Consider the following 43,798-nt stretch of genomic DNA (forward strand, 5'->3'; position numbering starts at 1 on the left):
ATACATAGGCGTCCGGCACCCACAGACTGAACATACCGAGCCCTAGGGAATCTTCGCACAGGGAGGAATCGAGCGAGAAGCGGGAGTCGCCGCCTGAGCAAGAAGCGTGATCCGATCGCAGATCCGTAGATCTGCAGAGGGTCGCGCGACGCAGCGCAGGCGGATGCATCGCGCTTCGCAGTCGCAGCCTCCCTGTGCAGAGGTTCCCTAGCCAGTTCCCCAGGTTCTGGACGCCGTAGCCGCTCTGGAACATCGGAAGCGCCCCATCGGGAAGACTGGCCGCGCTCGCAGGCACCATGGGATATGCCTGTGTTACGCCGACGATCGCGATCAGGGACGCGAAGGCCAGGCCTCCGAAGAGCGGATCGATCGACCATCCGTTCATCACTCGCCACTCCCGCTGCAGTACTCGCGGGCGTTCGTTCAGATAGTTGAGTTTCTGGCTGTACGGGAACAGGTACAAGAAGACGAGCGAGGCGAGCACAAGCGCAATCCGTGGCGACACCCGGTGACTCAGAACGGCTCGGTTCGGAGGCGTGCGAAAACGCCGAAGTGATCACTTGGCCAGACGTTACCGGCCTGTTCATCGCACACGACGCGACACGATTCCAGGTGGCCTACGCCGTTGCGCAGCGGAAAGCCCGTGAAGATGTAATCGATGCGGCGATCGGGTTCGAGTTCCTTGCTCGCATACGTGTTGCGATTCGACCAGGTCGTCCCATCCCCCTGCCCGGCCACTTTCCAGGCATCGTGAAAGGCAACACTGCGACCATCGATGGAATGAAGACCGGTCATATAGCGGATCTCATCCGACTCCGGCTCGGCGTTGAAGTCGCCAACGATGATCGGGGGGAATCCGTTCTGATCGCGCAGGCGAAGCACCTGGTCACACAGACGGACCACCTGTTGCTCGCGAGTGACGCCGTGATGGAACATCCAGTGCAAGTGGGTGTTCGAGAAGCACAACGGACCGTGGGGTGAGTCGATGCTCACGGTCAGAGCGGAACGCTTTTCCCAGTCTCCGCGATCCGGGAGTCGCAACTCCTCTCGCGAGGTAATCGGCCAGCGACTCGCAATCGCGTTCCCAAAACGGAGTTCGGGATCTCCCCAGAAGGGAACCGCGTCGACGAAATCGAGTTCATAGGCACGATCGCCGATCAGTTCGGCCGCCAGATCCACGTCCTTTCCGCGCAGCACTTCCTGGAACCCGATCAGATCGGGTTCCAGTCGATCGATCCAGCCCCGAATCAGCTCTGATCGATCCTTCCAGGGGCCCGAGTTGTGCCAGAGGTTCAGTGTCAGAACCGACAAGCTCATGAGGTCTCCCTCTACTCTGGAGTGACGTAGGCGGCTGTTATGCCGCCATCAACAAGAAATGAAGTCCCAGTGACGAAGGATGATTCATCGGACGCCAGGAACACGACCGCTTGCGCGATCTCCCGCGCTTCTCCGAAACGACCCATTGGCACGTGCACGAGGCGTCGCTGACGTTTGGCCTCGGTATCGAGGTATTTCATGAGCAACTCGGTACGCAGAGGTCCAGGGCAGAGGGCGTTGACGCGAATATTCTCACGCGCGTGAATCACGGCCAGTTCGCGGCTCAACGCCAGAACGCCTCCCTTGCTCGCCGTGTAAGCGAGTTGCGGCGTCGCCGCGCCCACGACAGCGACGAATGACGCCGTATTGATGATCGACCCGCCTCCCGCTCGGCGCAGTGCGGGAATTCCGTACCTGCACCCCAGATACACTCCGCGCAGATTGACGGCCATCGTCAGATCCCAGACGTGTTCCTCTGTATCGATTGCATCGGAATCGTCGATGTGTGAGATGCCGGCATTGTTGAACAGTACGTCGAGGTGACCAAACTGGTCCTCGGCGAACTCGACCATCGCCTTGCAATCGGCCGAAGTGGATACATCGGCCCGGATGGCCGCGGCTTCAGCACCTGCCGAGCGGATCGCGCTCGCGGTCTCTTCGGCGGCCTCTGCATCGATGTCGACCGATACGATGCGAGCCCGCTCTTGCGACATACAAAGAGCCGTCTCGCGGCCGATGCCGCTACCGGCTCCGGTGATGAGCACGACCTTGCCTTCAAGTCGATCCGACATCAGCGGACTCGCCGCTCCTGCCCAGCCCAGTACTGTTCGCGCAGCTTGAATTTCTGAAGCTTGCCAGTGGCGGTCCTCGGTAGTTCGTCGATGAACTTGATCACGCTCGGGCACTTGAAATGCGCGAGATGGTCGCGACAGAACTCCTTCAGTTCATCTTCACTCAGCGAGGCTCCCGGACGAAGGACGACCAGGGCCATCGGCGTCTCGCCCCACTTTTCATGCGGCACGCCAATGACAGCGCACTCGAAGACCGCTTCGTGCTTGTACAGCGCATCTTCGATATCTGGCGAGCTGATGTTCTCACCTCCCGAGATGATGACATCCTTCTTGCGATCCACGATGTGGATATTGGAGAACTCGTCCCAAACGGCGAGATCACCCGTGTGAAAGAACCCGTCCCTGATGGCGACCGCGGTCTCGTCGGGTTGCTCCCAGTAACCCTTGAACACGACGTTGGAGCGGGCACAGACCTCACCTACCGCAACGCCGTCCTTCGCAACCGGCCTGTCCTCGTCGTCGAGCAGGATCAACTCGACGCCGATCCCCGGCACGCCCGCACGCGCGCGGCGCGCGTAGTCATCCCGGGCCGTACCGTGATCGGGACCCGACACGGTAAGAAGCGGCGCCGTTTCCGTCAGCCCGTAGATCTGAATGAAATCCCAGCCTAATTCCCGTTCGAGACGTTCGATAAATGCAGCGGGCGGCGGCGCTCCGGCCACGGTAAAGCGGGGTCGTGTCACGAGATCGTGCTTTTCGCGATCGGGATAGTCCAGGATCGTGCGCAAGACGGCAGGAGCCATACACGCAAAGGTGACTTTCTCGTCCGCGATCAACTGGAAGATCTGCGCACCATCCACCGCGCGCAAGACGACATGTGTCCCGCCCATCCCCGTCAATGCGTAGACTCCACCCCAACCGTTGCAATGGAACATCGGTAGCGTCCAGAGTTCGACATCTTCATGCGCCACTCTCAAGTGCGCGATCAGACCGTACGCGTTGATGTAGCAGTTGCGATGGGTGAGCATCACGCCTTTGGGGCGCGCCGTCGTTCCCGAGGTGTAGTTGATCGAAACAAGATCGTTCTCGTCGCGCTCAATCGCGGGTGGTCGTCGATCTGGAGCACCCGCGATCAGGGTTTCCCAATCGAGCCAGCCGTCTGGAGCGCTGCCTTGTTCCTGGGCGACGATGAAATGCTCCACAGAGGTCAAACCGGTGCGAATCTCGTCGATCACCTCGGTGTACTCATAGTCGACGAGTACGACCTTCACCCCTGCGTGGTTCAAGATGTACTCGTGGTCCGCAGCGACCAGTCGGTAATTGAGCGGCACCAGGACCGCGCCAATCTGACTGGTGGCGTAGAAGCTCTCCAGGAAGAAGTGGGAGTTCGGGCTCAGAATGCAGACACGGTCGTCGGGACCGATACCCAATTCGAGAAGCGAGTGAGACAACTGATTCACCCGCGCTTGATACTGTGCGTAGCTGAATCGTCGAGCACCATCGACGATCGCCGTCTTGTCGGGATAGAGCTGGGCCGGGCGACGCAAGAAATCGTCTACGAGCAGCGGTACTTCCATTGGACCTCCGAGAATGCCGCGCAACCCGCGGAAGCCCAGTCTACCCCTGCGAGCTGTCGGAGGTCACGTAGCAGGTGGCGTGCTCGAATCGACGGACTCCGCGACCGCCTGCGGCCGGCCGAAGAGCTTTGCCAGGAATCGGAAGACCCGCTTCAAACCGCGCCAGATGCGGGGCATGAGCCAGACCGCGGCGGCGATGAAAAGGATCAGTCCCAGCAGGAACAACCAGGGATTGTAGAGCGCAGCCCAGAGCCCGCCAAAGACCAGGAGATCTTCGGCTACCGAGGCAGTCCAGTTGCTGAAGGGTTCGGGAGATGTATTGATCAACGCGCGGCTTCCCGCCTTGGTCGCGTGACTGCCCGCGGCCAGCGTACCTCCAACCAATAGCGCCGAGAACTCGAGGGCGGGAGTCACATCGCCGACCGCGCTTGCCGCAAGCAGGGCTCCCGCGGGAATCCGGATGAAGGAGTGGATCACATCCCAGCCAGTATCTACACCAGGCATCTTATCGGCCGTGAACTCCACCAGATACATGAGCCCCGCAGCACTGAGCACCAGAGGATCCTGGAGTAGCTGCAGGTCGGGCGGGAGTACGATGTTGTCCGTCGCTCCGAGTGCTCCGAGCATGAAGACGGCCGCGTACAGGTTGATACCACTCGCCCAGCCGACTCCCAGCGTGAGCGCGATGACGTTGACGACCTCCATACAGTTGCCCCTCCGGTAGTCGAGTTCCCTCGAGTCAAAACCCAGCCGTGAGACGGAGGCCGGGGCCCGTCCATTCGGGAAGAACGAGAATCTACCGAACGGTGGATCCGGGGTGCAGCATCAGAGCTTCAGTGATGAGCGGAGAGGATCTCAGTAGACCCATTTCTTGCCGTCGAAGCGGAAGATCTCCATGACCTCGGTCTCGGCCAGCGAGATGACCGACGCCGAGCCGTTGCGCACGCTCTCTTTGGTCTTGCCCGACGCCCTGTACTTGGCCTCCGTGTAGACCATCTTCCCGATGTAGGGATTCTGGCTTACTCCGGTCGCCTTCGCCTCGCAACGGTCGTGATGCTTTGCGTAGCCGATGTACTCCAGCACCCACTTTGAGCCGGATCGTCGCGGCCTGGCCGAGCGTCGATTGTCGAGTTCGCGCCTGGCGAGTTTGGTCATCCAGGTATTGCAGAATTTGCTGAACGAGCGTCCGGCTGCGGCGCGCTCCGGTATCGGAGTTGGAGAGGCCGAAACTGCAGGTAGACCAGCCATGGCGGGCCTCAGCAAACCGAGACTTCCTGCCGACAGGAAGAGCAGCAGCGTCAAGAGCAAGAGATTTCGTTTCAACGACATCCGCACCACTCAATCGATTCAATCGCTGCAACGCACATCGGCAGCGAGATGCGCGCGCTTGAACGTGATTTCGGCGCGATCTCACAACCCTGCCGCGCAGACAGATCCGCACGGCAGGGCCGTTGAATGGGACGTTGCGTCTACTGGATGTTCAACTCCACTCGCCGGTTCTGTGCACGACCGTCGTCCGTGCTGTTGCTGGCAACAGGGTTTGCCTCGCCGCTACCAACGGAACTCAGACGACCGCTCGAGATTCCCTTGCCTACCAGGTAACGCTGCACCGACTTCGCTCGTCGTTCAGACAGACCCTGGTTGTAGGCTTCTGTGCCGACGCTGTCGGTGTGACCCGCAATCTGGACACGGACACCCGGGTTTTCACTCAGGACTTCAGCGGCTGCGTCGAGAATGACCTGAGCATCCGGCCGGATGTCAGCCCGGTCGAAGGCGAAGTTGACTCCGCGCAAGACGATGCGTTTCGCGGAGGGCGCTGAGGCCTTACGTTCCGCGCGAACGGGAACGACCGTCGAAGCGATCATGCCGTCATTGTCCTTCACGGTGACTCGAGCCGTGTAGTCACCCGGTTCCTGGTAGGTGTGACTGACCCGCGCACCCTTGGCGTTGGTGCCATCACCCAGATCCCACTCGTAACTCACGACGCTACCGTCGTCCTTACCGACCGCACGCAGTTCCGTCGTGAGCGGTGCCGGTCCAGACGATGGGTTCGCACTTGCACGGACCGTAGGAGGCCGCTTTTCCGTCGCGGCCTGGGAATCCGCGCATAGCATTGAACCCAGACCTGCTCCTACCAGCGCGCCGATCGCTCCGCCAACGGCATGCCGGGTTTCATCATTGTCGTGATTCGCACCCGAACCGACGACACCAGCACCCGCGCCGAGGACGCCTCCGATCATTGCGCACTTCGCCTTGTCCATTCCCGAACCCGAACCGGTCGCGCATCCGGAAGCTACGAACACCAGGCACGCGAATGCCGCAAGGATCTTGTTGGAAACCATCTGATCTGCTCCTTCATCGGTAGAATCCGGGACTTCAGTTCCATCGCAGACTCGGCGGCAACTGCTAACCCGTGGATTTCGCAAGGGCATTCGTACCACCCGCTCGACGGCAGGTCAATTTTCCGCCCTGTCATGCGTGGAAACCGCAACAGTCTATGCTCACCGGTCATCGATGAGAACTTACGAGTGGAATCGGGCTGCCCTCGGAGTGACGAGGCGGTTCAATTCCAAGAAGTCCGGCGACCGTCGCAGCCACGTCGAGCGTTCGCACGGAACCCAGCGTGGATCCGCGCCCAACTCCGCGACCCATGGCATAGAAAACGGCGCTCATGTCCGGGTGTTCAGCGCGGTAGCCGTGCATTCCGGCAACCTCGGGGGCCAACCAGCGAAACCAACGCCGCCAGCCGCGAAGCTGGGAAATGCGCGAGAAACTATGAGGCGGTGTGGCGATGACGATGATCTGCCCCTGTCGTCCAGCGAATCCAGCGCGCAGTTCCTTCGGCAGTGCCTCACTCGCATAGGACTCGACTCCCTCCAGCGCGTCGAGTGTTTCCCGTGCGGCATCGACCTGGTCCGGCTGCTCGAGATGTACATAACCGACGCCACCGCCTGCGACAAAACTGGCTTCGATACCCGCCTCGGAAAGCCTGTTCTCGACCTCTACGGAATGCGTCGCCCGTGTCATCCCGTGATCACTGAGCACGATCAAGGTGATCTGCGACCAGAGCTCTCGAACGTCGATCGCGGCGAGCAGCCGAGCCAGTTGGGCATCGTGGGCCGCCAGTTGTCGCGCGATCGCGGCATCTCTGGGCCCGTTGGCATGCCCCACGTGATCGCAGCCATTCCACCAGGACATGATGAGTCCGGGCCTCTGTCCCGGGGGTAGATCGAGCCAGGCTTCTATCTGATCGACTTTCTCGCTTTCCGGGATCTTGGCATCGAAGGGCGTCTTGCGATGCGTCGCACCTATGCCGTTCCAATTGGTCTCCGAACCGACCCAGAAGAATACGGCCGCGCGAACGCCTTGCCGTTCGGCCGCCACCCAGAGCGGCTCTGCCTCGATCCAACTCGCGTCATTCGAATAGCGGAAAGCTCCGCGTTCCGTATCGAGGAAGCGATTGCCCACGACTCCGTGCACATCGACGGGCGCTCCCGTCGCCAGGGAAACATGGTTCGGAAACGTGTTTGTGGGAAACACGGGTACGAGACGCTTCGCACGGGCTCCCTCGCGCTGCATGCGACTCAGTGCGGGCGTGGCCACGCGCTCGGGATAATCGTGGCGCGTGCCATCCCATGACAGGACGATCACGATCGGCTCTTCTTGCGCAAACGCGACGCTGCATTGGGCCAGAAGAAGGACAAGAACGAGGAACCGGTTCGTCAACCGCCGTTTACCAGAGGTTCGAGGACGGATTCTGCAAACGACTCCAGATGATCACCCGACTGGATCACGATGTAGCTGATCCCGGTCTCTTCGCGGCGCTTCTCGAGTCGATCGCGAATTTCCGACGCTGGGCCGGTCAGGAAAAGCGGACAATCCGCGACTTCCTCCTCACTCATTCCACTGCTCGAAGACAATGCCTGGCGAATTCCGCTGGGATCGTCGGTCATGGCCACGACAAAGACCAGTGAGTTGAACTCCAGCGCGTCGGGATCGCGTCCCGCTTGGATGGCTGCATCTCGCACCCAGCCGATTTTCTCCCGCACGCGTGAAGGACTCAGATCCGCCGCGGTCGTATTGATGACTCGACCCTCTGGAAGTGAGGGATTGATCCCAACGATATCAGCGTGGCGTCCCGCAACTCCGAGTAGACGCTTACCACCGCCTCCGATCAGGATCCTGGGCCGCTCGCCATCAGCCAATCTGGCAGCCTGCGCGATCGAGTCGATCTTGTAGAACTCACCTTCGAAGCTCGTGCTCTCTTGCGACCACATCATCTGGATGATCTGCATCGCCTCTTCCAACCGGCGGATGCGTACTCCGGGACGGTCGTAGTCCAGGCCCGCTTGCAGGTAGTCATCCTCCATCCAGCCCGCACCCAGGCCGAACTCGTGCCGCCCCCCCGAGATCATGTGCAGTGTCGCCGCGGCCTTTGCGTAGATGACGGGGTGTCGATAGTCGACGTCGTAGACCAGCGCGCCCAATTTCAACTTCTGCGTGACGGCTGCAAACGCGGGAAGAGAACTCATCGGATCCCATTGCGTACCGAAGTGGTCGGGAATCAGGACCGAGGAGAACCCGAGCGACTCGATCTTTTGCACCGATTCCCGCCAGCCCGTTGCCGGGTATTCGGATTGTTGAACGCCGAAGCGAAAGGGACGCATGATTACGGTTCTCCGTGATCTCGAGTTTCGAGGACACTCAGCATACAGGCAGCAACTCCTGAAAGTCGTATTGGAAGTCGGCCTGGCCGTCGTTCTGGCCGTCGGATCCTGCAGCCCGCTCGCTGCAGGTGACACCAGATAGCTGCGGGCGACGGTGCCCTATCGGGCCAGACGAGGCCCTGAGCCGCCCTATTCCGGGCACAGTGCTTGCTGTTTCCAAGGGGAGATCTCAGGAGACGGGACGCGTACAATGCGGAGATGCGAAATGGGGCACAGCTGGAGCAACGGCATGGGCCATGACCACGAGGGTTACGACGGTGATTGGAAGCGCCGGGCGTTGCGCGAGGTCGACCGGGCTCGGCGCCGTATTCAGCAGGATATCCGCGAGGCGCGTAGCAGATCGGTAGCCGACTCCTCTCCGGATGGAAGCGACCGGCGACGCGCCGAACAAGCCCGAGAGGACCGGCGTCGATCCAGGCAAGAGTCCGCGAGACGGCGCGAACGTGCCCGAAAACACAATCACCGGCGACGCGACAAAGCCCGCGCCAAGCGACACGACGACCACCACGAGAACCGGGAGGCCAAGCGTCAGCGCGCCCGACTGACGGCCGAGGAGCGCGCTTACCGGGTGGCGCGAAGACGGGCGAACGCCAAGCTCAGCGTCATGATTCATCTCGTGGCGTTCTGCTCGGTAATCCTCTTCCTGTTCTTCGTTGCGGGTTTCCGCGCGGCCACGATCACGGGAATGTCATGGGGCATCGGTCTGAGCATGCACTGGTTCATCGTGGTCATCGCGCCGGGCTTACGGCAGCGCTGGATCGATGAAGAGGTGCGCAACCAGGTGCACAGCACGGTGTCGAGCGAGCGCCAGGTCCTGGAGGGCAAGCATGCGCGCAGCCTCGAGGAACTATCGGCATCGCTCGCACACGAGATCCGCAATCCGATCACCGCGGCCAAGAGCCTGGTACAACAGCTTGGAGAAGACCCCTCGTGCGAAGACAACGTCGAGTACGCAGGTGTCGCACTCGAAGAACTGGATCGCGTAGAACGATCGATCTCTCACTTGCTGCGCTTTGCACGCGAAGAAGAAGTGGCTCTGGCCGAGATGCACATGGGCGACGCCGTTGATTCCGCGCTTGCGACGGTTCGAGATCGACTCGATCGCCTCGATGTCCAGATCCAACGCGAGATCGACAGCGATGGTGTGATGCAGGGTGATGCGGAGAAACTGCGCCGTGTCATCATCAACCTGATCAACAACTCCCTGGACGCACTTGAAGAAGCCGAGACGAGCGACCCGCGTTTGAACCTGACCAGTGGTGAGAACCTGGCGGGGACTGAAGTCTGGATCCGCATCCGAGACAACGGACCCGGCATGGATGCAGACGACCTCGAGAAGATCTTCAAACCGTTCTACACCTCCAAAAAGAGTGGCACGGGACTCGGGCTGGCCATTTCCAAGAAGCTGGTCGACGCCCACGGCGGAACCATCGAGGCCACCTCGTCACCCGATGAAGGCACCGAATTCGTGCTGACCTTCCCAAAGCAACGCCCGGCCGACCAGTAGCCTCCGGTCCAGGGCCCCCGCACGCAGCTTTACGATACTTCACACGAACGCAAAGCCAGCGAAACCGCAGCGTCCGATACTTCGGAACGTGGCAGGCACTCAAGCCTTCCACGAGCCCCAAGGGGATCGACATGACCGATTCGAAGAATCCGAACACCGTATCCGATGGCAAGCCGAGCAAGCGCCGCCGGTGGATTGAACCGGGCCTGATCGGAGTAGTGGGTCTGGCTGCATTGATCGCGGGCCTGGCCCTGTCGCCAGTTTCGGCCGCCGCGCGGGCGGGGCTCTTCGGGCGCGGGAACCACGACTCACCAGAGGAAATGCAGGAGCACATGGATTTCGCTGCTGACTGGATCCTCGACAAGCTCGACGCAGACGAGGAGCAGAGCACCCGGGTGAAGGCCATTCTCGCGGGTTCGCTGAGCGATATGCAGGGGATGCACGCAGAACACGAGGCCGTACAACAGGCGCTGGTTGCGGAACTAACAGCCGAGAACGTCGATCGCGCGGCACTCGAGCGGATCCGCAGCGAGCAGTTTCAGAAATTCGATGAGGTATCTCGTCGCATCACGACGACCGTTGCCGACATCGCTGACGTACTGCGGCCCGAGCAGCGCGCCGAACTCGCAGAATTCGCGGAACGCTCCCACGGTCACCGCGGCTGGCGCAGTGGTCGACGCCACGGTTGGCACTAACACTGTGTTCTCCGCGTCGGCGCACCACAGCACGCGTCGGCGCGGAAAACAGGGATCTGGATTCCAACCCTCGCCTATCTGACACAGGGCAGCGCCGGAAGATCACGTCCTACTGAGGCATCTCTCGAATCTCAGCGGCGGAAACCACCTTCCGAGTCGATCACCTGTCCGGTCACCCAGCGTGCGTCTTCCGTACTCAACCAGGCAATCAGGCGTGCAGCATCATCGGGTTGCCCCCAGCGCCCCATCGGCATGCGCCCAGCGATCGCGGCGCTCATCTCGTCGCTGGCCCAGCCGGTATCCGTTGGGCCGGGATTCACGGTGTTCACCGTGATGCCGCGCTCGACCAGTTCGTCGGCGAGGCTCGCCGTGATCTGCAGCAGCGCTCCCTTCGATGCTGCGTAGGCCAGTTCACCGCGCATCGGACCTCGATGCTGGCCGGACGTCAGCAGGATCACCCGACCGCCTTCGCTCCCGTCGTGTCGGTCTGCAAACTCCTTCACCAGGAGCAACGAACCGCGCACGTTGACCTGCATGTGCCGATCGATCTGCTCCGCCGTCAGTTCTGCGAGCGATCCGTTTCGACTGTAGGCGTGGTTGGCAACCAGGACGTCGACTCGCCCGAAGGCTTGCATCGCAACATCCAGGACCCTGGTGGGAGCGTCGGGATCCGAGAGATCGGCGTCGCAGTGTTCCACCATCGCCCCGGCTTCGCGCAATTCGGACAGGACTGCTGAGGTTCCCCCTGGATCGGCCAGTGTCGCCTCGTCGTCGACCGACCAGCCTTGGATCAAGAGCTTCAATCCGAGATCGGCAAGTCGGCGAGCGATCGCGAATCCTATACCCGAACGTCGACTCACTCCGGTGACGATTGCAACTCGCTTCATGTCGTGAGTATAACGACACGGTCCGGTTTGACCCTCCGCACCTCACGGGAGACCCTTGCAGCAATGGACGCCAGAGAACCCGATCGAGAAATCCCGCTACGAGTTGCGCAGGGCTGGGACGACTATCTAGCCCTGGGAAACCAGGTGCAGGACACTCCCCTCTTCCGTTTGGTCACGAGTCCCGATGCGCCGCTCATTCACGACGCAAACTACGCCAGCCGCGTGCGAGCTTCGAGTGAAGACGAGATCGAGGCCGTACTCGCGCAAGTCGAAATCGAGTTCGCAGGTTTGACGCATCGGCGCTTCGTGCTCGACCCGTTGACACCCGAGTCATTTGAAGCTCGCCTCGTACTGGAGGGCTACGAACTGAATTCAGAGTTGGAACTCCTGCTGGAAGACGAGCTTCGCGCGAAGCCAGAACCCGTTGCGATCCGACTCGTCGAGAGCGAGACAGACTGGAACGTCGTACTCGAACTCACGAAACTTGACATCGACGAAAGCACTGCCCGCGAAGGCCAGAAGCCCTATGGAATCGACGTCGTACAGCAGTTGTTCGAACGGCGTCGCGCGAAGACTCCCGATGTACTTACCTGGCTTGCTTGCGCTGACGGTGTGGACTGCGCCTACTTCTCCTCCTGGCCCGGCAACAACGGAATCGGAAAAGTCGAGGACCTGTTCACGTTACCCGCCTTCAGACATCGAGGGATCGCAACCGCATTGATCGCGCACACCGTCGCGGACGCGCGCACGCGCGGAGCGGACTCCGTGGCCATTGGAGCCAGAATCGACGACTCACCCAGGCATATGTACGCGGCGCTCGGTTTTCGAGCCTGTTTCGTGCAACGGGCCTATCTGAAGAGATTGAAAAGCGCGTGAAACCAATAGTCCTGATCCTGGTATCGACGATGCTACTGGCCTGTGCGGATCCGGTGGACCGCAGCTATCTGGACACGGACGACCCAGTCGTCGAGCGCGAGTCCGACGATAGCCTGGTCATTCACTGGCGGGTGGCTCCCGAGAGTGCCGAGATTCCCGTGTACGCCGGAACGGTTCCGGGAAGCTTCAATCGCGCGAAGCCGGTGGCAACTCTAGTCAATGGGCGGGCACGAATTTCAGGGCTCGATCCCGCGACGAGATTCTATTTCGAGATCGCAGCCCCTGGCTCGAAACCGCTGCGTGTGGCCGAACGAAAGCTCCCGTTGGAAGGCGCACACAATTTTCGCGATCTGGGCGGCTACCGCGGACAGGATGGCCGACGTGTGCGCTGGGGAGTCATGTTCCGCTCCGACGCACTCGGGGAACTCAGCGATAGCGATCTCGATTATGTTTCGCGCGTCAAGCTGCGACTGGTCTGCGACTTTCGCAGTCCGAAAGAGCGCGAGGCAGCGCCCGATCGTCTACCTGAGCGCGACCGTCCCAGTGTCGCGGAGCTGGCAATCTACGACGAGTCCTTCGACCCCGAAATGTTGCGCGATCGCATCCTGTCGGGCGATCTCGAGGGCCTCGATCTGGCGCAGATGCTCGTCAACGCGAATCGTGAGTTCGCTCGCCGTTTCACTGCACAGTACGCGAAGATGTTCGAATATCTCCTTGAGCCCGGAAACCTGCCAGCCGTGATTCACTGCACTGCGGGAAAAGACCGGGCGGGTTTTGGTTCGGCAATCTTGTTGTTGGCGCTCGGAGTCGATCGAGAAACTGTCTTCGAGGATTTCCTCTTGACCAACACCTACATCGCCGCAGAGACCGAAAAGAGTCTCCGCATGATCCGGATCTTCTCGCTCTTCCGCGCCGACCCGGAAAAAATCCGCCCGGTACTGGGCGTGCGGCGGGAGTATCTCGAAGCCGGTCTGGATGAAATCGACAAGCGCTTCGGGTCCTTTGAAGCCTACCTGCACGATGGATTGGGACTCAGTGCCGGGAATATCTCCCGCCTCCGGGAGCGCCTGCTCGAATAGCCCGTATAATCGGCGGCGCATCGGGAGGATCCACGTGTATCGCGACAAGAAGGTCGTCATCGTCATGCCCGCGTACAACGCGGAAAGCACTCTTCTCCGGACCTGGAACGAGGTCATGGAGCAAGATATTGTCGACCTGGTGATCGTGGTCGACGATGCCAGTTCCGACGAAACGACCCGACTCGCCCAGAGTTTGCGAGACACCAAGGTCTACACACACGCCGAGAACCGCGGCTACGGGGCCAACCAGAAGACCTGCTATTCGGCAGCGCTCGAGGAAGGCGCCGACATCATCATCATGGTCCACCCCGACTACCAGTACACGCCGCAACTGATCCCGGCGATGGCCTCGATGATCGGAAATGGCCTGTATCCCTGCGTACTCGGCTCGAGGATTCTCGGAGGACGCGCACTCCAAGGCGATATGCCGCTCTGGAAATACATTGCGAACAGAGCCCTGACCTTTGTCGAAAACCTCTTGCTCGGTTCAAAGCTCTCCGAGTTCCACACCGGTTATCGCGCCTACTCGAGAGAGGTTCTGGAACGCCTTCCCCTCGATCGCAACTCCGACGACTTCGTGTTCGACAATCAGGTGCTCGCGCAGATCCTCTGGTTCGGGCACACGATCGCTGAGGTCAGCTGCCCGACAATGTACTTTCCAGAGGCCTCGTCGATCAATCTACAACGCAGCATCCGCTACGGAATCGGCTGTCTGTGGACCGGCCTGGTGTTCCGGCTGGCCCACTGGGGACTCCTGCGGTCTCCGCTGTTTCCCAAGCGCACTTGAGCGGATATCACGAATCCTTCAAGCGGCTCGCGATCGGATTGCTACTTATCATCGCGATCCTCATCGCTTACGCGCCGGTATGGGAGAACGAGTTCGTAGACTACGACGATGACGTCTACGTAACGGACAATCCAAGGGTCACCGGCGGCTGGTCAAGCGAGGACGTGCACTGGGCGTTCTTTCAGACCCGCGGAGGCAACTGGCATCCCGTCACCTGGCTCTCGCACATGCTCGATGTAGAACTCTTCGGGTTGGATCCACGCGGACATCACGCGGTGAACCTGGCTTTTCATGCGGCGAACACGCTCCTGTTGTTTGCCCTTTTGATTCAGCTGACCGGAAGCAGCGGATGCAGCGCATTCGTGGCGATACTCTTTGCGTTGCATCCGCTGCAGGTCGAGACAGTGGCCTGGATCGCAGAGCGCAAGAGCCTGTTGTCGAGCTTTTTCGGATTTGGCGCGATCAGCTGCTACGTACGCTTCGCGCGCACAAAGAGCCGATACTGGTACGCGTCGTCGTTAGCCGCCTTCGGCCTGAGTCTAGGCTCGAAGTCGATGCTGGTCACCCTGCCCTTCGCATTGCTTCTGCTCGACGTGTGGCCACTCGGGCGAACACAAGGCTTGGTCCCGGTCCGTCTTCGCTCATTGGTTCGCGAAAAGTCGCCCTACTTTGGCCTCTCCCTGGCGATCTCTTTGATCACGGTCTTCACCCAGTGGCCCGCAATCTCAACTGCAACGCCTTTTCCCTCGCGGGTCGCCAATGCCATCGTCGCCTACGTCCGGTACCTGGGGAAGTTCTTCTGGCCGCAGGACCTGGTGGTGTTCTACCCGTACCCGGACTTCTGGCCCGTCTGGCAGGTATCCGGTGCACTCATCGCACTGATGATGATCACTGCGCTGGCCTTGCGCCAGAGACGGAATCAGGCCTGGTTGCTGGTTGGATGGCTCTGGTTTCTCGGCCTGTTGTTCCCGACGATCGGGCTGGTGCAGGTCGGCGGCCAGTCGCTTGCAGACCGCTATATGTACGTTCCGATCATCGGGCTCGGCATCATCGTGGTATGGCTGACCTCTCGGGTGGCGCTGAGCGCCGGGGTTCTGGTGCGCGATCGCTGGCTTGCATTTGCGGGACTCTGCCTTGCGGCGACACTCTCCGTAACGACTCACGCGCAGGCGCAGCACTGGAAAGACACGATCGAGTTGTTCGGACACGCCGTACATTCGACCAAAGACAACACACTGGCGCAGACCGAACTCGGAATTGCCTGGGTTGCGAAGAACCGCCCAGATCTCGGAATCATCCATCTCGGAGTGGCGTTGAGGCTCGATCCGAATGACCCGCGCGTCCTCGGTAACTACGGTTGGGCTCTGGTGCGAACTGGCGATCTCAGGCGCGGTACCGAGCAGTTGCGCCATGCACTTGAATTGCGACCGAGCATTCGAAACGGCGCTTTCCACCTGGCGTGGGCACTCGAGATGAACGGCGAGTACGACGAAGCCATGGAGTGGCATCGCGAACAACTCGGGATTGATCCCGGGCAGCGGGGTTCACTCTTGCGCCTCTCGCGTCTGCTCGCGGCCCACCCCGAGGAGAGCCAGCGCAATGGTTCCCGAGCGCTGCGACTCGTCCAACGGGCGTGTGCGTACCGAACCTGTACGGAGGCCTGGGAACTCGACGTCTTCGCCATGGCCTTGATGGAAGCGGGACGGCCCCAAAAGGCGCTTGCCCTGGGCCAAAGAGCCTGGAAGGCTGCGAGACAGGAAGAAGATGTGGGACTGGCCGTGGCCATCGAGCGGCGTCTCGATGGCTACGCCGAGGGGATTGCCTTCCGTCTGTCCGCAAGACGGAACCCGTGAATGAACCGGTCCAGATCTTCGCTCGGGGACCGCTGCGCCAGAACGCATACTGCGAGTCCAAAAAGGAGAGAGCGGAATTCCCGCTGGTCGCCGGGGAGCCTCTTCAGGTCAGTCGTCGATCGGTTCCCGGCGGCGGCGCTTGCGCTGCGAGCGCTCTCGCTTCTCTTTGAGACGGCGCTCGACCGCACCTCTGGACGGGCGCGTCTTCTTTCGTGACTTCGGTGCCGTAGCGACCGAGTCGAGCATCTCGCGCAGTTTCTCGAGACTGTCAGCTACATTTCGCCCCTGGTCGCGAAAGCGCTGGCTCGTGACAATCAGTTCGCCCTCTTGCGTCACTCGTCTCCCGTAGCGCTGCATGAAGCGTCGGAGGACTGCGGGTGGAAGACTCGGACTGTCTCTGATCGACCAGCGCAACGTGACCCGGGTGTTGACCTTGTTCACGTTCTGACCGCCGGGACCGGAACTGCGCGAAAAAGAGAACTGGAACTCGCGCAGTGGAATCTTCAGTCTGTCGTTCACATGGAGCATATGGCCATATTCTAGCTCTTGACCGGGAAGTACTCTAAAGAAACACTCTGCACGTGCCCGATCTACCAGCAACAGCACCTCCAGGTGCAAAGACTTCGACGCTCCGCTACCGCGTACCCTTTTTTGACACCGACGGCATGCGGATCGTTCACCATGCGAACTACCTTCGTTATCTCGAACTCGCCCGGGTCGCGTTCCTCGACGAACACGACCGTGCGTATCGCGAATGGGTCGACCAGGGGCTGCACTTTGCAGTGACCGGCGTCGAGGTCGCCTACAAGCGCGGAGCTCACTTCGATGAGATCCTGGAGATCACGGCGTGGATCGAGAAGCTTCGCGGCGCATCTCTGCGGATCGCCTACATCGTAAGCTGCGGCGAGGAACTCCTGGCCACCGCCGCGACAAATCACGCCCTGGTCGACGATTCCGGACGACCCAGACGCATCCCGCGCGAGCGACGAGACAGCATGCGCGCGCTGATGGAGGACTGAAGGGTCGGGTTCGACGGGCGACTACTCGGAGGCAGCAGCAGGACTGCCCAGAGCGTGTAGCGCCACTGCGGCGGCGGTCGCCACATTCAGCGACTCAACCGCCTCTGAGATGGCGATCCGCAGCGATCGATCCGCGAGTTCCAATGCCTGCGGATGCAGCCCCTCGCCTTCGTGCCCGAGCAGGAGCGCATAGCGTGAGGGAACCGATCCACGCTCGAGTCCGGCCAGATCGTCTGAGCCTTGCGCCGGGGTCAGGGCGAGACACGCGAAACCCGCCTTGCGCAGTTCTGCAATGGTATCGCGCCAATCGTTGAAGCCTGTGAAAGGCACGAGCAATGAACTTCCCATGGAAGTGCGAATTGCCTTCCGGTAGAGCGGATGCGCGCAGCCCGGACCGAGCAGCACCGCATCGACACCGAAAGCCCGCGCGTTGCGGAACAGACCGCCGATATTGTCGGGATTGGTCACGCGATCGAGCACGAGAAGCCGCCGGGCGCCGTCGCCGATCTTCTTCAGCAGCCCCTCGATCGGCGTATCGTCGGGTCTTTCGCCAATCGCCAGGCAATTCTGGTGGATTTCGTGGCCCGCGATCGACCGCAACGCAACTCCGTCCGCCAGGAAGACCTCGAGATCGGCTCTCGCGCCGCCCAGAACGGGCTCGAGTCGACGAAACGCGTTCTCCGTGGTCAGGAGCGAGCGAACCCCGAGATCGGACTCGAGAAGCAGGATCTCCACCACCTTCAGCCCCTCGGCAATGAAGAGGCCCCTTTCCCGCACCCACTCCGGATCCCGGACCCCGCGGTAATCCGCGACGCGTGGGTCTTTGAGATCCATAATCTCGCTGATCTTCACGATCGCCTCCGCGTCAGTCGCCTCGCTCAAAACTCGCGCGGGCTGCCGCACTTCGCGATGCAGACATCAGCGAATCTCCATCGGATTCGGTGGCATCTCCAAGCGGCGAACTCTGACTGTAGGCCCGGAACTGGGTCTTGGTCATGTGAACCGCAACCTCCGGCTTCTCGGCAATGCGGCGGGCCCAGGCGTCGACGGCAGAGTCGAGTTCAGCCACCGGAACGGCTCGATGGACGACCCCGAGGCGAGCGGCTTCAACAGCTTGGATTTGATCGCACATCAGGATCAACTCGCGAGCCCGGGATGCACCAATCTCTTGAATCAGGCGCGGTGTAGCTCCCCACGCCAACGGAATGCCGAGATCGACCTCGGGAATGTGGAAGACGGCATCGTCTGAGGCGATTCGCAGATCGCACGCGAGTGCGAGCGCCAGACCACCGCCGACTGCGTGACCGTGTACCCGCGCGATCGTGGCCGCTTCGAGGTCGAGAACTGCCGCACAAGCGCGCCGTCCGAGTTGCGATGCATAGCGGCGTTCGCGATCACTCGCTCCTGATGCAGCACTCATTCGCGCAACACCCGGAGGATCTCGGCGATCCGCCCCGGCACAGAAAGACTTTCCACGACCGCCGAGAACGACGACGCGCGTCTCGAAATCTCTTTGGAGTTCCGTGAATAGCGCGCAGATCTCCTCGAGCGCCAGTGTGTTCAGTGCGTTGCGACGTTCGGGCCGGTCGAGCCAGACATAGGTGATCGCGTCTTTTCGTTCCACGGTCAGGGTTTCAAAGCTCATGGAAGTATTCTCTCCGAGACGACTCGCGCTGTCGAGTTGAGAGAACCCGCCCCGAAGCGATCGTTTCGGCTATATTCCCTGCGTGACTCCAGAAGATCGCCAGCGCTTCATCGATGCTTTCGCCTTTGCGCTAGACGTCCATGCCCGGCAACAACGGAAGGGCCGCGCGGTTCCCTATTCGAGCCACCTCCTGCAAGTGGCGGGGCGTGTTCAGGAAAGCGGTGGTGACCTGGATCAGTCGATCGCGGCGCTGCTTCACGATGCGATTGAGGACTCGGAGCACGTGAGCTACGAACTCATCTACGAGGAGTTCGGCGAGTCCGTCGCTGAAATCGTGCGCGACTGCACCGATACCCTGCCAGGCGAGCATCCCAAGCAGAAACGACCTTGGATGCAGCGAAAGACCGAGTATCTGGAACACCTGAAGTCCGCCCCTGACCGCAGCCTGCTAGTCACGCTTTGCGACAAGTGTCACAACCTGAGTTCCACACTCATGGACATTCAGGATCGGGGTTTTCAGCACATGGATCACTTCAATTCGACGCCGGAGCAACAGCTCTGGTACTTCGAGAGCATTCTCGAAATCACTCGATACCGGATTCCGACGCGTTTGCAGCGGGAGTTCCAGGAACTGGTTTCGAGGTTCCGCGAAATCCTGGCGAGCGCAAAATGAACATCAGAGCAGTCCTCCTGCTCTGCCTCGTCTCCATTCCGGGAATCGCCCGATCCACTACGCTCCCGACCTATCAAACCTTGACACTGGCAGCGGGCGACGTACACCAGCACGCGTTTTCGGCTTACTCCGCAGCCATCATGGCCAGCGATACCTGCGGGGCCCATCAGTACGGGGTACCCGATGCGGTCTACGACGCGATGGCGAGCGGGGGCTACGACTGGGGCAATATCGCGCACCACACGCACCTGCTCAGCGGCGACCCGAACAGCCCGGGCTATAGCTGGTGGATCGATCCAAACAACAGCTTCTCGGTGCCCGATCCGAGGTTTGCAGGCTACTCGTTCGAGCCCAATCCAAACGGTTTCTTCGACTACGTGAGCGGTCAATCGCTCGTGGCTCCCGCGAATCCGTGGAGCGAACCCATGTCGATGTCGAGCGCGGCAAACTCACGCAATAATCCGGGAACTTTCGTGGCATTTTCGGGGCGCGAGTTCACGACCCAAGTCGGAAGCATCAGCGGTAGTGACGCCGGTGAAGGCGGTCACAAGACGGTCATCATCCCGGGCGATACCGACCGCGTCTGTGGCCCGATCCTGCAGGGCACCCCTCCAGTGATCGTCAACGATTCGCAATTCTGCCACAGCGAGTACGATCTCTTTCTCTGGGCCCACGAGAACAACGCGATCATCGTCCAGGCGCACCCTGGGAACATGAACGCGGTCCCGCTTCATCCCATCACGGCTCCCGGTGGATTCAGCGACGACTTCGTTCAAGGCATTGAACTCGGAAACTCCCATCGGGCGAAATGGGAGGATTCCTATCAAGAGGCCTTGCAGAAGGGATACCGTCTTTTCCCCGCATGCGGCACCGACACTCACAACAATCCCGGCGGTTCCTGTACGTTGAACAGCCTCCCCAACACGAAACGAGGGGCGACGTTGTGCTGGGTCGATACCCTGACTCGAAACGGCGTAATCGACTCAATGAAGGATCGGCGTTGCTACTTTGCCAAGCATCACGAGCCGGTTCTTCAGATCGAATCCTGCGACGAGTGGGACGATCTCAATGGCGTTTGCATCACGCCCGCCGCGCGCATGGGCGATCTTCTGGACGTAGGCGACGGAAGCGGTCACGTTCGAGTGCGGGCCACGAATGACCCCAATAACGTCGTTCCGGGCGTTCCGCAAAACAGCTACCGCTTTCACCAACTCGACCTGGTGAATCAATCCGGAACCGTCCTCGCTACGTGCGACGACGACCCAAACACCACGACCGCCGAATGCGGCTGCACACTCGACGATGTGAACGGCCTGGACACCTGCATTTTCGAAGGAGAGATTCCGCTGGCACCGGGCGCGATCTACGCGCGCATCCGCTGCGAAGGTCCATCGTGCACAAACCCCTGCCCCGCCTCTATCGGCGCGGTGGGTGACTGCAGGGTGGTCACGGCCAGTGCTCCGATTTTCGTCAACTGGCCGGACTACAAGACATCGATCGGCTTCGCGGGCTTTGAGAACTGTGACTTTGACTCCGACACCGTGCCCTGCTGGGACGACAACTGCGATGTCACCGCGAATGCGGATCAACTGGACGGCGATGGCGATGGCCGGGGCGATGCCTGCGACAACTGCCAGTTCATCGCAAACGAAGGCCAGGAGGACCTCGATGGCGACGGCATCGGCGATATCTGCGATCCCGATATGGACAATGATCTGCTTCCCAATGGCTCAGACCCCTGTCCCGCGGTCTTCAACTGGGATTTCGGAGACATCGACGCCGACGGAATAGACGATGCCTGCGACGTCTGCCCCGATTTCGCGGATCCGAACCAGATGGATACCAATGGAGATGGAATCGGAGATGAGTGTCAGTGCGGCGATGCGAACGGGAACTCCTGGGTAGGCGCCAACGATGCCGATCTGATCGATGCCTACGTCCAGGGTGGACCGATCCCACCGGGGATCTGTGACGGTACGGGCGAAGGCGTCTGCGACTCCGGAGACTACGTGGCCGTCATCTTGAACGTCTTCTTCGGCGGAAGGTTGTTCTGCCCGCAATTCCCCGACACTGACGGTGACCTGCTCACGGATGGTCGCGACAATTGTCCGAGCGTGGACAACCCATTGCAGGAAGATACGAACCAGGACGGCACGGGCGACGCCTGCCAGTGCGGAGATGTCAGTGAAGACAATGACCTGACGCAACTCGATTTCGACATGCTCAGCCTGGCGTTGGCCGATCCCGGCGGTGCCTCACTCTCAGCCAGTGCGCTAGACCGTTGCTCCGTCGTCGGAACCGCCGCAGATTGCAATATTGCCGACCTGGGAGTCATCGCGCGGGCGATCGCAGGCTTCCCTCCGGGACCCCAACTCCTCTGCACGGCAGCTCAGGGACCGTGATCGCACGGCGATAGCGCGGCCGGGCTAGTCGTCGCGGGCCAGCACGCTTGCGTAGAACAGCCAGCGCCGTTCCCAGAAGCGCGACAGTTTGAGCAGCAGGACATTGCGCCCGGCGCGCAACCGCACGGGGACACGGGCTTCGTCGCGCGTAATGCCCTTCAGGTTTGGCAGATACGCGACGGACTTTCCGTTGAGCCAGGCCGCCGCCGAACTACTGGCACCGAGGCTCAACCAGACGTCTTCGGGTGTCTCCCGTTCGATGTACGCGACCGCATACACGACATCTCCAGTAACCGCGTGCTGGGCTGGACCGAGATCGACGACGGGCAGGCCCTGCAACGGAGTGACACGCGTGCTCCACCCCTCTGTATCGGGTGAGGCGAGCGCGCGCTCCGGAGGGGCCCGGGTCTCACGAATCGGGTACCAATCGGGATTCGCGTAACGGGGGCTGAGCTGCCATTTTCGCAGACCTCCAATCTCGAGAGGGTCCGAGCTCGCGCTGGCAATCGGTTCGATCGCCAGCGCAGCCAGACCGAACCCGGTCGGTCCGCCGAATTCGAAGATCAGAGAACCTTCTTCCGTCTGCGCCTCGAAGGAGCGCCGGAGCATCTGCCCAAGACTCAAGGGTGTGTCGAGTAGTGCGTACTCACCGCCGACGCGGGTCAGACCCGAGACCAGGAAGTTGCGCTGCGCCCATCCCGCATTCGTCTGGATCAGATGTACACGGTAGCGCCCGTCCGGCACGTCGACTCGAAACCGCTGCGCCCGTCCAGAAATCACAGAACGTCGAAGGGGAGGCTCTCGCAGCGTCTTTTCGTACGGCCAGAGCTGCGACTTCGTCCACTTCACGCGCACGCGCTGCGTATCTCCCGCACGCCGCGCCAGCCGATAATCGCGTTCTTCGGGAGTCGGAGTCGAAATATCGTCCGGCTTCAACCAACCAAAACCGCGCTTGGAATCGTAGGGCGAATTGGGATCCACTCCCTGCCAGGGTCTGAGCGGTCGGGCTTCGCCGAAATCGAGAGCAATCGTCACGTTGCGCGGCGCCTCGCGCATCGCGAGATGCTCGTCTCGCAGCGCTTGCTCGCGTTGTTTCGCGACTTTCTGCAAGAGGACTGTACCGGCCGAAGCGTACTTAGCTGCGTCGATGAAGCCGCGTTGCACGCCTAGCTCCGCCACCTCGCTCAATAGTTCAGGAACTCCACGTGCCGCGTGTTTCGCGCGCATCAGATAGCGATCGCCTCGACGCACGAGACTCTCGGTGCGGCCGAGATCCCTGGGACCGAGCAGGATGACGCCATAGACGTCCATCGCTGGAACATCGAGTTCGATCTGCAATCCGCTCTTCTTGAATTGCAGCGGAATCGGGTCGCGCCCGGGAACCAGAAACACCGCAGCCTCGACCAGGAGATCCTCGGGCGCGCGCAATCGCATCGGAAAACTCGCAATCTCAGCCGCCTCTCCACTCTCGAAGTCGATGTCGTAGTTCACCAGATGGATCGACAGGAGACTCTTGTGGTGAACCCACGTCTTCGCCCAGAGCATCTCGGGGAGTGCACCGTCGAGTATCGGAGTCTCGAGGACCGCCCGCACCGCAGAATGAACGCGGCGACTCCTGTCCGAGATCTTCGCGGTGCGTCGGGACCTTGAGGACTGAAATGATCCGTCGCCCAGTGGTTGCACGACCGTACCGAATTTGCGCAACTCCTCGAGTCGCTTCCCGGCCGCAACTCCGTGGTTCTCGTCGCGGGTTCCGAACTCACCGAGCACTACCAGGGCCCCTCCCGTTTCCAGGAAGCCCTTTAGGATCTCTGTGTGCACCCGAGACAGATCGGTAATGGAGGGAGCGATCAACACGCGATACTTGCGCAGATCGTCCACGGAAATGCGATACGGTCCCAGATCGGGATGTTCCAGCAACACGACGCCATAGGGAAGATGTCCCTCTTCCAGAGCTCGTGCGGCACCGGCGAGATCATTCACCGGCGGGATGTTCATCGAGAGAATCGTCGGAACGTACTGAGCGTGCATGAGCGTCGGAACCGAGTACAACAATCCGACCTGCGCATACCGCTCACGCCCCCGGCGCTCGAAGATCGCTCGATGCATCTCACGAAAGACCAGGTGTTCGCGCAACACATCGAGGAGTTCCGGGTGATCTCGCTGGAGCATGACTGGATTGTGCAAGAACACGGCGCCTCCGGCACTCATCTCTGCCCATTCGTGCACCAGGAGATCCCGGGTTGTCTTCCCCAGGTTCGGCAAGAACTGATAGGGTTTGCGGCCTCGCGCCATGGCTTCGGCAAGTTGCAGACGAAAGCTGCCCCAGGCGTTACTCCATCCGTTCTTGAAGATGTCGTACTGCGATTGGCCCGATGCTTCGAACCAGAGCATGTCGACGGAATCTCCCAGCGCGACTGCGTAGGGAACACGCCCGGGGAAGGACCCGCCGAGGTTTCCGTGTACGTCATAGCTGCGTCCTGAGCGACTCGCAATCAGCTTGTTCTCACGGTAATAGCGCTGAAAACTGTGCAACTCAGATACGTACTGGAAGCGCTGGTACTCGGCCATGACGGGATCGTCAGTAATTCGACCCGCAGCTTCGCGCGCGCTCTTGTACAGGTAGGCTTCCGGTTCGACGTAAGGAGGAATCTTGTCGAAGAGATCCTTGAGATGCGTCGCGGCGTACGTCCGAATATTGAAAGGGTCGGAACCTGGTTTCGACTTCAGCCGCTGCAGGCGTCCAGACGTGGTCAGAAAATGGCGAAACTTCAAGCTATTGAAGTCGTCGTAACGCCCGCGCGCTCCTTCGCCGATGCGGCTCGTTGCACCTCCAATATTGTCCTGCGAAATCGAATCGCCGAATAATGGACTCGTAAGCCAATCGTAGTTGATCACCGCGGACCATCGCGGAGCCTTGTTGTCGGTGATCCAAGCGTTCCACTTTTGCTTCTTGGTCCAGCGTTTGACGCGGAGATTGTGGTGCGGGTCGATGACCTTTTCATTTCCGATCCCACGCGCAATTCCGTTTTCCCCGAAGAGTTTGAGTGCCGCATCTTCGTGAAAATGGATCGTCTCCTGGTACTCGTTATTGCCGTAGATCTCCGCAAAGATCCCGCGAGTTTCCAGGTATTGGTGGGTCGTGAGGTTCCCGCTGCGATCCACGTAGTCGATCAGCAGCCAGTTATCCGGGTCCCGCCACCAGCCGGTCTCGCGCGTGGCACCGGCGCCAGTCCCGTGTCCAGAAGCTGCATTGACGATCGTTTCATTCCAGGCGGGCGGAGAACTGCGAAATTCCCGCACTTCGGTCAGGTAGTCGGGTAACTCGATCTCGACCGCCGGACCGCGGGGCAAGGGCTCTGCAAGCGCGCTCCCGGAAATGATCGACGCCGCCAGGCACGCGACGAGCGCAAACGAACTCGGGTTGCGGCTGAAGAAGAACACTTGCGAAGGATACGTCCGGTTGGCGATCGACACAGACCGCGGCGAAAGACGCAAAACGCCTGCGCACCTGTGAGGCAGATGCGCAGGCGTCCTGGTTTCCTACTCGACGCGGATCGTCGCCTTCTCGATCAACAGCGGGCTCTTTGTCTGCCCGCTCGAAGAACCCTTCTCTTCCAGGGCCTTCACAGTTTCCATTCCGTCGACCACTTCGCCGAAAATCGTATGCTTGCCATCGAGCCACGGTGTCGCCTTGAACGTGAGGAAGAACTGGCTTCCATCCGTTCCCGGTCCCGCATTGGCCATGCTCAGCAACCCACCCTTGTTGTGCGTCACTTTGGGATCAAACTCGCCATCGTATTTGTAGCCGGGTCCGCCGGTTCCACGACCGAGTGGATCTCCGCCCTGCGCCATGAAGTCGGTGATGACTCGATGAAAAACGACGCCGTCGTAGAACTCCAGTTGGGTCAGATAGACCGTGCTCGAAACGTGCATCGGCGCGACATTTGGCATGAGCCGGACCGAAATATCGCCGACGTTGGTCTTCAGATCCCAGAAATACGTCTTGGACGAATCGAACTCGACCTTGGGTGGCTTTGGAAGCTGGGTCTTCCAGCGCGATTCGCTCTTGTCGATCTTCTGCTCGCTGATGAACTTCTCGATCGCACCGATTGCTGCATCCACAGTTTTCTCCTCTGCGGCCCACGCCGCCGAGGCGACGCTGAAAGTCAGTGCCGCGAACACGACGGTCGCAGCTTGTAAGGTTCGTATCTTCATCTGAGATTCCCTTCCTTCAGGCGGAAAAGTCGCGGCACAGGGTAACACCGGCGCCCCGTCCTACCAGGGGACGTCGAAAGGCTACTCGAGCTTCGAAATCCGGGTCGTCAATGCGACCGCAGAGACGAAAACCAGCATTCCGGCGCCGGCGAATGCGAATGCCCCCAGAGGACCGACCGCACCGGCCAGGAGGCCCGCTGCGGGCGAACCGACCGCACCGGCCACGAAAAAGCCGAGCGGGTAGACGGACAGGACCCGCGCGCGATTCGCCCCGAGCGCGCGTTCCTGGAAGATCGTCCGCCCCACGTTCAGAAACACAGATCCACTCAAGCCCCATCCCAGCCCTGCGAGCAGGGCGAGCGGATAGGGGACGCCGAGTGACGTGATCAAGAGGCAGCAGGCCGCGAGAGCCTGCGCAATCGCCATTGCTCGACCGCGGCGCTTGAAGGAAAGCCCCCGCAGGAGCAGTACCGAGCCCACCACGACGCCGATCGGAAACACGCCAATCAGAGCTCCGAGCTCTCCGACATCTCCCTGATAGAAGTCGCGCACGAGCAGCGGGTAGACGACGAAGTACGCACCCTGGAAGAAGAAACCCACCCCTAGCACCAACAAGAACACCGGGAGGAGATCGCGAGAACGAAGCACTTCAACAAGGCCTGTGCCCAGGTCCGAAAAGCGCGGGCGAGCATCCACACGGGTATGCGAAGAAGAGCGGGGGAGTCGGCGAATCGCAACAACTCCGACTAGCAGAATGGCGCTCTGTACTCCGAGCATGGCAGGCGAACCCACGTAACGCGCGAACCCGGCCAGAAACGCAGCCCCACCACTGGCCACGAACTGGATGAGCGTGGTTCCCACGACGGCGCGCGGCAGATCCGAGCCCGCCACGTCGCTCAAGACAGCGTCGCGTGCGGGATGCAGGAACGACGACGCGGTTCCCAGCGCCAACGCGTACGCGATTACGTAGGGGAAGCTGAGCTTGCCGCCGAGGACGACCAACGCCAACGCGGCGACGATTCCCGCCGCAACGATATGTATGCCCGTCATCAGTGAGATTCGATCGAAGCGATCGGCGGTCGCCCCACCGAGCAATAGAAGTACACCCGGAGCCACAAGTGAAAACTGGGCGGCGCCGACCCATTCCGCCGGTGCGCCCAGATCGTTGACGATCAGCCAGGAGAACAGGACACCCTGTATTCCCCATGCGGAAAACCAGGACGCGACTGCGAATGCGTAGAGTTGGAAGCCCGCCGGTGGCGCTCCCGAAGCTGGTTGCGTAGGAGAATCCAGCAGCGGAGTACCTTGAGGTAGCGACATACACTGCAGATCATCCACGAAACCCGAGGAGGAAGCGAGCGGGAGGCCCTTTCGGGTTGGCCCGCACATCGGGATTCGTGCAGAATGGCCGCGCCGATCCGGCGGGAGGTGCGGATTGAAGTTTGGAATCGCGAGCGCATTCAGCCCGGTGCGCGACTACAACGAACTGGCGATCACGGCCGAGTCCTGTGGCTGGGATTTCGTCGCTGTCTCGGACCACGTCGTCCATCCCGAGAAGCTCAACACGCCCTACCCCTACACCGCCGATGGTCAGCGACGCTGGCAGGCCTTCACGCCGTGGCCCGATCCCTGGGTAGCCATCGCCGGGATGGCGGCCGTCACCGTGCAGATCCGCTTCATCACCAACGTCTTCGTACTGCCCATACGCAATCCGTTCAGCGTGGCAAAAGCGGTCGGCACAGCGGCCGTGCTATCGGATCATCGCGTTTCACTGGGCATTGGCGTGGGCTGGTCCAAAGACGAGTTCGCGTTGATGGAGCAGAACTTCCACAACCGGGGCAAACGAGCGAACGAGATGATCGAGGTCATGCGCAAGCTCTGGACCGGAGAGATGGTCGAGCACCGAGGCGAATACTATTCATTCGACCGGCTCGAGATGAGTCCCGCCCCAAGCCGTCCGATCCCGATCCTCGTCGGAGGAGTTTCCGATGCCGCCCTGCGCCGCGCGGCGCGATTGGGCGACGGCTGGATCTCCGATCTTCACACGACGGATGAACTTCGAACGCTGGTCCACAGACTCAACGGCTATCGACGAGAATACGGGCGCCACGAGAAGGGTTTCGAGATCGTGGCTTCGGCGATCGACGCGGTCGACCTCGACGGATATCGGAGACTGGAAGACGCGGGCGTCACCAGTCTCAACACCGCGCCCTGGGTGTTCTATACCGGTGGCTCCGACTCGCTGGCCGACAAGAAAGACGGCCTGCGGCGTTTTGCCGACGACGTGATCGCCAAGATGGAGGCGGGCTCGTAAGGGACTGCTAAGCTGCGTTGCGTGTCCGAGTACGCCCGAGTCCGACTGATCGACCGCCTGGTCGAAACCGCCGTTCGCGGTCGTACATGCGTCGTACTGGGCGGGCCGGGTATGGGCAAGACGACGGTGGCCCGGGCCGCAGTGGAAGAACTGGCCCTACGCGGTCGCCGGGTCGGAATTCTGGAATTGCCCGAAGACGAAGGCGACTGCAATCGCCTGCTGGACGAAGCGCCGGAAGGTCCTCGCATTCTGACGGGAGGATTGGGGCTTCATCGCGTCCTGGCGAAACGCGTGGCACCCGAGGGGGCCGTTCTCCAGCGCTTTCCCCTGTCTCCGCTCCCACGGCTGGATCTCGAATCCTGGGCGCGACGCTCCGGGGCTCGGATCGGACGCGAAGAATTGCTGCTCGCGTTCGAGGCAAGCGGTGGACATCCTCTGCTCTTCGCTGCATGGCTGCATACTCGGCGCAGTCTTCCAGCCCCCGAAGCGATCGAGAAAGAACTGATGACGGCGCAATCCGATTTGTTCCGGCGAATCGATCGCGAACTCCTGGCCGCCGAGCTCGCCGCTCCATTCGCATGGCTCGAAGAGCACGGTCTCAGCAGTGTCGACGAACTTCGCCGAGCAACGCGTGCGGACAAGCAGACGGTCGATCGACTGGTCATGGCCGGGCCGGTCTCGCGCACACAGGGCGAACGCTCCGAGATCCAGATCAGCTGCGGTCTCTACCGACGCTGGCGCGCGGAGGCCCGCTGAGCGGTTGCGAATTCGACGCGGGATTGCAGCCCACTGTCCGGGTCGCGGATTTCCAGGACAGAGGGGACGTCGACTCGGAATTCGAAACGACCCGGCGCGCGAGCCACGCCGACCCGTCTGGCCCGCTCGACCAGCCCAAGCGCAACCGTGCCCAGCGTGAAGCGCGCATTAAACTCGACGAGGGGACGCAAGATGGACTCGCCATCAAAGGAATAGACGAAAGCGTCCACTCCGCAGGCTCCGAAATAGCCGCGTTCGCGTGCTGCTTCCGCCGCCACGAGACCCGCCGCCTGCAGCCGTTCGTCAAACAGCGTGCCCGCGCGAATCGAACCATTCGCTTCCAGACAGCCGCGATGTCCCCGAGGAACACCCGAAGGGCTCACGATCGACTCGAGCGTTCCGAGCGCATGAATCTCGCCGCTCATTTCGATCCAGTAGTGCGCCGACAGGTCGACCGTGCGCTTCAACCAGGGTTCGAGCAGAAAACCGCCGCAGCGGGCAAGCCGAGCCATCGCGCCTTCGATCTCGGAGGGAGCGAATGAGCCAATTCGCCCAGCGACGCGGCCTCTCCCGCTCGAACTCAGCCGGGGCTTGAGCGCGAACTCACTCCCCAACTCAGGGGCCCAGCGAGCCGTTGCGCTTTCCACGGATTCGACGACACGATGGACGTCCGCGAGTTCTTCCGGGTCGAAGACCCGAATCGCCTCCCGCAGGCACGGGTGCAGGCTTCCCTCTTCGAGCGCCAGGCGGTGGGCAAACGCCTTGTCATGCACGCTGCGCACGACCGCGGGTGGAGGTGAGGCGAGTTCCCGGCCCGCGCGAGTCGCGATGCGCAGCGCCTCATCGGTACCGAGCCAGGCCACCACCTTCTTGCCGCGCGGCAGGAAACTCCAGGCCGGAAGCTGCGCATCGTCGCTCCAGGCTTCGGGCAGGACCGCGGCATCGAGGCCATCCACCCCACAGAAGCGCGCGTCACGGGCGAACAGGCCGCCGAACAGACGCGCACTCGCGGCAACCGCCGCGTGCGAGAGCGCACGTCGCCAGTTGTCCCCCTCTTCCGCACCGAGGTTGGGGAAGATTCGCGGCTCCTCGACGGCGGGCTCAGGGCCGTTGCCTTTCCGCTTCGGACCTGCGTTTCGCACGTACTCGATCCAGGAATCGTCCAGCCCCGCCGCGCGCCGCGCATCCGCACTGAACGCGCGCCCCTTCGCCCGCGACGCGGACAGGGGAAACGGCACGCTGGCTTCATAGGCTTCGAGATCGCTTTGCTCGGGCGACTTGAGCCTTCGCAACCAGGTGAGCGCGAGACGCACGTGCCCCTGCTCCTCGTCGTGAATCTGCTGACAGACTCGCGCACTCGCTTCATCGCCCACCGTGGCAAATGCATCGCGATACATCAGGGTGAAATCCAGATTCGCCTGCTCCAGGGTCAGACCCATGGCACTCAGAAAGGCGAGCGGACCGTGGGGGCTGGCCCAAAGCGCGGGAACGTGCAGCCAGAAATAGTCGGATCGCGGCGCATCGCCCAGGCTCGAGCCGAGCCTGTCCAGACGCTCGAGGTATAGGCCGAGGTGTCGTTGCTCATCGGCCAGAGCCGCGAGCCAGCCGCGGCGCAACGACTCGGGCGCCTCGGGCCAGGCGAGCAATGCCCAGGCGAATAGTTCGACCGCCATCAACTCGTGATGGGCAAAGCGGTGAATGCAGGTCGCTCGCTTGGCGGGATCTTCGAGTTGTGGGGGCGGCGGAAGGCGCTCGGCTCCCGAACTCAGCGTCAGATCGGCGGAACGCGCCGGTCGGTCGATGTAGATGGCCGCAAGCGGATCCGAGCCGAAGAATCCCGGCTCGTCTGAAACGGGCGGCGGACGCGTCTTCGCTTCGAGATCCCCCGATTCCAGGATCGACAGGCAGTAATCGCGCACGCTTTCGCCGTCCGACATCGCCGCTCAGCCTACCGAACGCTCGGGGTGCGAGCGACCTGGCCGGGCGAGCCCGGAGCGGGGTGAAATCCCTTGTTTCGCACGGCTGATGATTCTGTACCCTGAGTTTCCCTCTGCACGAAACGAAGCGCGACACGCGTCGCGCTTCGCCAGCGAGACGCAGGGGAGAGGATGCTCGAAGCACTTTCGAAGTTTGGTGCGGCGGACGCGATCGACATCGCCCTGGTCAGTATTCTGTTTTACGCGGGCGCCTCGGTCCTGCGGCGAACTCGCGCAGCCCTGGTCGCTCTGGGCATCGGCCTGCTGGGAATCGTGTACCTGACTGCGAACTGGTTCGCGCTGGGCACGACCAGCCTGGTCTTGCAGGGCCTGTTCGCAGCCACCGGCCTCGCATTCGTGGTCATCTTCCAGGACGAGTTGCGCCAGGCCTGCGAAGAACTGGCGGCCTGGGCCATCGGCCGACATGACGACCACCGTCCCAAGCTCGACTCGAGCGAAGTGCTGGTCGGGGCATTGGCCAGGCTGGCGCGCGAGAAGGTCGGTGCGCTCGTCGTGCTGACCGGCTTGCAGAAGCTCGATCGACATTTCCAGGGAGGAGAAGTCCTCGGTGGCGAGATCAGCGCGCCCCTGCTCGACAGCCTGTTCGACCCGTCCTCCGATGGACACGATGGCGCGGTGATCCTCGAAGACCGGCTCGTAAGCCGTTTTGGCGTTCAGTTGCCGCTGTCCAAGAACCTGGAGCGTCTGCCGGGCACGGGCACGCGCCACAGCGCAGCACTCGGACTCGCTGAGCGAACTGATGCGCTTTGCCTCGTCGTCTCTGAGGAACGGGGTACCATCTCGGCAGCGGCAAATGGTCAACTGCACGAGATCCAGAGCGAGGACGAATTGACATCGATCGTGAACTACTTTTTCCGTCAGCAACGCCGGCTGGCGGCGCCTCGTCCTCTGGCTCAGCGGATCTTCCGGGATCGCCTGATCGAAAAGGCTGCGGCGCTGGGCCTGGCCTGTGCGCTCTGGCTTCTGCTCGCGGTGACGCGCGGCGCATGAAGGGTTTTCAGAAACGCTACCTGCGCAGTCTGGGTCACAATCTGAAGCCCGTCGTGGTGATCGGACGCAACGGCCTGAGCTCGGCCGTGATGGCCAAGGTCGACCAGGAACTGAACGCACACGAGTTGATCAAGATCCGCTTCTCGGACTTCAAGGAGGAGCGCAAACAGCTCGTCGAACAGATCGCCGAGGCCACACAGAGCGCGACGGCGGGAGTACTGGGCAATACGGCCATCCTGTACCGCGAACACGCAGATCCCGACAAGCGCAGCGTCGTCGTGCCGCAACGAGAAAGTGGCGGCGAGAAAGCCTGACCCGCTAGAAATCCAGGGGAAGCGTCAGGTAGTCGCGATAGATCCGGTCGCGGTGCTCCAACAGGACGGGGTCGGCCGCGGCGCGCGCCTCTGGATCGAGCAAGACGTAGCCGACACGGATCGGCTCCGGCATGGGGCAGACCTCGGCGGGCAGTGGCTCGAGCATCGCACTCGCGGTCGCCCAGTAGATGTCGGCTGCGCTCAGGTCATCGCCCACGAAGTACGCTGAACCGCGCCGCTTCTGGGCGAGCAATCGCCCTGAAAGAAATTCCAGGATCTGCGTCACCCGGCCCGACGCCGAACGAGCCGTCGCCTCGGTGTAACCGTACTTGTCAGCCAGATTCTGGACGATTCCTCGCATGAATTCGGGCAACGCCGCTGCGGCGTCTCCTTTCATTCCAGCCAACATCATGAGTCGGCGGCACCAGAGGAAGCCCTGCTCCCCGCTGATTTCGTGCAGGAGGCCGAACATCTCGATGCGCGCTTCTGGATCGCTCGGGATCAGTGCGGGCTCGGGTTCCAGGCGTTCCGCCAGGTGCACGATATCGGACCAGTGAGAGCGCGGACGCTCGTTTTCGTAGATCGCGATCGGCGCGTTGTCCTGGCCGGTCCAATCCCGAAGGGCCGAGTTGTCCATCCCGCCGATCTGCCGCACCGGTGCGTACGGAATTCCTTTGACCTGAAAAACGCCCTTGGCCGCTTCGCCCCAGGGCCCGGGCACACCCGCGCTCAGAACCAGGCGAAGGCCCGACCGATGCCTGGCTTCTTCCACATCCAGATAGTCCATATCCGCTCCGCTAGTCCGAAGGTTCAAAGTCTAGTAACACGGGAGCCCCGGTCTCTGAACTCTCGAGCATGCCGAGCGCGGCTTCGAGCACGGCGTGCTGGCGTTCGGGCTCTCCCGGACGGTCGAGTGGAAACCCGTGGGCGAAAGGCACGAAGAGCGCCCGCGGTGGGCGCACCGCGAGCGCCACCTCGCGCAGGAGCTGGATCGCCACGGTAGCGATGCCTTGACGCTCGAGTTCCGCCGCCACCAGGCCGACCGCCTGGTTGCACATGGGTCAGACCGGAACGAGCAGCGCTACGTCGACCTGGTCGTCGACCAGTGCGCGGACGGCTTCGGGGGCGGTGTTCTTCACCAGCCGACCCGGTGCAGTAATACTGCCCATGAAACTGAGGTGGCGCATGGCGACAGAGCCTACGACACCGGACTCCACGAGTTCGCGCACACGCTGCAGTGGAAAGGCCAGTTCAGTATCCCGGCGCATCGCGGTGTGATCGAACGACTCGCTGCGATGGGTATCGATCAGGATCGAGCCGTCGGTATCGCTGGGAATGAAGCGGAAGCTCGGATCCCCTCCTCGAAGCGATTCGTCAAAGCGCTCCTGATCGGGCAGGACGAATCCCGCACTTGAAACGAGCGCCAGGCGCGCTTGCGAAAGAGGCTTGCTCGGACGCGTAAAGGGCACCGGATCGATTCGCCGCCAGCGGTAGGCCTTCAGGAAGAGGCGAACCGAAACGGAGAACTCACTCATCTGGCCCATTTGATCGCCTCCAATTCGGGTCCTGGCCGTCGGCAGGATAACGACGCTGACTCGGACTCGCCGTCTTTTTCCCAACTGCCGTCGAACTGCCGTCGAACTGCCGACCGGGTCGGAACGCGCGATACAGATATGGTCACCTGGGGCCGATTCAGACCGGAAGTCCAAGCCGCGGGAGCCTCGATGCATCGCCAGCCCCTTCGCGCCGTGTTCGTTCCAGTGATCGCCTTCTTCATCAACCTCGCCTTCGTCAACATCGCCGAGGCCGGTGCGGTGGAAGACTGGATGGACTGCAGCGACGACGTATGTGTGTTCGTCCGCAGCGCGGAAGACATCGCCAGAATCAGCGCCAGCAACAATAGCGCTGCCCCGGTGGCCGTGAGTATCGACTTCACGGGCCTGCGCAACGCGGCGGCGTTCCCGCGCAAAGCGAAAGCAGTGGTCCAGCCTGGTGGTGTTCAGCATCTGGTAGAACTGAGGCGCAAGAACTCACGCGGAAATATGAGCTTCCCGTTCAAGTGGCGCTGGGTTCTGGGTGATCCAGGTGCCAGGCATGACGACGCTCTTTCGTACCACATTCCCTTTGGCGGAACGGTGGCCCGGGAGCTCACTCAAGGCGTCGGGGGCAAGTTCAGCCACACGGGCCCGCACCATTACTCCTTCGATTTCGGCATGCCGGTCGGAACGCCGATCGTCGCCGCGCGTTCCGGCGTGGTCGTAAACGTCGCAGATGGCCACAACCGCGCCGGCGTCACCGAGGAGTTCCTGACTCGAGCCAACTCGGTCACGATCCTGCACGAGGACGGAACCTTTGCGAGTTATGGTCACCTGGATCCGGGCGCGGGTGTGCACCAGGGCATGCGGGTTCGCGTTGGAGAAGTGATTGGCTTCAGCGGCAATACCGGCTTCACGACGGGACCTCACCTGCATTTCTCGGTGTGGCGATCGACGTTTGCAGGGCACCAGCAGACCCTTCCGATCCGCTTCTCTCACAAGGGCAGAGCACCGTTTGAGCCAAAACGGGGCGTGCGCTATCCCCCGGGATGCTATGACGAGGGAAGACCCTGTACGGCGGAAGAACTACCGGCCAGAGCGGACAAGCGCGAACCCGATCGTCTGATGCGCTCGAACGATGGCTCGTGCCACTGCTCGAACGGTTCGGTCATCACGACACATCTACCGTGTCGCATGGTCTGCCCGAAGGCTCGTTAGTTCTCTTCTCGAGATTGGGAATGGCGTATGGGCACTTCGATGCAAGCCCGCGTTCCGCCTTCCGGACCTCTCTCGAGCCGAATACGCCCGTTGTGTCCGTGAACGACACCCCGGGCAATCGGCAGACCGAGACCGTTTCCACCGCCCCTCGTGGTAAAGAATGGCTCGAGAACCTTCTCCTGCAACTCTTCGGGAATGCCGTGACCCGTATCGGTCACACAGAAGCGCAAGACGTCCACGTTTTCGACACGCGAGACATCGAACGTGAGACGGCCACCGGCGGGCATTGCGTCAAGGGAGTTATCGGCAATACTCCCGAGCGCCTCGACCAGCAGAGCCCGATCGACTTCGATCTGCGGCAGATCGCGAGCGATGCCGACTTCGAGCTTGACCCCAAGATCGGCCGCGCGCTGCTCCAGCGCGTTTGCAACCTCATCCAGGATCTCGCCTGGGCTGTGCAAGCCCAGGTCCAGAGCGCCTTTGCGAAACAGCTGCAACGTCCGGTCGACGACCAGGCGAATGCGATTCCCGAGTAAGAGCGCGCGCTCCAGCTTCACATCGGGCTTGGAAGCCTCCGCCAGTGACATCTGGACGGTCCCGAGCAACGCAGCCAGCGGGTTGTTGATCGAATGCGCGATGCTCGCAGCCAGGTGTTCGGCCGTTCGCATGTGTTCGCTGCGCATCAAGCGCTCGTGCAGACCTCGCAGGACGTGGTTCGCACCTTCGAGTTCGCGGGTACGCTCCGCCACCTCGGCTTCGAGGCGCGCTGCATAGCGGCTGCGCACTTCCTCGAGTCGCTTGCTCGCGGTAACGTCTGAGGCCAAGCCCAGCAGAGTGAAGCTCCCGTCGGGTCTTCGCTCTTGTATGACCATGCCAGATCGCAGCCAGCGTTCGGTTCCGTCGCGCGCTTCGATCCGGTAGTCGATGTAATCGCTGGCCTCGCCCTTCGATATGGATGCGAACCAGGCGAAGACGGCCTCTTGATCGTCGGCGCAGAGACTGACTATAGGATCCCACTCTTCTCGCGTGTACCCGGTGATCCTCTCGAAGGCGGGCGTTACCCACTCCAGTACGGGTATCCCCTTCTTGGGAACAGTTATTCCAAAGCTGTAGTCGGATGTGAGCTCAGATAGCGCGGCATAGCTGCGATTCCTGGCCTGAAGCTGCTCTTCAGCTCGCTTGCGCTCCGTCACGTCGCGAGCCACGAAGACCAGGCACTCGCTCTGCTGGACCGGATCGCGAGCGATCCAGGAGCGAATCCAGAGCCATCGCGCGCTGCCATCCGCGTGCACGAGCCGAAACTCGAAATCTCTTTCCACGTCGGGATCGGCGAAGAACCTGAAAAGCGCGGGCCAATCGTCTTTGTGGACCAGCTGCAGCGCTCGTGACGATTCGCGGTAGAACTCGTACGGCTTCAGCCCCGCAGTTCGTTCGATCGAAGGGCTGATGTACAACATCTGTCTCGCGTCTCGTGTGAGAACTCCGAAGACGTCTTCAACCTGAGCAGCAAACTGGCTGAACAAGGATCCGGGTGCAGGCTGCGCGTAATCCCGAGAGCCCCCGGAATCCGCCACGGAAGAGGCGGCCGCCGCCGAGGAAGGCCGGTCGACGAGCTGATTCTCGAGTTGGCGAATCCGCTCCCGAAGTCGTTTGACTTCTCCCCCCGACCCGGTCGCCTTGCCGGAACTCGCCACGGGAAAAGGTATACCGGACCGGCGGCCATCTTCCCACTAGTTATTGCAATACTGGAACGGGCGGAAACTATCCGCCGCGACGAGTTTCGAGTTCCCCCAGGATCCGCGCGTGCTCAGCGCGATCGAGGCTGTAGCCGCGCGCAATCAAGGCCGCGAGTACCAGGAAGAACGATGGAACAATCGACGCGACGCAGCGGATTGCCCAGAGCGCACTTTCCGGCTGGGTTTCGAGGGCGCTATCGAAGCCCGCTAGTTCCAGGCCGAATCCCGCGACAAATACGCCGATCGCACCACCGAGTTTGCGTATGAAGGTGAAGGATCCGCCATACACACCTTCGCGACGCTCGTGGCTCAAGAGTTCGTCCTCGTCGACTACATCGGCCAGCATCGACCAGGGCATCATATCGACCACCGCGTAACCCGCCGCAAAACAAATCGCGCCCCCGAACATCACCCAGCGCGGCCAGTCCGGTTCGATGAGCAGAATCAGTAGTTGGGAAGCGCTCCACAACAGACAACCCGTGACGAACACGCGGTGTTTGTCGGTGCGTCGCGAAATATAGACCCAAAGGGGAAGAGACAGGATTGAAGTTCCCAGAAACAGCAGCATGGTGATCTCGAAGTCACCCGGGCGCAGCAGCCAGTACGTGAAGTAGAACAGCAGCACCATGCCGACGATGTCCATCGCGACCCGCCCCAGGATGTACAGAGCCGAGAGTCGCCGATACGCGCGGTGCGCCGCGAGCATCTTGATCCCCTCCAAGAAGCTCGTCTTGACCGGCTGCTGATATTCGGGACGCTCGCGCACGAAAAGGCAGAGCACCAGGAACGGCAGAGTGATCCAGATGCCCAGCAGGAGTCCCGCCTGGAAGAATCCCACGCTCCCCTCACCCAGATACGCGGCCAGCGGTCGGAACCCGACTGCGGCCACCCCGGTACCGAGCACCGTTAGAGCTCCTCGATAGGCACTCACGGAGGTGCGCTGCTCGTAGCCCGGCACGACCTCGGGAATCAACGCGACATACGGTACGCCCACGACGGTCGAGGTGAGGCTGTAGAACACATAGACCAGCACGCAGAACGCGAAGCGAAAAAACTCGCTCTCGAAGCCCGGATTGAACCAGAGCAGTGCGAAGCTGATGCCGAAGGGAAGCGCGCCCGCCAGCAGATACGGTCGGCGGCGCCCGAAGCGTGTCCTCGTCACATCGCTGATCCGACCCATCAACGGATCCGTGATGGCATCGACGAAACGGCCGATCAGAGGCACGGCCGCCGCCAGCCCGATACTCAGCCCGATATAGCGCTCGAGGAAGAAGACGTAGACGAGAGAGAGAGCGGAAAGCGCGAGCGTCAAACCGTGGTCAGGGCAGCCCAGAAGAATTTTCATCGGCACGCGAATCTCGGTTTGCCGGGCTCCCGCGGCGTTTTCGCTGGTCATGAAGTGCATCATACACGCGGCGATCTGGCGGCGGTCGTGCTACCCAATCCGCGTGTCACAGACCCTCTCAGACCTGATCGGCTTGCTCGAACTCGAAAAGATCGACCAGAACATCTTCCGAGGCGAGAACGAAACGGCGAGCCGCACGCGCTTGTTCGGCGGACAGGTCGCAGCACAGTCCCTCGCTGCAGCCGGTCGCACCATTGAAGACCTGTACGCCCACTCCCTGCACGCCTATTTCCTGCGTCCGGGCGATACCGAGGTTCCGGTTCTGTACACCGTCGACCGCATTCGCGATGGCCGTTCCTTCGCAACGCGTCGGGTCGTCGCCATCCAGAATGGCAAAGCCATCTTCAATATGGCGGTCTCCTTCCATAAGGAAGAAACCGGCTACGAACACCAACAGATTGAAATGCCCGATGTTCCAGACCCAGAGAGCCTGCCGACGTGGGCGGAGCGCGTCGAGGTAGCGTTGAAAGGGGCCGATCCCCCGGTGTGGTTGCGGAGCGGCCGCCCCGTCGACGTGCGGCACGTCAACCTGCCCTCGTACATGGGCAGCGAGCCCCGCACGGGTCCCAGTTCCATGTGGTTCCGAGCGGACGGCGACCTTGGAGACGATCTTCTCCTACACCAGTGCGTGCTGACCTACGCTTCCGACATCTCCCTGGTCGACAACACCGTCCTTCCGCACGGACGCAACGGCGCCCTTGGACCGGTGATGATCGCGAGCCTCGATCACGCGATCTGGTTTCACCAGCCGTTCCGAGCCGACGAGTGGCTGCTCTACGCACAGGAAAGCCCCCGGGCTACGGGTGCACGGGGTTTCGCTCGCGGTACGATCTTTTCCCGCGACGGCACCCTGATCGCGTCGGTCGCGCAGGAAGGACTCCTGCGACCGACGGGAAAACCCGAAGACCGTTCTCTGTAGCTGCCACTGGGGAGACTCGACCGGGAGACTCACTCGGGTATCGGCGCGCTTGTGATCGACGCACCGCAATAGAGCGTCGCGTACACGCGCTGTTCGTGAATGAACGCGCTGTAGGTAACCGAACGTCCGCGCGGTGGATTGCAGCGTCGGGGCTTCGGCAGCGTTATGCGCGTCCAGCGTTGTTGACCGGCGCGCTCGGAGCTCACGACGACGCTGCCGGACCAGAATGAAATCGCCACCTCGCCATCGGAATTGATCTGGAGGTCCTGAGCAAAATCGCCCGGAATGCGCGGCCCCAGATCGAAACGGGAGACGACTTCCTCAGCGCGTCGCACCAGCAACTCGATAGTTCCAGCGTCATCCACGACGAAGTAGCCGTTTCCAGATGCGTCGAAATCCATGAACATCAACTCGGACCCGTCGGAGGCGCGCTCGAGGATCTTCCCCTCGGCGTCGAGGTGAATCATCGCGAACTCGATACCACCCTTTTCAAGGAACACGTCGGCGTTCAACCAGACCTCGCCGGTCTTCGGATCGACGGCCACGCTCTTGGGCGCGGTAAACTGCCGGTCGGTCCGGCCAAAGCGGACTTCGCGCAGCATCTCTCCATCCGGCGTCAAGACGACCAGCCCCCCGAAAGACTGCCCTGCGGGATTGGAAGGCGAGTTCGAATAACGGGTGATGTACAGGTTTCCCCCGGGTCCCTCGACGATTTCGTTGAAACCGACGCCATGGCCCTCGATGAAGCCGACCTCACCCGTTTCGGGATCGACCCAGCCCAGTTCTTCGAAGTAGGTCGAGTAGTACACACGACCGTTGCTGTGCGCGAGCACGTCCCAGACCGAAGAGCGCACATCCTCAGCCCCTGCGCGCACGAGCAGGGGCGACAGAAAGACTCGGTTCTCCAGATCGAACCGGCCGATCAGGTGGTCGCCAGGTTCGCGTAGATCCGCACTCGAGTCGCCCTGCTCCGCCCACCAGAGTTCCCAGAACGGACTGAGCCCGAAGTAGATCACCCGCCCGTCACTGTCACCGAACCAGGCGGAGTAGTTCTCACTCCCCCGATTCGCGTCCTCAGCCTGAAACACTCCGTCCGGATCGGTGTCGAGAAAGCGACCGTGAACGCAGCCAACCAGGGCGACGCAGATCCATGCGAACCGGAGGCGAGAAGACTTCGGCACGGCGCAACCGTAGCACGCAGCAGATCCGCAACGGACTGCTAAGCTCGGCGCAGTATCATGAGTGACGAGTCGAACTCAGACGAAACCCCTTCGCGCGCGGAGCAGTGGGTCGAAGACATGGCCGCGGCGGGCGAGCCGCATTGGATCGTGCTCGGTTCGATCATCGGGCTGATCGTAGGCGGTTCGCTCCTGCGATCCTGGCTCGGTCTGGAATGGGACGCGACTTCGATTCGCGAAATGGTACTGGGCTTCGGGCTCTGGGGACCGCTCTTGCTGATCGGGTTGCTGGCCATCCGTTTCGTGCTGTTCATTCCATCGATCCTCTTGCTGACAGCCGGTGGACTGGTCTTTGGTGCCGCAACGGGAACGCTCTACGGAGCTCTGGGTCTGACCCTGGCGGGTCTGCTCAAGTTCGGAGTCGTGCACTGGGCGGGAGCCGAGGCGATTCGCGCACACGTACCGCAGCAATACGGCGAGATCATCCGACTGGCGCGCTCCAAGGCAGGGACCGGATTGATCGGCCTGGTCTCGGCCTATCCGGCGGGACCCATCGGCATCGTGCATATCGCCGCTGCGATCGCCGGCATGACGCTTCTCCCATTCACCCTTTCCGTTTTTGCGGGTTCTCTGGTGCGCGCGGGGATCTTCTCGTTCTTCGGCAGCCAACTGGTCGACGGAGATACCTGGCTGTGGAGCGCGGCATTGCTCGTGGCAACGGTCGTGCTACCTCTGGCGTTCAAGCCCAGTCGCGTGTGGTTGCTCAAGATCATGGGATTTGGCGCGCGGGAACAACGGGGCCGGGGGGACACTCAGTAATGCCGATCTTCGATGACGTCAGCGAGCAGATGAAGGAGGCGTTGAAGGCGGGCGAGAAGATCCGCCTTTCGACCCTGCGCAGCATCCGCGCGGCCCTGCTCAATCGCATGAAGGAGGACGGCTCCGATACCGTGTCGGACGAAGAATGCGTGACGCTCATGCGACGACTGGAGAAACAGCGTCGCGAGAGCATCGAAGCCTTCCAGGATGCCGGTCGCGCTGAGCAAGCGGCGGCCGAACGCGATGAACTCGCCATTCTCCAGACCTTCCTGCCCAGCCTGGCAGACGAGACCGCAACGCGAAAATGGGTAGAAGAGGCAATCGAGTCTTCGGGTGCGAGCAGCCCGGGAGATGTCGGGCGGGTGATGGGTGCCCTCATGAAAGCCCACAAGGGCAAGATCGACGGCGCCCTGGCCCGACAGATTGCTGCGGACCTGCTGGCCGATCCACCCGCCTGATCAATCGGGGTTGACAATCGACCTGTCGCCGAATGATCATTCGATTTCTGAAAGGAAATCCGGATGTTCGACGACCGAGACCGAAAAATCCTGTCGATTCTACAGTCCAATGCTCGTACTTCGAACGCCGAGATCGCCCGCCGCATCGGCATGGCCGCTTCGGCGGTTCTGGAGCGGATCCGCAAGCTGGAGGCTCGCGGTGCGATTCAGGGCTACGAAGCCCGGGTCAATCCCCAGAACCTGGGTCTGGGCCTGACGGCTTTCGCCTTCGTGACCGCACTGGAACCGCTCAGCGAGATGAAGTCGGGCGAGGCACTGTGCCAGATCCCGGAAATCCAGGAAGTCCACTACATCGCCGGAGAAGACTGTTATCTGGTCAAGATTCGCGTAGCCGACCCCGAAGCTCTCGGTCGGCTGATTCGAGAAAAGATTGGCGCCATCCCCGGGATGCACCGCACTCGCAGCACCATGGTCTTGACCACGCTGAAAGACGGAATGTCCCTGCCCCTTTAGGAGTCTCTGCGACCCGACTCGCGAGATCGAGCCAGTGATCTCCGGGGTGCGAAACGCTTTCCGAAGTGAGCCTCAGGAGCGGACGCGATGAATCCGCAAGCGCCGAATGCGCCGCGCGGAAGCATCGACGACCTCGAGGCGGATGCCTTTTTCGAGCTCGACGAATTCGCCGACCGCGAGCATGCGTCCGCTCTTCGAAAGAGCGATGCCCGCAACCGTGGACCAGCTCTCGCTCTCCGGCAGGCTCAAGCCCATGGCCCGGTTGACCGCGTGTACCGGCATCTCGCCGCGCACGACCGCTGTACCACTTTCCTCGTGCACGATCCATTCACGCGGATCTTCGTCTTCCTTGAAGATGTCACCGACGAGTTCTTCGACGAAGTCCTGCGCCGTCACGACTCCGGCCAGCTCGCCGCGTTCGTCGACGACCATTGCGATTTGCGTGCGATTCCGTTGCAACTCGCGAAGCCCCTTTGAGGCCATCGTGGTCGATGGAACAAAGAGTGCAGGGCGCAGCAGATCGTCGAGATCGACCCGGTTGCGTTCCACGAGCATCAGGAGCGCATCCCGCGTCACCAGATAACCCACGACATTGTCGAGATCTCCGTCGATGACCGGGTAGCGCTGATGATCGCCACTACGCAGAAGGGATATGGTCTCCTCCGGCGCTGCTGCACGATCGATCGCGGTGATCTGCGAGCGCGGAACCATGACCGCGGCGACTGTCAGATGGCCGAAATCGAAGGCGCGTGAAGCGATCTCACCGGTACGTCGGTCCAGCGAGCCGGACTCCGCCGCTTCCTCGACGACGGTTCGCAACTCATCGGGAGAAAGACGCGACTCGGAAAACGTCGTTTCGTCGTTGAACAGTCGCAATAGGAAGTTGGTGGCCCCGACGAGAATGGAGATGAAAGGCCTCAGAAGAATCGACAGACCGAGCAACGGGCGTCCCACGGTCAGCGCGTAGCGTTCCGCGGTGCGCAAGGCGAGCGATTTGGGAACCAGCTCACCCAGCATCAGGGCAAAGAACGATATCCCCGCGACGACCAGCGCAATGCTGATCTGCTCTCCGTACGGCACCCCCAGGTTGCCCAGTAGTTCGCCAAGGGGCCTTGCAAGGCGAGCTCCGCCAAATGCGGCTGCGCCAGCCCCCAGAACCGTTATGCCGATCTGTACCGTGGCCAACAATCGCTCGGGTTCAGCCCGCAGGCTCTCCAGCGCGCGCGCGCTACCTTTGCCCAGATCAGCGAGTTCGGAGATGCGCGTGCGGCGCATCGACAGGATCGCGATTTCTGCGCCGGCGAAAACGCCGCTCGCGAGAATCAGCGTCAGGATGGTCCCGAGTTCAGTCAGCACGCAGACAGTCTCCACGCATCGGAGAGTCACCGCAAGCGGCCCGCGTGGCGACCCAGAGGCGGGGAGAGCTAGGGAACCTCTGCACAGGAAGGCTGCGGCTGCGAAGCGCGATGCATCCGCCTGCGCTGCGTCGCGCGAACCTCTGCAGATCTACGGATCTGCGATCGGATCACGCTTCTTGCTCAGGCGGCGACTCCCGCTTCTCGCTCGATTCCTCCCTGTGCAGAGATTCCCTAG

General features: G+C 61.7%; 42 protein-coding genes. 18 read left to right on the plus strand and 24 right to left on the minus strand.

From position 1 onward, the window contains the following. The 9 genes from GY725_19495 to GY725_19535 form a co-directional block, all read right to left on the minus strand. Nucleotides 1–505 (minus strand): hypothetical protein (locus GY725_19495; protein MCP4006369.1); only part of this gene is annotated, 505 nt, incomplete at its 3' end. Nucleotides 506–513: 8 nt separating this feature from the next. Further along, nucleotides 514–1,317: a hypothetical protein gene (locus GY725_19500; protein MCP4006370.1), complete on the minus strand. Its 804-nt coding sequence runs from the start codon at nt 1,315–1,317 to the stop codon at nt 514–516. A gap of 11 nt (nt 1,318–1,328) precedes the next feature. Further along, nucleotides 1,329–2,108: a glucose 1-dehydrogenase gene (locus GY725_19505; GenBank protein ID MCP4006371.1), complete on the minus strand. Its 780-nt coding sequence runs from the start codon at nt 2,106–2,108 to the stop codon at nt 1,329–1,331. Then, nucleotides 2,108–3,685, minus strand: coding sequence for a long-chain-fatty-acid--CoA ligase (locus GY725_19510; protein ID MCP4006372.1), 1,578 nt, complete (start codon nt 3,683–3,685; stop codon nt 2,108–2,110). The genes GY725_19505 and GY725_19510 overlap by 1 nt, the downstream gene beginning before the upstream one ends. Before the next feature lie 63 nt (nt 3,686–3,748). Continuing rightward, nucleotides 3,749–4,390, minus strand: coding sequence for a DUF4126 domain-containing protein (locus tag GY725_19515; GenBank protein MCP4006373.1), 642 nt, complete (start codon nt 4,388–4,390; stop codon nt 3,749–3,751). 150 nt (nt 4,391–4,540) lie between these two features. Then, nucleotides 4,541–5,014: a hypothetical protein gene (locus GY725_19520; protein ID MCP4006374.1), complete on the minus strand. Its 474-nt coding sequence runs from the start codon at nt 5,012–5,014 to the stop codon at nt 4,541–4,543. Between the two features lie 140 nt (nt 5,015–5,154). Then, nucleotides 5,155–6,027 carry an OmpA family protein gene (locus GY725_19525; GenBank protein ID MCP4006375.1) on the minus strand — a complete coding sequence of 291 codons (873 nt, stop codon included), beginning with the start codon at nt 6,025–6,027 and terminating at the stop codon, nt 5,155–5,157. Between the two features lie 166 nt (nt 6,028–6,193). After that, nucleotides 6,194–7,411 (minus strand): alkaline phosphatase family protein, encoded by a 1,218-nt coding sequence (locus GY725_19530; protein MCP4006376.1) that lies wholly within the window; start codon nt 7,409–7,411, stop codon nt 6,194–6,196. Then, entirely contained in the window at nt 7,408–8,352 is a 945-nt protein-coding gene (locus tag GY725_19535; GenBank protein MCP4006377.1) for a TIGR03621 family F420-dependent LLM class oxidoreductase, read from the minus strand. The genes GY725_19530 and GY725_19535 overlap by 4 nt, the downstream gene beginning before the upstream one ends. Nucleotides 8,353–8,617: 265 nt before the next feature. On the opposite strand from GY725_19535, the gene GY725_19540 reads away from it, so the two are divergent. Then, on the plus strand, nt 8,618–9,919 hold the full coding sequence (locus GY725_19540; GenBank protein MCP4006378.1) for a HAMP domain-containing histidine kinase: 1,302 nt from the start codon (nt 8,618–8,620) through the stop codon (nt 9,917–9,919). Nucleotides 9,920–10,050: 131 nt separating this feature from the next. Continuing rightward, nucleotides 10,051–10,614, plus strand: a complete 564-nt coding sequence (locus GY725_19545) for a Spy/CpxP family protein refolding chaperone (protein ID MCP4006379.1) — start codon at nt 10,051–10,053, stop codon at nt 10,612–10,614. 131 nt (nt 10,615–10,745) lie between these two features. Here GY725_19545 and GY725_19550 read toward each other — a convergent pair whose 3' ends face one another. Next, a complete protein-coding gene (locus GY725_19550) occupies nt 10,746–11,501 on the minus strand; it encodes an SDR family oxidoreductase (GenBank protein ID MCP4006380.1) in 756 nt (251 codons plus the stop codon). Between the two features lie 63 nt (nt 11,502–11,564). Between GY725_19550 and GY725_19555 the strand changes: the two genes are divergently transcribed. From GY725_19555 to GY725_19570, 4 genes are read left to right on the plus strand one after another with little or no spacing between them, the layout of a single operon-like run. Next, nucleotides 11,565–12,377, plus strand: coding sequence for a GNAT family N-acetyltransferase (locus GY725_19555; GenBank protein ID MCP4006381.1), 813 nt, complete (start codon nt 11,565–11,567; stop codon nt 12,375–12,377). After that, on the plus strand, nt 12,374–13,456 hold the full coding sequence (locus tag GY725_19560) for a tyrosine-protein phosphatase (GenBank protein MCP4006382.1): 1,083 nt from the start codon (nt 12,374–12,376) through the stop codon (nt 13,454–13,456). The genes GY725_19555 and GY725_19560 overlap by 4 nt, the downstream gene beginning before the upstream one ends. 34 nt (nt 13,457–13,490) lie before the next feature. Further along, nucleotides 13,491–14,243, plus strand: a complete 753-nt coding sequence (locus GY725_19565; protein ID MCP4006383.1) for a glycosyltransferase family 2 protein — start codon at nt 13,491–13,493, stop codon at nt 14,241–14,243. Then, nucleotides 14,240–16,096: a hypothetical protein gene (locus GY725_19570; GenBank protein ID MCP4006384.1), complete on the plus strand. Its 1,857-nt coding sequence runs from the start codon at nt 14,240–14,242 to the stop codon at nt 16,094–16,096. Before GY725_19565 ends, GY725_19570 begins: the two co-directional genes overlap by 4 nt. A 108-nt stretch (nt 16,097–16,204) precedes the next feature. Here the strand turns inward: GY725_19570 and arfB are convergent, their stop codons facing one another. Then, nucleotides 16,205–16,624, minus strand: coding sequence for an aminoacyl-tRNA hydrolase (gene arfB / locus GY725_19575; GenBank protein ID MCP4006385.1), 420 nt, complete (start codon nt 16,622–16,624; stop codon nt 16,205–16,207). Nucleotides 16,625–16,677: 53 nt separating this feature from the next. Between arfB and GY725_19580 the strand changes: the two genes are divergently transcribed. Beyond that, complete coding sequence (locus tag GY725_19580) at nt 16,678–17,115, plus strand: acyl-CoA thioesterase (protein ID MCP4006386.1); 438 nt, start codon at nt 16,678–16,680, stop codon at nt 17,113–17,115. A gap of 21 nt (nt 17,116–17,136) precedes the next feature. On the opposite strand, the gene GY725_19585 is transcribed toward GY725_19580, so the two are convergent. Continuing rightward, nucleotides 17,137–17,967, minus strand: coding sequence for an RNA methyltransferase (locus GY725_19585; GenBank protein MCP4006387.1), 831 nt, complete (start codon nt 17,965–17,967; stop codon nt 17,137–17,139). A gap of 13 nt (nt 17,968–17,980) precedes the next feature. Continuing rightward, nucleotides 17,981–18,760 carry an enoyl-CoA hydratase/isomerase family protein gene (locus GY725_19590; protein ID MCP4006388.1) on the minus strand — a complete coding sequence of 260 codons (780 nt, stop codon included), beginning with the start codon at nt 18,758–18,760 and terminating at the stop codon, nt 17,981–17,983. 82 nt (nt 18,761–18,842) lie between these two features. Here GY725_19590 and GY725_19595 point away from each other — a divergent pair, with 82 nt between their 5' ends. Further along, nucleotides 18,843–19,433: an HD domain-containing protein gene (locus tag GY725_19595; protein MCP4006389.1), complete on the plus strand. Its 591-nt coding sequence runs from the start codon at nt 18,843–18,845 to the stop codon at nt 19,431–19,433. Further along, entirely contained in the window at nt 19,430–21,835 is a 2,406-nt protein-coding gene (locus GY725_19600; GenBank protein MCP4006390.1) for a hypothetical protein, read from the plus strand. Before GY725_19595 ends, GY725_19600 begins: the two co-directional genes overlap by 4 nt. Before the next feature lie 24 nt (nt 21,836–21,859). On the opposite strand, the gene GY725_19605 is transcribed toward GY725_19600, so the two are convergent. The 3 genes from GY725_19605 to GY725_19615 form a co-directional block, all read right to left on the minus strand. Beyond that, on the minus strand, nt 21,860–25,279 hold the full coding sequence (locus GY725_19605) for a hypothetical protein (GenBank protein MCP4006391.1): 3,420 nt from the start codon (nt 25,277–25,279) through the stop codon (nt 21,860–21,862). A 99-nt stretch (nt 25,280–25,378) separates the two neighbouring features. After that, a complete protein-coding gene (locus GY725_19610; GenBank protein MCP4006392.1) occupies nt 25,379–26,053 on the minus strand; it encodes a peptidylprolyl isomerase in 675 nt (224 codons plus the stop codon). Between the two features lie 81 nt (nt 26,054–26,134). Further along, entirely contained in the window at nt 26,135–27,373 is a 1,239-nt protein-coding gene (locus GY725_19615) for an MFS transporter (protein MCP4006393.1), read from the minus strand. A 115-nt stretch (nt 27,374–27,488) separates the two neighbouring features. Here GY725_19615 and GY725_19620 point away from each other — a divergent pair, with 115 nt between their 5' ends. Together GY725_19620 and GY725_19625 are read left to right on the plus strand one after the other, a co-directional pair. Next, nucleotides 27,489–28,367, plus strand: a complete 879-nt coding sequence (locus tag GY725_19620) for a TIGR03619 family F420-dependent LLM class oxidoreductase (GenBank protein ID MCP4006394.1) — start codon at nt 27,489–27,491, stop codon at nt 28,365–28,367. Nucleotides 28,368–28,388: 21 nt separating this feature from the next. After that, entirely contained in the window at nt 28,389–29,123 is a 735-nt protein-coding gene (locus tag GY725_19625; protein MCP4006395.1) for a hypothetical protein, read from the plus strand. On the opposite strand, the gene GY725_19630 is transcribed toward GY725_19625, so the two are convergent. Beyond that, a complete protein-coding gene (locus tag GY725_19630; protein MCP4006396.1) occupies nt 29,093–31,060 on the minus strand; it encodes a ferritin-like domain-containing protein in 1,968 nt (655 codons plus the stop codon). The two genes, GY725_19625 and GY725_19630, sit on opposite strands and share 31 nt — an antisense overlap. Before the next feature lie 171 nt (nt 31,061–31,231). On the opposite strand from GY725_19630, the gene GY725_19635 reads away from it, so the two are divergent. Together GY725_19635 and yhbY are read left to right on the plus strand one after the other, a co-directional pair. Further along, nucleotides 31,232–32,110: a hypothetical protein gene (locus GY725_19635; GenBank protein MCP4006397.1), complete on the plus strand. Its 879-nt coding sequence runs from the start codon at nt 31,232–31,234 to the stop codon at nt 32,108–32,110. Then, nucleotides 32,107–32,424 (plus strand): ribosome assembly RNA-binding protein YhbY, encoded by a 318-nt coding sequence (gene yhbY / locus GY725_19640; GenBank protein ID MCP4006398.1) that lies wholly within the window; start codon nt 32,107–32,109, stop codon nt 32,422–32,424. The genes GY725_19635 and yhbY overlap by 4 nt, the downstream gene beginning before the upstream one ends. A 4-nt stretch (nt 32,425–32,428) precedes the next feature. Here yhbY and GY725_19645 read toward each other — a convergent pair whose 3' ends face one another. The 3 genes from GY725_19645 to GY725_19655 are packed head-to-tail and all read right to left on the minus strand — an operon-like array spanning nt 32,429 to nt 33,968. Continuing rightward, nucleotides 32,429–33,211, minus strand: coding sequence for a hypothetical protein (locus GY725_19645; GenBank protein MCP4006399.1), 783 nt, complete (start codon nt 33,209–33,211; stop codon nt 32,429–32,431). 10 nt (nt 33,212–33,221) lie between these two features. After that, nucleotides 33,222–33,482, minus strand: a complete 261-nt coding sequence (locus tag GY725_19650; protein MCP4006400.1) for a hypothetical protein — start codon at nt 33,480–33,482, stop codon at nt 33,222–33,224. A gap of 3 nt (nt 33,483–33,485) precedes the next feature. Beyond that, nucleotides 33,486–33,968, minus strand: a complete 483-nt coding sequence (locus GY725_19655; GenBank protein ID MCP4006401.1) for a hypothetical protein — start codon at nt 33,966–33,968, stop codon at nt 33,486–33,488. Nucleotides 33,969–34,148: 180 nt separating this feature from the next. Here GY725_19655 and GY725_19660 point away from each other — a divergent pair, with 180 nt between their 5' ends. After that, on the plus strand, nt 34,149–35,177 hold the full coding sequence (locus GY725_19660; protein ID MCP4006402.1) for a M23 family metallopeptidase: 1,029 nt from the start codon (nt 34,149–34,151) through the stop codon (nt 35,175–35,177). On the opposite strand, the gene GY725_19665 is transcribed toward GY725_19660, so the two are convergent. Together GY725_19665 and GY725_19670 are read right to left on the minus strand one after the other, a co-directional pair. Further along, nucleotides 35,174–36,871 (minus strand): PAS domain-containing protein, encoded by a 1,698-nt coding sequence (locus tag GY725_19665; GenBank protein ID MCP4006403.1) that lies wholly within the window; start codon nt 36,869–36,871, stop codon nt 35,174–35,176. The genes GY725_19660 and GY725_19665 overlap by 4 nt on opposite strands. 67 nt (nt 36,872–36,938) lie before the next feature. Further along, nucleotides 36,939–38,309, minus strand: coding sequence for an MFS transporter (locus tag GY725_19670; protein ID MCP4006404.1), 1,371 nt, complete (start codon nt 38,307–38,309; stop codon nt 36,939–36,941). Here GY725_19670 and GY725_19675 point away from each other — a divergent pair. After that, complete coding sequence (locus tag GY725_19675) at nt 38,308–39,237, plus strand: acyl-CoA thioesterase II (protein ID MCP4006405.1); 930 nt, start codon at nt 38,308–38,310, stop codon at nt 39,235–39,237. The two genes, GY725_19670 and GY725_19675, sit on opposite strands and share 2 nt — an antisense overlap. Before the next feature lie 29 nt (nt 39,238–39,266). Here the strand turns inward: GY725_19675 and GY725_19680 are convergent, their stop codons facing one another. Beyond that, entirely contained in the window at nt 39,267–40,418 is a 1,152-nt protein-coding gene (locus GY725_19680) for a hypothetical protein (GenBank protein ID MCP4006406.1), read from the minus strand. A 57-nt stretch (nt 40,419–40,475) separates the two neighbouring features. Between GY725_19680 and GY725_19685 the strand changes: the two genes are divergently transcribed. The 3 genes from GY725_19685 (at nt 40,476) to GY725_19695 (ending at nt 42,205) form a co-directional block, all read left to right on the plus strand. Further along, nucleotides 40,476–41,234 (plus strand): TVP38/TMEM64 family protein, encoded by a 759-nt coding sequence (locus tag GY725_19685; protein MCP4006407.1) that lies wholly within the window; start codon nt 40,476–40,478, stop codon nt 41,232–41,234. Continuing rightward, the gene (locus tag GY725_19690; protein ID MCP4006408.1) at nt 41,234–41,692 is read left to right on the plus strand and encodes a GatB/YqeY domain-containing protein; all 459 of its coding nucleotides are present in this window, start codon (nt 41,234–41,236) and stop codon (nt 41,690–41,692) included. The genes GY725_19685 and GY725_19690 overlap by 1 nt, the downstream gene beginning before the upstream one ends. A gap of 63 nt (nt 41,693–41,755) precedes the next feature. Continuing rightward, the gene (locus tag GY725_19695; protein ID MCP4006409.1) at nt 41,756–42,205 is read left to right on the plus strand and encodes an Lrp/AsnC family transcriptional regulator; all 450 of its coding nucleotides are present in this window, start codon (nt 41,756–41,758) and stop codon (nt 42,203–42,205) included. A 72-nt stretch (nt 42,206–42,277) separates the two neighbouring features. Here GY725_19695 and GY725_19700 read toward each other — a convergent pair whose 3' ends face one another. Further along, entirely contained in the window at nt 42,278–43,537 is a 1,260-nt protein-coding gene (locus GY725_19700) for an HlyC/CorC family transporter (GenBank protein ID MCP4006410.1), read from the minus strand. Nucleotides 43,538–43,798 lie beyond the last annotated feature (261 nt).

The sequence above is a fragment of the bacterium genome (assembly GCA_024226335.1).
In the GTDB taxonomy this organism is placed as follows: domain Bacteria; phylum Myxococcota_A; class UBA9160; order SZUA-336; family SZUA-336; genus JAAELY01.

Coding starts and splice junctions, on each gene's coding strand:
- GY725_19545 (MCP4006379.1), top strand. CDS start 10,051: ATGACCGATTCGAAGAATCCGAACACCGTATCCGATGGCAAGCCGAGC.
- GY725_19610 (MCP4006392.1), bottom strand. CDS start 26,053: ATGAAGATACGAACCTTACAAGCTGCGACCGTCGTGTTCGCGGCACTG.
- GY725_19655 (MCP4006401.1), bottom strand. CDS start 33,968: ATGGGCCAGATGAGTGAGTTCTCCGTTTCGGTTCGCCTCTTCCTGAAG.
- GY725_19535 (MCP4006377.1), bottom strand. CDS start 8,352: ATGCGTCCCTTTCGCTTCGGCGTTCAACAATCCGAATACCCGGCAACG.
- GY725_19650 (MCP4006400.1), bottom strand. CDS start 33,482: ATGTGCAACCAGGCGGTCGGCCTGGTGGCGGCGGAACTCGAGCGTCAA.
- GY725_19555 (MCP4006381.1), top strand. CDS start 11,565: ATGGACGCCAGAGAACCCGATCGAGAAATCCCGCTACGAGTTGCGCAG.
- yhbY (MCP4006398.1), top strand. CDS start 32,107: ATGAAGGGTTTTCAGAAACGCTACCTGCGCAGTCTGGGTCACAATCTG.
- GY725_19690 (MCP4006408.1), top strand. CDS start 41,234: ATGCCGATCTTCGATGACGTCAGCGAGCAGATGAAGGAGGCGTTGAAG.
- GY725_19660 (MCP4006402.1), top strand. CDS start 34,149: ATGCATCGCCAGCCCCTTCGCGCCGTGTTCGTTCCAGTGATCGCCTTC.
- GY725_19600 (MCP4006390.1), top strand. CDS start 19,430: ATGAACATCAGAGCAGTCCTCCTGCTCTGCCTCGTCTCCATTCCGGGA.
- GY725_19515 (MCP4006373.1), bottom strand. CDS start 4,390: ATGGAGGTCGTCAACGTCATCGCGCTCACGCTGGGAGTCGGCTGGGCG.
- GY725_19635 (MCP4006397.1), top strand. CDS start 31,232: ATGCTCGAAGCACTTTCGAAGTTTGGTGCGGCGGACGCGATCGACATC.
- GY725_19540 (MCP4006378.1), top strand. CDS start 8,618: ATGGGGCACAGCTGGAGCAACGGCATGGGCCATGACCACGAGGGTTAC.
- GY725_19685 (MCP4006407.1), top strand. CDS start 40,476: ATGAGTGACGAGTCGAACTCAGACGAAACCCCTTCGCGCGCGGAGCAG.
- GY725_19675 (MCP4006405.1), top strand. CDS start 38,308: ATGAAGTGCATCATACACGCGGCGATCTGGCGGCGGTCGTGCTACCCA.
- GY725_19520 (MCP4006374.1), bottom strand. CDS start 5,014: ATGTCGTTGAAACGAAATCTCTTGCTCTTGACGCTGCTGCTCTTCCTG.
- GY725_19525 (MCP4006375.1), bottom strand. CDS start 6,027: ATGGTTTCCAACAAGATCCTTGCGGCATTCGCGTGCCTGGTGTTCGTA.
- GY725_19670 (MCP4006404.1), bottom strand. CDS start 38,309: ATGACCAGCGAAAACGCCGCGGGAGCCCGGCAAACCGAGATTCGCGTG.
- GY725_19500 (MCP4006370.1), bottom strand. CDS start 1,317: ATGAGCTTGTCGGTTCTGACACTGAACCTCTGGCACAACTCGGGCCCC.
- arfB (MCP4006385.1), bottom strand. CDS start 16,624: ATGCTCCATGTGAACGACAGACTGAAGATTCCACTGCGCGAGTTCCAG.
- GY725_19550 (MCP4006380.1), bottom strand. CDS start 11,501: ATGAAGCGAGTTGCAATCGTCACCGGAGTGAGTCGACGTTCGGGTATA.
- GY725_19590 (MCP4006388.1), bottom strand. CDS start 18,760: ATGAGCTTTGAAACCCTGACCGTGGAACGAAAAGACGCGATCACCTAT.
- GY725_19510 (MCP4006372.1), bottom strand. CDS start 3,685: ATGGAAGTACCGCTGCTCGTAGACGATTTCTTGCGTCGCCCGGCCCAG.
- GY725_19615 (MCP4006393.1), bottom strand. CDS start 27,373: ATGTCGCTACCTCAAGGTACTCCGCTGCTGGATTCTCCTACGCAACCA.
- GY725_19645 (MCP4006399.1), bottom strand. CDS start 33,211: ATGGACTATCTGGATGTGGAAGAAGCCAGGCATCGGTCGGGCCTTCGC.
- GY725_19695 (MCP4006409.1), top strand. CDS start 41,756: ATGTTCGACGACCGAGACCGAAAAATCCTGTCGATTCTACAGTCCAAT.
- GY725_19505 (MCP4006371.1), bottom strand. CDS start 2,108: ATGTCGGATCGACTTGAAGGCAAGGTCGTGCTCATCACCGGAGCCGGT.
- GY725_19630 (MCP4006396.1), bottom strand. CDS start 31,060: ATGTCGGACGGCGAAAGCGTGCGCGATTACTGCCTGTCGATCCTGGAA.